Consider the following 41,400-nt stretch of genomic DNA (forward strand, 5'->3'; position numbering starts at 1 on the left):
TTCATTTAGTAGCGCAAAATTTGAGGACTCTTTATTTCCTTATTCGGTATAGCGGAGGCGGCTGTCAATTCGACATAATTTTCTTGTGATACTTTACCGTACATGAGCATTTGCGCCCGATAGCGATAGGTAATCCTTTGAAGTTATCTCCGGATTTTCCCCCGCTCCACACCGTGCATGCGACTTTCACCGCACACGGCGCTCCATCGAATTCAGCCGTCCAGGGCTTTTAAACACAACTTACACACTTCGTTACAGCATTAAATTCAAAGAATAATAGGTGGCATTTCTGCCATAGTACGGAGTTTGTTAAGCTTTTCTATTTGTTTATTGTCAAGATTTAAGGATTTCAGGTACTTCTCAATCGTAGATTCTGAAGAAGCATGGATAAGGATATGAACCGCTTTGCTGACAAGAATAAGATTTGCGTATTCATCCGAACCGCCATTGCTAACCGGCACTTTATGGTGGCAGTGAATATCGTGGGAATCCATCGGAATTCCTGTCACTGCACATTTACCATACTGTGCCGCATACAAAGAAATACGGTTATCCGCATATTCAATGGTTCTGCCCTTTACAGGATTTCTCATCAGCCATAACATTGTCGCTGTGTCGATTGCAAGATTCTTATGAATCTGTTCCCGACCTTTGACCGTATATTTATTGATGGATTTCCTTTTATGCTGGGCATTCTTTGACTGGACATATCCCAGTGGAACCACCGGACGTCCATGAAGGAACCTCATCTGTCTGCTTGCTCCATATTTTTCTTTGATGAACCCATTTCTGAGTTGTCCCTTTTTGGATAAGTCGCCTTTCAGTCTGTTTCTGAGCTGTTTGTTGATACTGAAGGCAAGTCTGCTGAAGTCATGAGATACTTCTGTAGAAATACAATAGTATTCATGAAGTCCGGCAACTACAGAGTTATATTTCTGAAGCTGCATGAACTGAGCATTATCATCTGACGAATGAGCCAGTTTCTTTACTTCTTCCGAGACTTTTTCATGAGCCTTTTTGTATGCTTTATCGCTCATATGAGACCGAACTACATATTTCTTACCCTTTTTACGGACTTTCAGTTTGAACCCGAGAAAATCAGAATACTGTCTTTTGAGATTAACTACTTTGGATTTGTCAGGGCTGATTTCCAGCCCCAGCCTGTCCTTTAGCCATAACTCTGTTGCCTTGTATGCTCTGACAGCATCCTCATGTGTTGCGCAGAAAATTTTAAAATCATCTGCGTACCGAACTGCATGCATCTCTTTTAATCTGCTCCGGCGCAGAGCCCTGTAAGCGTGGCTCTTAATCTCTGTTCCCTGCGCATTGCTCCTCGTTTTGAATTTTGTTTTTGTTGGCATCTCCTCCCATTGTGAGGCAATCCACCAATCCAGCTCATTCAATACGATGTTTGCAAGCAATGGCGACAAAATACCGCCTTGCGGGGTACCCCGTGTGGGATATGTTTTCTCCCCATCTGGCAGAACAACAGGTGCTTTCAGCATCTCTTTTATAATGCATAACAGCTTTTTGTCCCGGATTCCCAATGCCCATATCTGACGAATCAGCTTTGTATGACTGATATTGTCAAAGAAGCCTTTAATATCGAGGTCAACCACATGGTACAGATGTTGTACCTGTATCAGCCTCATGCATTGCGCAATAGCAGTCTCAGCGGAACGGTTCGGGCGGAACCCGTTGGAGTTCTCACTGAATTTTGCTTCACATATCGGCTCCATGACCTGCAAAATACATTGCTGTACGATCCGATCCACGATAGTTGGAATTCCCAGAGGTCTGGTCTTTCCATTGGGCTTCCCTCCGTCCATGACTGCAATTTCATCTTCCGTCATAAGCTGCTTTCCCAATTTCTGATAGTTCAGCCCATGCGAAAGCTCCCGCCCCCTTGTTTCGGACGTGTTAAAGCTGTCTATCGTTTCTTTTCCTAAAATTTCCGATATTTCTTTAAGGGTGGTTTTCTCCTTGCCGCCCAAGAAAAGCGTGGTGTCGCAGTTGCCGACTATGGTATCGGCGTTGTCTTTGTAAATGGCTTTTAGCTGTGACTGGCTCTGCAAGATGATTGACGCGGATATTTCCCGGCTCCGTATCGTTGCAATGAGCTTTTCAAACTTTGGTATCTGCCCGATATTCGCAAATTCATCAAGTAAGCACCTAACATGGACGGGAAGCCGCCCGCCGTATTCATCATCTGCCTTGTCGCACAAGAGGTTGAATAGCTGTGTGTAAAGGATTGAAACGACAAAGTTAAAAGTGTCGTCGGTGTCGCTGATGATGACGAAAAGGGCGGTCTTTCTGTCGCCTATGGTGTCAAGCTCCATTTCGTCGGTTTCCATAAGCTCCCGCAGCTCCTTAATGTCGAATGGGGCTAACCTCGCGCCGCATGAGATAAGTATGCTTTTTGCGGTCTTGCCCGCCGCAAGTTTGTATTTTTTGTACTGCTTGACTGCAAAATGTTCCGGGTCTTTTTCTTCCAGACGTTCAAACATGAGGTCAACCGGGTTCTGGAAATCCTCGTCGTCCTCGCGGGCTTCCGACGCATTTATCATCTCAAGCAGCGTCGTGAAGTTCTTCTCGTCCTCCGGGGCTTCATACCAGATGTAGCCGATTAGCGCGGTGTAGTAGAGCTTTTCCGCTTTCACCCAGAAATCCTCGCCGGATTTTTCCCCGTCGCCTTTGGTGTTGGCGATAATGGTATTGACTAACTTCAAAATGTCCTTTTCGCTCCGCAGATAGGCAAAGGGATTGTATTTCATGGATTTTTTGAAGTTAATCGTATTTAGCACTTTGATACGGTATTTGTACCGCTGTAACATTTTCCCGGTTTCCAAAATCAGTGTTCCTTTCGGGTCAGTGACGATATACGACGTTGGAAAATCCTTTGACGTACATTGCATGAGCGACGGTTTCACAAAGAACCGGGTCTTGCCGCTGCCGGAACCGCCGATTACAAGGATATTTTTGTTTCTTGCGTATTTCGGCTGCTTCGGGCGGCTGTTCATGGTGAGCCGTTCCGTCTGCGTTAAGGGGATATTGTTCTCAAATACCGGGTCGGTGTACGGCTTTATGTCGTCAGCCCCGCCCCAACGCGCCGAACCGTATTCTGTCCCGCGGCGGTATTTCTTCGCGTTCTTGCCTTTGGTGTAGATAATCAGCCGGACAATGACCGCCCCCGCAATGCCTAAAGCTAAGTCTGCCGGGTGGAAGCTCGGCGCGATACTGGAAAAGGCGGCGGTAAAACCGTCCCCAAGATGTAGCAGCTTTGCGCTTGCGTCCGCGCCGGGGGAGAGCCGGACAGCCGCGCCCACTTTATCAAAGAGCCAGACAAAGAGCAGATACGGGAGATTTAGGATAAGCAGCTTCTTGATTTCCGGCTTCATAGCGATACCTCCCTGTCCTTGTTCTTGACCTTTGCCCGTTCCGCGTTTCTGCCCTGTGCAGCTTCTTTGAGGGTAGAGAGCAGCTTTCGGATTGAGGGCTTTTTCTCCTGTGTCAGCTTTTTTGCGGAAAATTCCTTAAAGGCTGCGGTCAGTACGTCCGCGTCCCGCCCCTTGAAGAAAACCAGATAGCGGGGCGGGCTTTCCGTCGCGTCCTTTTTCAGCGCAAAGTCGATACCGTACTTTTTCGCCGTACTCTCAAAGGCTTTGATATTGCCCTCGGTAATCTCAATGTTGGAAACGCCCGCGTTCTGCTTCATAAGCTGCTTTAAGCTCTGCTTGCCCTGTGGCGGTTTTGCAAGCTGCTTTTTGCCCTTTGACAGTATGGCTTTCATTGCCTTTTGGAGCGTCTGCGCGGTCAGCTTCCCGGTCTTGATGTAAAGGGCTATGGTCTTTTCGTTTACTTCGTCCTGCAATTTGTCGCGTCCTCCTTTCGCGTTTCTTTATGGGGCGGCGGTCAGATACGCACCCGCAGCCCGTTCAAGTCCTCGGCTCTGATACCCACAAGATACCAGTTGTCGCCGTACTCAATCCGGGTCGGCTTCCACTTGCCCCGCACGAATACGTCAAAGCACTCGCCGCAATGCAAGCCCCCGTAGTAGCTGTTTAAGTCAAAGCGGATGTCGTAACGGTCGGTGCGCTCGTCAAATACCAATGCTCCTGTCATTTTCTGTGCCATAATAAAATCCTCCTTTTGTGGTTGTGGGTGGTTACAGGCTTTCGCCCTCATTGCATGAATAATAGTCCGGGTCGCCGTACTGCGGCTTTTTCGGTGACAGTGCGCCGCTTGCCATGTCATGGGCGACAAGGGAAGTGTAGTAGTTGCCGATTGTGGACGGGGCGTTGAAAAGGGCGGCTTTCAGATATTGCTTGATGTTGCGGATTTTGGTTGTGTTCTCCCGCATACAGTCAAGCACAAAGCGGATATGCTCGCCGTCTAGTTTCATAAACTTTGACTTCACAAGCTCTGCCGGGTAGTCGTCCCCCGCAATCCGTACCCGCTTTCTGGCGGTGCATACGGTTTCAAGCATGAGGTCTACAATCTCGTCCAGCCTGTCACTGTCAAACTTCATGTCCTGTTTGAGAATGTGGTAGTCGATATTGTCCTTGATGATTTCCCGGTATATATCAACTGCGCTCTGTGCTGCCGCTTCCGTTCCTTTCCGTTCCGGCGGCGCAGCCGCTTCTCTGCAAGGAGAGGGGTTAGGGGAAAGGATAGGAATGGAATGGGTACTTGATAAATCTGTATTTGATTTTTCTTTTTTTGGTAAGTCAGTTCTTTGTATATCTTTATTTAATTGCGTTGGATTTTCCAACGTAGGTTTTTCCAATGTTGGTTTTTCCTGCATTGGATTATCCAATGTTGGATTTTCCAATGTAGGTAAATCCGGCGTAGGCGGCTGCGGCTGCTCGAATATCACATAGTCCGCGCCCCGCAAGCGTCCTTTCTCGTCGCGCTCCCTTGAACGGACGATATACCCGGCGCGTTCAAGTTCCTTAATGGCTTCGCGGATAGCGTCTATCTTCTCCCGGTTGATAAGGGATAAGCCTTTCAAGGTGTAGTCCCAATCTTCGGGGAGTGACAGCATTTGCGACAACAGCCCCTTTGCCTTTAGGGAAAGCTCCTTGTTGCGTAGGTGGTGGTTGCTCATTACGGTATAGCCCTTGTTTCGTTCCACTCTGAAAACTGCCATAGTTCATAGCTCCTTTGCTTTGGATTTGTTACGCAGTAGAAGCGCGGTTTCGGGGGATAAGGTATAAATCCCTTTCCGCGCCAGATACGCGCCCGGAAAACCGCTTGTAGCAAGGCTTTTTCTGCCCCTACTGCGTAACAAAGGGCATGAAAAAAGCGGCGTTCCTGTTCTCCCATGTAGAGAGTAAGAAACGCCGCTTCTGCGTCGTATTCAGTTTTTAGTACAATACCCTGCTTGTCCGTCGCTCGAAAAACCTTGATTTTCCAGTGTTTTCAAAAGTATCGTTATCTAACGTCAGCTTTCCAAAGACCAAGTTTCCAGAATATGATAAAAGACATTGAAAGCGGTCTGATAAACTGCGTGATTACGAAAGATTTATCCCGTCTGGGGAGAAACTATCTTGATTGTGGGTTATATCTGGAAGTTTTCTTCCCAGAGCATAACGTGAGGTATATAGCGGTCAATGACGGCGTAGATACCTTGAATAAATCTGCTATGGACATCACGCCTTTCCGCAACATTTTAAACGAAATGTATGCCGCTGACATATCTGTTAAGATAAAATCGGCATATCGGGCGAGGTTTCAACAGGGGAAATTCATGGGAACTACCGCCCCTTATGGCTATATCAAAGACCCTGCCGACCACAACCATCTGCTGATAGATGATAAAGTGGCACATGTTGTAAAAGAGATATTCGACCTTGCATTAAAAGGGAATGGAGTTGCCAAAATTTGCAGACATCTTAATAAACAGCATATCCTACGCCCTGCCGCTTATGCGGCGGAGCGTGGCGAAACAGGCTTTGAACGTCATTTTGAGGGGAACGAGGACAAACGCTATATTTGGAGTGGGAACAGCGTGAGGAGCATTTTAAGAAGCCCGATATATGCGGGAAATCTTGTAGGCTACAAACGGATTGCCGCCAATATGAAAAGCAAGAAACGCCCCTCTAAGCTGCCCGAAGAATGGGAAGTGATACCCAATACCCATGAGGGAATAGTCACGCAGGAGGAATTTGATATTGTCCAACAGCTTATTACAAGTCGTAGGCTTCCACAGAACAAGGGAGGATTTGTAAATATTTTTGCAGGCGTTATCAAGTGTGTGGACTGCGGATGTGCTCTGCGGGCAATGAACGTACACAGGAGGAAACGCCCAGAGATTATCGACTGTGTACAGTATTCATGTAATAATTATGCAAGAAACGGAAGAAGCGAGTGTAGTGCCCACAATATAGAAGCAAGGGATTTATTCAATGCCGTTCTTGCCGACATCAACTGTTTTGCGGATATGGCAGTGAATGATGAAAAGGCGGTCAGGGCCATAGAAAAGCGGCTCACGGAAACAGACCAGAGCAGGGCGAAAGCATTAGAGAAAGAACGTAAGAAGCTGAACAAACGCCTTGCGGAACTGGACAGGCTGTTTTCCTCTCTCTACGAGGATAAGGTCATGGAGCGTATTACCGAGCGGAATTTTGAGATGATGTCGGGGAAATACCAGAAAGAGCAGCTTGAAATTGAAGCAAGGCTGAAAGAGGTGACGGAAACTCTTAATGAAAGCTACGAGAAATCACGGGGAATCCGTGACTTCCTCGCCCTTATCCGAAATTATCAAGGCTTGCATGATTGTGAACGTCCATGGACTATGTGGAGAAAGGTAGCAATATGGACACAGGCAATATATAATGCATTTAACGATAATATCTGTGAGTATGACGATGAAGTATTACGTTCTAAGGAAAAAGAAATCATAGACCGTATTGCAGTGGTCAATGTGAAAAAAAGCAATGGCGGAAGCGAATCTGAATATGAAGATTTGAAAAAATACGCACTTGAAGACAGGCTGGAAATAAAGCGTGAATTGGAAATTATACAACCGGATATCATTGTATGTGGGAATAATCTCAGTCTATTGAAACTTGTATTAGGGGAAGAATTACAGAATGATGATACATGGGATAATATGTTGGCGCTTTGGAAGGATACATTGGTGCTTGATTATTATCACCCTGCTGTGCATTATCCTAATCGGGTTAATTATTATGCTTTAATGGCAATTTGCGATGTGGCAAGAAAAAAATATGGTACGCCAGTATGGTCAGAACAAAATGAAAAATATTAGAGAAATTAGTGTCGGTGCAATATTGTACCGGCATTTTTATTTTCTGAAAGTGTCGCCCAAACAGCGACCATATGAAGATGCCTTTTAATTATACTCATATTGTAACAGAGAAAGAGAGGTGCCGGAGTAATCCGGGAATTGGAGGCATATATGTACGGAGCAATTTTAGGAGATATTATAGGAAGTCCGTTTGAGTTTGACAGAGGTGATAAAACAAAGAATTTTGATTTGTTTAGTGAAGGCTGTGGCTTTACAGATGATTCTGTTATGACAATAGCAGTTGGAGAAGCTCTCCTGGCAGTCGGACCGGAAGCAGCAGTAAAGAAAATTGAAGATGCGGTAGCATCCAATATGCAGGATTGGGGAAAAAGATATCCACATGCAGGCTATGGTGGAAGCTTCAGACATTGGCTTAAAGAAAATAATCCGAAGCCATACGGAAGCTATGGAAATGGTTCAGCCATGAGAGTGTCAGCAGTAGGCTGGCTTTATGATTCGATGGAAAGAACCAGAGAGGTAGCTAGAGCTACAGCGAATGTGACACATAATCATCCAGAAGGTATAAAGGGTGCAGAGTCAACTGCAAGTGCAATATATATGGCAAGGAATGGATCTTCAAAAGAAGAAATCAAAACTTATATCGAGAGGGAATTTCATTATGATCTGAGTAGAACATTGGATAATATCCGAACCTACTACCATCATGTTGAAAGCTGTCAGGAAACAGTACCAGAGGCAATCATCGCATTTCTGGAATCCAAAGATTTTGAGGATGCCATACGGAATGCAGTATCACTTGGTGGAGATACGGATACGCTTGGTGCTATTACAGGAAGTATTGCAGAAGCATTTTATGGGATCCCAGCTGTGCTGATTGCAGAGTGTAAAAGCCGGATTGATAAGGGACTGATGACGGATGTTCTTGATGAATTTGATCATGTACTTGGCAGGAGCGTGGATACTTATTCAGATGAAGTGGATGAGACACAGGCAAATCAGATGATTGAGGCAGCAATCGACCAGTATTATATTCAGCAGGATAAAAATGGAATGCTGTTATTTATGGAAGTTATGGTAACAAGAATGCAGCAGGCAGGAGAAGTTATTGTTCCATATATCACGGAAAATCCTTTTATGTCGGAAGAACAGATAAGTAAAGTAAAGGCTGGTGACACGATTTCGCTTGACCATGATGTAAGACTTAAAATAGAGACTGTAAAAGATTCTGATGAAAAAGAATGGATTGGAGTATTTACATCTTCTGAAGAGATGCATAAGGGTTCTGCTGGAAATGTGCAGATGAATCAGTCTATTGAATCAATACTTCGTCTGGCACTTAATTGGGAACAGGTGAATGGAATTGTGATTAATCCGTTTGGTAAGTATATTCAGATGACAAAGAAGATGATAGAGCTTTTAATCAATGGGTATGAATATAATGAGAATGAAAGGAAGAGCAAAGATGATGAGAACAATTAAAGTTACAGGAAAAGGGAAAATAGCAGTAAAGCCGGATAAAATCCGGTTATATGTCAACAAGGAAGAACTTTGCAAAGAATATGAAGATACTCTCCGAAGGTCAACAGAAGATACAGAGCTTCTCAAGGATTTGTTTGAGAAACTTGGTTTTCAGAGAAAAGACCTTAAAACAGTATATTTTAATGTCGATACAGAATATGAAAGCTATTAGGACAGAGATAAGAGCTGGAAGCGAAGATTTAAAGGTTATAAGTATAATCACCATATGAAAATAGAGTTTGCAGCTGATAATAAAAGATTAGGGCAAGTCCTTTACGCTTTGGCTCATAGCTCATTAAGGCCAGAGTTTTCTATTGAGTATACAGTGGCAGATGTAGAAAAATGTAAAAATGAGCTGTTACATAAAGCAATCGAGGATTCCATTCAAAAGGCACAGGTGCTTACAACAGCAGCAAATGTGAAATTGGGTGAAATACAGGCAATTGATTATTCTTGGGGAGAGATAGATTTTGTAACAAAGCCATTGAATGAAATGAGATTAATGGAGTGTACGGAATGTGAAATGAGTGCACCGGGAGCATATGATATAGATATTGAGGCAGACGATATTAATGTTATTGATACGGCAACTGTAATATGGGAAATTGCATAAAGAGGAAGATATAAATAGATTAGACGAAAAGCAAGAGGCACCGTTAAAGTAGGTACCTCCTTCTTTTTAGAGAGTTAGCTCTTTTTCTGATATGGGAATTTGCATCTCCGGAGCATTAAGTAGTGCTGTGAAATTCTGTCTAATGATATTCAGTGTCTTCTGCTTTTTCTGCAATTCTTGTTTTTCCCGGACAGTAGCAGCTTGTTCAGATTCAAGATTTTCTATCCTCTTCTGGATTTTATTAGAGCTTGGGATTTTGGTAACACCGAGATCCTGAAGCTCTTTTTTTAGTGAATCGTGCAGTTGGTATTCTGCTTGATGTTTGGTTCGGTATGCTTTTGGATTTTTAGCAGATTTGCAATCTTCAATCACTTTTCGGCAGAGACGGTAAGAATCACAGTGTTTTTGAATGATTTTCTGTGTGCTCAGCTCACTGTTGATTTGCGTTATTCTTTGATCAGCCGCTTTAACAGAAGCATCAACATCAGAAACATGCTGTTGGAAATCTTCATAATTCAGCAGGTTATTTTCGGAAAGATAGTTGAAGGTGCGTGCCGCTTCTTTCAGGTTATTTAGTTTTGCCCATCGTTCAAATCCTTCTCGATTGCCGGTCGTAACATAAGTGGAGATATTGATATACAGGCGAGCTTCTCTGGACAGATGCCTTGGAGCTTTTATTTTGTTACGGTTTTTTGCCAAACGGATGCGGACATTTTCTTCTGAATAATAGCTTCCAAGAGATTTCATATAAGTGAAGTTTTTCTGTTCCGGTGCACAGAAGGACAGGTGTTTTCCCTGTCGGACTTCATATCCGGCTAACTGCATTTTTTGTAAAAATTCCTCATAGTTGATGGAAGTCCAGATTGCTTTATCAACTGCAACACGTAGCTTGGCTTTCCAGCTGGTGCCACGATGATATTCCATGTTCTCCTTATAACTTTTGCCTTTTTCTCCGGTTGGCATACTGGTGGCAAGTCCATTTTCATGGCAGATACGATTACTGATCCGGCAGATTTTATGGTAGCTCCGCTTATTGGAAACATACTTGTGATGATCAACAAAACTTGCTGCATTAAAGATGATGTGGTTATGGATATGATTTTTATCAACATGGGTGCTTATCACATATTCATATTTTCCTTTCAGTACTTCGTTTGCAAATTGTTGCCCTAAGCGATGGGCAGTTTCGGCATCAACTTCTCCAGGTTTAAATGACTGGATCAGATGAAATGCCAGGTTATCACCTTTGTCCATTCCATTCTTTTTTGCCATTTCTCTTGTCATAGAAAATTCAAGATCTGCAGTTTCCGGGGAACAGCCAAAACTGGAAACTAACAGTTTTTCATCTGTTTTATCTGGATTCGTGATGTAGTCCAGAGCTTTCTTGTCTGTTACTTTAATTGGGAAGATCTTAAGATACGCCATAATTCTTTCACCATCTCTTTTAATTCTTGCTTTTCTTCCGGATACAGATCACCGGTGCTGTTTACTTTTTTGGCAATCTGATTAATATTCACACCGATCTTATGCATTTCCTCATACTGTTTCTTCAGTGGAGTGGTATCGGTGTTGACGATGTAACCGTCGATTGCCATTTTACGAAGATAAGCTCCCATATTTTTTGTCTTTGATTCAATCATCTTTCTACGAATAAGCTTTTTTTCTTCTGGGGAAACACAAAACAAAATCTGTATATTTCTTTTTCTCTTTGCCATAGGCAGATTCTCCTTTCTTTGGTTCTTCGAAGTAGTGACTTCTGTGTTTTTAATTTAGGGCAGGGTTCCCTAAATTGCTGGTTTTCCGGAAGTGTATATACACTTCCTGTCCTTGCTATTTACCGGTGGCACAGCCGCCGGAAGAGAGTCTTAAAAAAGAACCCTCTATAAATAAGGTACTGAGAGAAGAAAAAGAGGACATCGAAGCTCAGAAGTATGACGCAAGCATGATTCTGTGGTATAGTAAAATCTGAATGAAAAAGAAGAAAAGAGGTCAAACCGATGTCACGGAAAAACCATAAGATGATAGATGGGAGATTACTGCAAACGAATAAGAAGTATTCCCAGTTAAAAATGAAGCAGAAAGAAAAGATTGCGGAATGGATGTTTCAGGCAACCAGAGATTATTATATGAAAAAATGTACTTTTCCGAGTGACAAACATCTGGAAGAAGTGGTGGATTCTGTTTATGAAAAAATTGAAGATGCAGAAATCTGGATTCCGTATGGAGAGGTCTTCAAGCATTATAAATCCAAACGATCGGATATCAACAAACGTGTCAGAAAATCTCTGAATGAAAAAGAAGAGAGTCAGATTGAGAAGGTCTGTTTTATGAATATGTGTATGATTCAGGATCATAAAGGGAATGTACTGGCTCTGGATAAAGTAAATGATAGCTATACCGGTACAACTTTTCCAGGCGGTCACGTAGAAGCAAATGAGATTTTTCAGAAATCTATGATTCGGGAAGTCTGGGAAGAAACAGGACTTACGGTTGAAGCACCGAAGCTTGGAGGATTATATCATTGGCATAAGAGCGGAGTGCACTATGTTATTACCTTGTATAAAGCGGATAAGTTTACCGGAGAATTAAAGAGTTCTGAGGAAGGAAGAGTTTATTGGATTCCGCTGGAAGAGTTAAAAACAAAAGAACTTGCTACAGGTATGGAACACGTTTTGCGGATTCTGGAATCAGAGAAGGTGGACGAGTGCTATATGCATCTGGAAGCAGATGGATATGTGGGAGACTTGTATTAAAGAATTACATGAGAAATGGCTGCCTGCTCATTGGAGAAAAGACAGCCATTCTTTATAAGATACATCATTCATCTATTCTGTTTTTTGCGGTTCGTTTTTGGAAGTGAAATTAATATATTTGGCACGTTGTAAAATTGAAATAACTGCATCAATGCTTTCAGGATTGGAGAAGCTCATGATAAAAGGTTCTTCTTTAAATTCCATGGGTTCGAACCCAGGATTCTGATCTGGATTCTTGAGTATATGGATGGGACGTGCACTCTGATTATAAAATGCCAGTTGTGCGGAATCTGTAGTGTTACCGATGACACCAATGCCTACATCCCCTTTTCCAAAGTCTATTCTATGTTTATTTAAGTTGATCATTTTCAAAAATCTCCTTTTTCAAAAATAGCATATTTAGTAATTTTCTATTATTCCCGAAGTAGGGATATCTTTTAAAAAGTCACTGTTGGAAGTAATCGGAGAATCTACAATCTGAACACCGCTACGTTTCATCATTCGGAATTTGAAATCAAGAAGTTCCGGTGGAACTTTCAGTTCAGCTGCAGCCTGGAAAAATGACATATCAGCGTTAAGCATCTCCAGGACATCTTCATCCTCCAGAAGATAATCAGCGGCAAAGCAATTCGCTTCATATTCACATTGTGATACTCCATCGAATAATTCAAAATCATGAAAACACTTGATCTGAAGGGTTTTCTGATGAAGGAGTGCGTGCCCAATCTCGTGGATCAGGATAATCTGCTGTATGATTTCCGGCAGATCGCTGTTAATGACGATGCAGGTCTTTCGACATTCCCGCATACAGAAGCCTTTACAACAGTTTGGATCAGTTCCAAGCGGAAGCTTCTTAACAATAATATGCATAGCGGCTGCAAGGCGGTACGGATCACTTTCCTGATATTTTGTTTTTACTTTATTAACAGTGTCTCTTATACATTTTGAACTCATAAAAACACCTCGATATTTCATAAGATAGTTTGCTACAAGTATAGAGTAGCAAAAGTGCTGTACGAAAATACGGACACCTATGAATCACTTTCCGTTTCAGTGTTTTTCTTTTTCCGTCCAAATGTCTTTTTAGCTTCCATCTTACAGGAAAGATATGCTTTGGTTACAGCTTGATAGAAAGCATCTTTTGCTTCTTCGTCAAGTTCGCCACCAGCGAAAAGAGCACGGTTGGCTTCGAGAATCTCATTGATGTCCTTGGCTCCTTTTTCACCAAGCTGTCCATTGACTTCATCAATATAATCCATTTTTTCAATTCCATAAGAAGGATCTGTAATCTCGTCATGTTTTAAATAATCATAAGAGACATTTAATGCATGAGCGAGCTTTCTCATAGTAGAGATTCGTGCGATGGTGCCGGAACTTTCATAAGCTGCGATTGCACGCTGTGATACGCCGACCAGTTCTGCAAGTTCTTTCTGCGTCAGATGATTCTGTTCTCGTTGAAATTTAATCTTGTCTGAAAAATTCATAGTGGGATCCTTTCCAAGTTTTTGAAATCGTAACTTCATCAACTTTATAAAAACTATTGACAGAGTTCATTATCACGTATAAAATACAAACAAATGTTCGTGAAGTTAGTAGAAATTATAATTCAAAAACTTCACAAAGTCAATATGAAGCAAAGAAGTTTTATTACGATTTTTAGACTGGTAGGTGAATGTTATGAGCAGGACAATTCTTCATTCAGATATGAATTGCTTTTACGCAAGTGTCGAGATGTTGCATCATCCGGAACTTGCCGGAAAGCCGATGGCAGTTGGGGGCGATCCGGAAGCAAGACATGGAATTGTGCTGACTGCGAATTATATTGCAAAGCGAGCCGGAGTAAAAACAGGTATGGCATTGTGGCAGGCAAGGCAGGTTTGCCCGGAAATAATTTTTGTACCGCCTCGCATGGATCTTTATTTGAGGTTTTCCAGAATGGCACAGGAGATTTACAGTGAATACACAGATCAGAGAGAACCATTTGGGATTGATGAAAGCTGGCTGGATGTAACTGCCAGCACTTCTGTCAAGGGAGACGGAATGAAGATTGCAAAAGAGATCAGCAGTCGGATTAAATATGAACTAGGTGTTACCGTAAGTATTGGTGTTTCCTGGAATAAGATATTTGCAAAGCTCGGTTCTGATTATAAAAAGCCAGATGCCATTACAGAGTTTTCCAAAGACAATTACAAGGATATTGCATGGAAACTTCCAGTAGGAGATTTACTTATGGTCGGACGAAGTACTGAACGGACGATGAAGAAACTTGGCATTTGTACGATTGGAGATTTGGCAGGAGCAGAATCTTCTATATTAGAAACATATCTTGGAAAGATGGGATTGGTACTTCATACCTTTGCAAATGGATGGGATGAAACTCCAGTTTCGGTAGAAGGATATAAAGCACCAATCAAGTCTATCGGGAACAGCACAACAACGCCAAGAGATCTTGTTAGTGAATTGGATGTCAAGATTATTTTGATGGCTCTTTCAGAGAGTGTAGGAGCCAGGCTGCGTGAAAATGGTTTTCAATGCAGGACAGTAGAAATCTCGATTCGGGATAATGGTCTGTATCATTTCACGAGACAGTGCAAGCTGGACAGGGCAAGTAATCTTACAGAAGAAATTGCCAGAACTGCATTTGAGTTATTTCAGAAAAATTATAACTGGGAACATCCGATTCGTAGTCTTGGTGTTCGAGGATGTGATCTGGTATCAGAAGAGATGCCTTATCAGCTTGATTTATTTATGGATGAAACAAAAAGAGAAAAAATCAAAAAGATGGACCAGGTGGTAGATGAGATCCGTGGAAGGTTTGGCTATCAGAGTATTCAGAGAGCATTTATGTATCAGGATAAGATACTGGCACAGCTGAATGCTAAGGAACATACGGTTCATCCACAAGCATATTTTCATGGATAGGAGAGAGCAGGTGTTTTGTAATGACAGCTAAAGTGTATGTAGATGTCCTGGCAGTATTCAGCCGGGAAGGAGAATTGATCCCTACAGCGTTTGTCTGGGAAGATGGACGTAAGTATGCGATTGATAAGGTTTCAAAACCGGAGCGTTGTGCCAGCCGAAAAGCTGGCGGAACCGGATATCGTTATACCTGTCAGGTGGGTGGAAAAATCTGTCATCTGACTTATGAAGAAAATTATAAATGGTTTATGGAACGTAAATAACGGCGTCCTAAAAGGGAGCCCTGAATCAGGGCCCCCTTTGGAGAGATAGATATTCGATGAGAACATCAGCAGTCGGGGATACATCCTTTCCCGTGAGAACCGATTGCTTTCAATAGATCATACAGTTGCCGGTCAGCCAGAAATAGAAGCTATCCCACAGCGGATATTTCTGCGGAATCTGCATGAAGAGATGTTAGGACAGTGACAGACTGTGAATGGAACAAACAATACAATGATTGGTCTGGCTGCGGAAGCGGTCGGGAAGGAGGACAATTATGCAGAGAATACAGGATATGTTTATCAATATGGAAGAAGTGGCAGAGGATGCTTATAAGAATACGGAATTATTGCTGAGTCAGTATACCAAGGTAATGTTCCGTATTGAGAAGAATCTTGTGGATATAGATTATGAAATGTATGCAGAAGAAGGGAAGCATCTGAAGGAAATGTTATATGATCTGGTAGATTTCGATGCGACTGCAGAGAAACGCAGAATTCAGGAAAAGCTTCTGAATAATGATATGAATCTCTGTTTGCTGGAAATAATGAGAGATTCCCTGATAGCTTTGAGGGATTATCCAAAGAATGGACAGCTGTATTATCGGCTTTTGAAATATAGATATTTTGAAGCAGGAAATACCAATGAAGATGTGATGCTGATGCTGGATGATATGCCAAGCACCACTTACTATCGAAACCGTAAGAAAGCAATCCGGTTGTATGCAACAATGCTCTGGGCATTTACACGACCGGAAAAGATACAGAATAAGATGGAGGAAATAAACTGGAAGAAAAGTGGAAGTAAAGTGGCAGTGAACTGACAGTAAACTGGCATGTGAATGGTATTACAATGAAAATACGTGCATGTTAGAATTGATATGCTGAGAGAAATAGACCTTCGCAGACGTAATGTTTGCGGAGGTTTTTCTTTTCTCAAATTATAAGGCGTCAGGCTGTGCCCGGAAGGGCATGGCCTTTTTTTATACCCAAAAACAGGTTGCAGATTTGAAAAAGCTTCCTTTTTAACAGGTAGATGCCGGAAAGGAAGAGCATATCAAGATGCAGGGAAGAGGCAGGCATTATGCCAGATATCCATGATTTTCGATTTGTCACAAATCAACAAAAACGACAAATCGGAGGAACAATCATGGAAAAAAGAAAATACACATTTTACGACAGATACCAGAAGGTGAAATACGCTAATATTACTGCAGAGGAGCTGGAAGTTCTTAATATTTTTTATAATAAGGAACATTATATGTTTGATCAGCAGCATCAGAGAAATAATACAGTATTATTTTGTGGTTTAGAGTCAGAAAACGGTTGTGCGACAGACTTTATCGCAGATAGCGGACGTGACATTGCATCGGATATCACAACCGAGATCTTCTTCAAAGAACTCTTCAGTGATCTGACAGAGAAAGAAAAGAAAATCGTGAGCGATTATTTTATTATGGGAAAACAGGTTAAGGAAACAGCAGAGGAACTGGGCATCAGCACACGTCAGGTGAGTAGAGACAAAAACAGTGCTTTGGCAAAAATGTTAAAGAGAATGAAAGCAGCTGGATATGAATCATATGCTGAGGCGGCAGGTGTATTTCTGCAGGAAAGTGATTATATTCCAACACAGATGGAGACGCAGAATTCTATTATGAAGAAAAGGACCGGAGAAGTGAGACTGCCATCGGATCATAAGATGAAAAAATAAATTAGTTAAAAATTAATCATGATAATAATGTGATGATATCACAGAAAACAAATGAATTTCAGATTATAATAAAGCCACAAAAGAAAAAACAAGGAGGACTGTAAAATGTCTGCTATTAATATCAATAAAAATAATTTTCAGAATGAAATAATGGATTCCGAGAAAACCGTTCTTTTAGACTTTTGGGCTCCTTGGTGTGCTCCTTGTCGTATGGTGGCTCCTATCATAGAGGAGATAGCAAGTGAACGCCCTGATATCAAAGTTGGAAAGATCAATGTGGATGAGCAGCCAGAACTGGCAAGTAAATTTGGTATTATGAGTATTCCAACTTTGGTGGTTATGAAGAATGGGAAGATTGTAACAAAAGTTTCAGGGGCAAGACCTAAGAAGGCAATCTTAGAGATGCTTTAAGGAGGTGCGTTAATGGGATTTTTTGATTTTTTAAAACAGGCGAATATTAATCAAGGGATAGAGGAATATAAAAAGACTGCTGGTGCAGTTCTGCTGGATGTTCGTACGCCGCAGGAATATCAGGAAGGGCATATACCAGAAAGTAAAAATGTGCCATTGCAACAACTTAACAATGTTGTTTCGGTAGTGAAGAATACAGAAATACCGCTGTTTGTATACTGTTATTCCGGAGCCCGAAGTCGTCAAGCAACTGGGATGTTGCAACGAATGGGATATTCTAAAGTAAATAATATTGGTGGCATTGCTGCTTATTCAGGAAAGGTGGAAAAATAAGATGAAGGTAATAATCGTAGGCGGTGTAGCCGGAGGAGCTACAGCTGCAGCAAGAATACGAAGATTGGATGAACATGCAGAAATTACTGTGTTTGAAAGATCCGGATACATATCCTATGCGAATTGTGGGCTTCCATATTATATCGGAGACGTGATCACAGACCCAGAAGAACTTACACTACAGACACCAGAGAGTTTTTTTAAACGATTCCGTATTAACATGAAAATTCATCATGAAGTTATCTCCATACATCCGGAACGAAAAACGGTTTCAGTGAAAAATTTAGAGAATGGTGAGATATTTGAAGAAAACTATAATAAGCTGATCCTCTCTCCAGGTGCAAAGCCAACACAGCCGAGACTTCCCGGAGTAGGTATGGATAAACTTTTTACACTTCGTACTGTAGAAGACACTTTTCGGATAAAGGAATATATAAATAAGAATCATCCAAAATCGGCTGTATTGGCAGGTGGCGGTTTTATTGGTCTGGAACTGGCAGAAAATTTGAGGGAGCTTGGCATGGATGTTACAATTGTCCAGCGGCCTAAGCAGCTGATGAACCCATTTGACCCGGATATGGCATCCATGATCCATAATGAAATGAGAAAGCATGGGATAAAACTGGTACTGGGCTATACAGTAGAAGGATTTAAAGAAAAGGACAATGGAGTAGAGGTTCTATTAAAAGATAATCCATCCCTTCAGGCTGATATGGTGGTGCTGGCAATCGGAGTTACACCAGACACAGCATTAGCAAAAGAAGCTGGTCTGGAACTTGGCATCAAGGGAAGTATCGTAGTGAATGACAGAATGGAAACTTCTGTACCGGATATTTATGCAGCAGGTGATGCAGTTCAGGTAAAACATTATGTTACGGGTGATGATGCGCTGATCTCTTTGGCCGGACCAGCCAACAAGCAGGGCAGGATCATCGCTGATAATATTTGTGGTGGTGACAGCCGTTACCTGGGCAGTCAGGGAAGCTCCGTTATCAAAGTATTTGATATGACAGCAGCCACTACAGGTATCAATGAAACCAATGCCAAAAAGTCAGGATTAGATGTAGATACAGTAATTCTTTCTCCTATGAGTCATGCCGGTTACTATCCTGGTGGAAAAGTGATGACCATGAAGGTGGTTTTTGAAAAAGAGACTTATCGTTTGCTTGGTGCTCAGATTATTGGATATGAAGGAGTTGATAAACGTATTGATGTGCTGGCAACAGCAATTCATGCAGGGCTGAAGGCAACCCAGCTGAAAGATCTGGATCTTGCATATGCACCGCTGTATTCCTCTGCCAAGGATCCTGTAAATATGGCAGGATTCATGATAGACAATATAGCAAAAGGTACCTTAAAACAATGGCATCTGGAAGATATGGATAAGATTTCTAAAGATAAAAGTGTTGTATTGCTGGATGTGAGAACTGTAGGTGAGTTTAATAGGGGGCATATGGATGGATTCAGAAATATTCCTGTAGATGAACTAAGGGAACGTATCAATGAAATTGAGAAGGGAAAGCCTGTTTACTTGATATGCCAAAGTGGTCTGCGCAGCTACATTGCCAGCCGTATTTTGGAAGGAAACGGTTATGAAACATACAACTTCTCCGGTGGATTCCGCTTCTATGATGCAGTGGTTAATGACCGTGCGCTGATTGAAAGGGCATATGCATGTGGTATGGATTATTAAAAAATAATCACAATAATTTTATAATTTACTTGTAGCGTAAAAAGATCCCCCATTTATTAGAATGACTTTCACAATTCTGATAAATGGAGGATTCTTTAGATGTCATAGAAAAACAGTTTTATGATCTTTGTAGTGTTTCCAGTCTTTTCGAATCAAGGATGGTGATTTTGCCGCGTGAGAGTTTGACGAGACCATCGCCCTGAAAGTATCGAAGCATTCGAGTGATCACTTCCCTGTGGGAACCAAGATGGTTTGCGATAGTTTCGTGAGTGATTTTCAGTTCATTTGTTCCTTCGATAGAGGTCTCTTCTAAAAGAAATGAAGCAACACGCTTATCCAAACTCTTCCACATGATCTGTTCAATCAGCCACATGACATCAGAAAAACGGCTAGCCATTAATTCATTGGTATAGTTTGCGACGGGAGCCGATTCCTTCATGATGTCCTTATAGATTTCAGCAGGGATGATCCAAAGATCAGTATCTTTTTCTGCTTCAATGGTTACTTCAAATTGAATGGACTGCATGATACATGAGGCGGATAAAAGACACATATCCATATCGAACAGGCGGTAAAGTGTAATTTCTCGTCCTTCATCTGAAAGTATGTAAGTTCGAAGCTGCCCGGATTTAACCAGTAATAATCCAGTACAATCCAGGTTTCCGTTGTGAATGATCGTTCCTTTTTTTACATCCCGTGTAATCAAATTGTCTGAAATTACTTTTTTCTGTGCTGTATTTAAGTCATTCCATAGTGGAAAATAATTTTCGAAGCTCATAACAGTTATCTCCTTTACGAACATAGTATACTTACTTTTTTTAGATGCGTCAATTATATAATTGACATATGACATAAATAAAAATATACTGACTATAGTACATGACTGTTGTGAATATGAGGGAGGGATAAATAATGCAGGGAGATGTCAGTTTTACATTTTTGGACCGAATTGAAGAAGTAGAACTGAATATTGTAGATAGACGATGGCAGTCTGCACTGGCATTGGCATTGACTTTGCCAGATATTTGCGGAGGTATTGCTTTCCCGGAAATTGTTAAACATTATCGAGATGGCCGGGTTATGCTGGATCGGCAAAAGAATCCGACCCGTGATGTGGGAACCCAGTATATTCGCTGGTTTGATGAATATGCAGGGGACTACTTTAAACTATCTCAATCCGATGAAAAGCCATATATTTGCGGAGAACGCTGTTGGCAGCTTCGATGTGAATATCTTCATCAAAATAAAGGATTTTTGAATGATGAAAATAATATACGCTTTCATCTTGGACTAAACTGTGGAATGTCAGTTTGTCAGTTGGAAAGTATGAACATACAGGAGAACGGAAACGATATTCGTATAGACATAGAACAGTTTTGTCTGAGGATGTGCAAGGCAGCAAAGAGTTATTATGATAAAGTTCATTTGGAAAAAGACTTTAGTCTCTATAATACACCAGTTTTGGATTTTATTCAGGTAACACAAAAAAAGAAAGCTGCTTCTATTATTGCACTGGTCTGTGGCAGTGAACGTTATGCAAAAGGATTAAAAGAAACATTGCAATTTATTTCAGATCAGATCATGCTGTTTTACACACCGGAAAGTGCTAAAACAAGATTAGGCAGACATAAGCCGGATCTTTGGATTGTTACCGAAGATATGACGAGCCAACCGAATCAGCCATGGCGTGCGGACAGGACAACACCTGTAATTTTAATCACAGGCAATCCTGATGCTGTTGAAATTAAAAAGAATTCAGGAAAACTAACTGTTCTTTCTATGCCATTATCAATAGTTGATTTGCGGAAAACCGTCGAAATATATGTGTCGTGAGGATAAGTTTATGCTGTACATAATACTATTATTTGTAGTTGTAGTTGTATATTTGATGATGCTTATGCGGAGACAGAAAGAAAAGATGAGCGAAATTAAAATACAAATAGATCAACTGCAAGCACAACATGATCGATTGCAGAAAGAAAGGGATCAGTTACTAGAACAGATGAATCATCTGGAAGAGCAACGAGAACACTTGCAAATGCAAACAGACCAGGCATTTCGGAGTGCTGATGAAATTGAGAAAATTTGCGATGAGATATGGCATCATGCTAATACCATCCACCTTTATTCTTCGTTATCTGAAGAAGAAAGCAAATCTATAACAACGAAAGAAAAACAAAAAGTAATTATTAGAACAACTGAGGAGATTCTAAACATTATATATAAATATAAAGGTGATGTATAATAAAAATATGTCATTCTAGTTATTAGCGTTCAAGGTAAATTCTTATGTAATAATATCACAGAAGGATTTACCTTTTTCAGGTACAATAGAGATACAAAATTTGAAAGGGGAACAAAGCATTGGCAAAAAGAATGGCAAGTGTCGATAAAAAAAGATGTGTTGCCTGCGGAGTATGTGAAAATACTTGTCCGCTGGCAGCTGTCAAAGTTTACCATGGATGTTATGCTGTGGTAGAAGAAACAGTGTGTGTAGGATGTGGAAAATGTGCAAAGTCCTGTCCGGCAGGTTGTATTGAAATGAAAGAGAGGACAGCGATGTGAAGAAAAAGAAACATTGGTATGATTATTTATGGATATGGGCGATCCTTTATTTTGCTCTCGGTTTTTTTAATATTTTGTTTGCTTGGTTTGGGATGATTGATTTCCTGTTGCCGTTAGGAATAGCGATATTCGGTGAAAATAAATTTTTCTGTAATCATTTGTGTGGACGTGGCCAGCTTTTTAGTAAGCTCGGTGGGGATTTAAAATGCTCAAGAAATAAACCAACCCCGCGATGGATGAGTTCAAAATGGTTCCGATACGGCTTTTTGATATTTTTCCTTACAATGTTTGGGAATATGGTATTTCAGACATATTTAGTTGGTGCCGGATCATCATCCTTGCGTGAAGCCATCAAATTATTCTGGACCTTCCGTGTTCCGTGGGGATGGACATACACTGCCGGAACAGTAGCTGATTGGGTGGCACAGTTTAGTTTTGGATTTTATAGTTTGATGCTTACATCTTTGTTGTTAGGGTTGATCGTAATGGTGTTATATAAGCCACGAACCTGGTGTACATTTTGTCCAATGGGAACAATGACGCAGGGTATCTGTAAATTAAAAAATAATGAAAAGAAGTAATACTATAAGGTGATTCATAAAAGGCATATGTCAAAAACATTATTGACATATGCCTTTTATAGGGCTATTATATAAGAAAAGCGAGAAAGGAGCAGTTTATGCCGAGACCAGTAAAATGCAGAAAAGTCTGTCATTTCCCCAATGTTTTAGAATTTCTTCCGGCAGATGATACTGAGAAAAAAACACCCATTGTTCTAACGGTAGATGAGTACGAGACAATCCGTCTTTTGGACAAGAAAGGTTACAGTCAGGAGCAGTGTGCAGCATCTATGCAAGTCGCAAGAACAACGGTCCAGCGAATTTACGAGATCGCCAGGAAAAAGATCGCAGATGCACTTATCGACGGGCATCCACTCAAAATTGAGGGCGGAGATTTCAGAATCTGTGACGGTCAGAGCGGCAACTGCAGCTTTGGAGGATGTTACAAACAGGAAATTTACAAAAAATATGCAGCAGAAAAAGGAGAAGGTATCATGAGAATAGCAGTAACATATGAAAATGGACAGATTTTCCAGCACTTTGGACACACAGAGACATTTAAGATTTACGATGTAGAGGAAGGAAAAGTAGTACATTCAGAAGTAGTAGATACGAATGGAAGTGGACATGGCGCATTGGCAGGAGTTCTTAATGCATTGAATGCAGACGTTTTGATTTGTGGCGGAATTGGAGGCGGCGCACAGACAGCGTTAGCGGCAGCAGGCATCAAGCTTTTCGGAGGAGTTTCCGGAGATGCGGATGAAGCAGTAGAAGCTTTTATCAATGAAACACTTGAGTATAATCCGGATGTGAAATGTTCTCATCACGAGCACAACAACGGGGAAGGACATACATGTGGCGAGCATGGATGTGGAAGCCACAGTTGTCATTAAGAAGTGAGATTGCCATCGGATCATAAGATGAAAAAATAAAAGGTATTGATCTATAAAGAGGGAAGGGAACCCGCATCATCAAATTTGCTTGTGATGTCGGGTTCTCTTTTTATTTGCATAATGATATACTTTTATTGTGGTTAGAAAAATAAAGCATGTACAAAACTCATAGGAGAAAGATGTATACTTATGACAACATTTGGTGATAAAATTAGGAAGTTGCGAAAAGAGAAAAAAATGACTCAACAAAAGCTGGGTGATATGGTGGGCGTTTCTCATAGAACAATTCGATCTTGGGAAGTTGAAGGACGATATCCGAAGCAGAGTAGTTTATATCAAAAACTGGCAGATGCATTTCAGTGTCAGGTTTCTTATCTTATGAATGATAATGAAACCGTGTGCTTGGGTAATGATGAGCCAAGTGAATATGCTGGTGCTAAACAGGCAAGGCAGATTCTTGAACAGGTAGCTGCTTTATTTGCCAGTGGAACTATGACCAATGAGGACAAAACTATTTTCATGGATGAGATGACGAGACTTTATCTGGCATCAAAAAAGAACAGAAGAAAATGGTAAGAAGAAATGAACTGTTTTGTTTTCTTGCTTGATAGAAAAGAAGAATAGAACGTATAATAGTGTTAATGATCCAGAGAAGATTGCTCTGGAAATAGAATTATTCGTACCAGTGGTGCGAGTATAGAGTAGGAGTGAAAGAATGGTAGAAGATACTATGTTTTCCGGGGAATCGAAAAATATTGAGTACAAGGTATCCTTACCTGATAAAAGTGAAAAGTACATGAAGACAATCGTAGCTTTTGCCAATACACAAGGTGGCAAGCTGATTGTTGGAGTAGATGATAAAACACACCAGATTGTTGGTGTGGAAAATGATGTGTTGTTTCAGCTGATGGATGGAATTGCCAATGCAGTTTCTGATTCCTGTGTGCCACAGATCATTCCTGATATTGAGCCACAGACAGTAGACGGGAAAACGGTCATTGTTGTATCAGTAGAAGCTGGAAAGAACAGACCGTATTATCTAAAATCAAAGGGAAAAGATAATGGCACTTATATCCGTGTAGAAGGTACATCAAGACAGGCATTTCCGGAGAAGATAAAAGAACTGGAAATGGAAGGGGCCAGAATCTCATGGGATGAGCTTACTTGTGTGGGTTATCCTGTTTCAGAGGAAGCAACAGAGAAACTTTGTCAGGATATTGAAAAGTTCTGGAAGAAAGCAGGAATGTCAGAACATTCTGTAAAGAAAGAGCAGCTGATAAACTGGAAAATTTTGAAGCAGAGCGAGGGACAGCTTCTGGCAACGAATGCCTATGCGTTGCTGACATCGGATTATTTTTCATTCTCCAAAACACAATGTGCGGTATTCAAGGGAACAGATCGTGCAATGTTTCTGGATAAGAGAGAATTTACAGGACCAATCTATACACAAATCGAAGAAGCAGTAGATTTTGTATTGAGAAATATTCGGCTTGGAGCAACAATTGACGGATTGGTGCGAAAAGAGAAATATGAGTTACCACCGGAAGCAATCAGGGAAATGATTATTAATGCCCATTGTCACCGTAACCTATTAGATGAATCCTGTATTCAGGTCGCAGTTTATGATGACAGATTGGAGGTGACATCTCCGGGTGGATTATATAACGGATTAACTTATGAGGAAGTCATGAATGGTCATTCGAAGATCAGGAATAAAGGCATTGCCAATATATTCAGTCAGATGGGACTTGTAGAGGCATGGGGAAGCGGAATAAAAAGAATCCTTAATGCTGCAGAAGAGTATGGACTTCCAAAGCCGAGATTTCAGGAATTTGATAATATGTTTCGGGTAGAGTTGTTCCGAGTCAATCCAATAACTGACCAAGCTAACCAAGCTACTAACCAAGCTAACCAAGATTTAGAGAGATTAGACCAAGTGGAAGATGAAAATGTACTGAGTGAGAAAGAAATAGAAATTCTGAATCTTGTACGTATGCAACCTTCAATCACGCAGAAAGAAATGGCTAATGCGTTAGATTGGAATCTTGCTAGTGTGAAGTATTATATAACCAAATTGAAGGAAAAGAATTATCTGAAGAGGCAGGGAAGTAGCCAAAAAGGGAAATGGGTGATATTAACAAAACGAGATTGACACTTGTATCAATTCGTGTTAAACTATGAAATGTAAGGAGGAGAGAAAGATGCCTAGAAAACCATCATTAGACGGCAAAGATTCTAGTCTGAGAATTAGGATGTCACCAGAGCAAAAAGAAAAGCTAGTATCTTATGCAGAGAGACATTATCAGACTATGAGTAATGTAATATTCCAGGCGTTGGACATTCTTTACGCAAGAGAAGAACAACAAAATAATAAAGAGTAAAATGGAGTTATTTTGGAGTTTATTTCTTCATAAGCGGTGCGAAAAACACAAAAACAGAACGCACGTTCGAAATATAAACCTCTAATAACAGCCTTTGCGTGTCATGAAACGCAGTCCGCAAAGGAGTTTGAATAGGATTTTGCAAAATTAGACCCAGTATTTATGCGGGTTCCAAGCAGATTCCGTTATTTTTTGGCAACGAAATGGCAACGTTCTTGCAATATCCGTTGAATAAAATTATATTTCTATAACATAAAAACCTTACTGATGAACTGTTTCCATAATTGGAAAGAGTAGTCAGTAAGGTTTTTTCTTTTTACATTTCTTTATTGATTCTCTTTTTTCAGAGCCTTTATGAGTTCGTCAGAGAGTTCCAGAGACGGAACCTTTGCCCGAATCTCAGAGGTGTCCAATTCCGGATAGTTATATCGCCAGTTATCGTATTCTTCCTGGCTGATCTCTCCGGCTTCCAGTTTTGCAGCCATTTGCTGCCATGCATGAAAAGGTTCAAACAGATGCTGATATTCTTTGTGCTCCCGGTCAAGGCGAAGACAGAGCTCTCCGTCAATCTCACCGATCTTGATTCCATACATATCTTCTACTGCAAAAAGGGTGTGTATGAGACCAAGATAAGAGTCAATATTCGGAACATTGATGGCTCTGGAACTGACACCGAAGATCTGTGCCATTTCTTTGACCAGATCAGCCTTGGGGGTTCTGGCTTCTGTCTCGTACTGCGCCACACGAACATCCGAAGTCTTTCCAAGGAATCCAAGAAGTTCGCCAAGCTCCTTCTGTTTCATACCTTTTCTGTTTCTGAAAAATTTAATACGTTTTCCAAATGCCATAGGGATCTCTCCTTTTTCTGAAATCTTTTATTCGTTTTTGAATATAAGTTCCTACTGTGGTGCAATGAATAGGAACTGGTGGTTAACGATATTTGTTTAAATCAGTATAGCATATGGAAAAATAAGACGCAAGAAAAACTTAAACAAAAAAATTTAATTACCGATGTTCAAACCACTTGACTTAACGGATAATAGTTAATATAATACAATCGAACTTAACTATATAGCGTTAAGTTAAAGAAAATTTGAAAATGAGGTTGTATAAGGTGCCTTGAAACTTTGGATAAGTAGAGGGGTTTTTCCTTGAAGATGATGTGGAAGGAGGTGAATGGAATGTCTGAATTAAAGAATGGATTTCTGACTGCAGAAGAAGTAATGGATATTTTACAGGTCAAGCAGTCAAAGGCATACCAGATTATTCGCCAGCTGAATAAAGAGCTCAGCGGAATGGGGCTGATTACAGTGCCGGGGCGTGTGGATGCCAATTATTTCAAGAAAAAGTTGTTTTACGAAGAAAAATAGGAGGTACTTAAGATGGCTGTATATCAGGAAAAAGACAAAGGTACATGGAGAGTGGTGTTCCGGTACACCGATTTTACCGGGGAAAGAAAGCAGACGCAGAAACGTGGCTTCAAGACCAAACGGGAAGCGACTGCATGGGAACATGAGATGATGCTCCGAAAAGGAAATAAGCTGGATATGACGTTTGAGAGCTTTTATGAGATTTATTCCGAGTATAAACGTCAGAGGGTAAAGGAAAGTACATTTGAGACGAAAAGCCACATTGTGCGGACAAAAATCCTTCCTTACTTTGGAAAACGGAAGATCAATGAGATCACAGTGGCGGATGTGATTGCCTGGCAGAATGAGATGATGGCATATCGGGATGAAAAGGGTAAACCTTATTCTGTGGATTATCTGAAAACGATTCAGGCACAGCTTACAGCAATTTTCAATCATGCAGTCAATTATTATAATCTGCCCTGCAATCCGGCAAGACAGGCAGGAAGTATGGGAAAAGAGGTTCCAAAGGAAATGAAATTCTGGACAAAGGAACAGTATCTGATATTTGCTGAGGCAATGATGGACAAGCCCAGATCCTATTATGCCTTTGAGATGCTGTACTGGACCGGAATCCGGGAAGGGGAGCTGCTTGCCCTCACACCGGCAGATTTTGATTTTGAAAAACAGACGGTGCGGATCAATAAAACGTACCACCGGATGAAAAAGCAGGACATTATTACTTCGCCTAAAACAGCGAAAAGCAACCGCATCGTTGTGATGCCAGAATTTCTCTGTGAAGAAATGCAGGATTATTTTCAGATGTATTATTCGTTAGCACAGGATCAGCGGATCTTCCCATTTTCCAAATCCTATTTGAAACATGAAATGGAACGGGGATGCAAAGCAACAGGAGTTCCGGTTATTCGAATCCACGATCTTCGCCACAGCCATGTTTCCCTGCTGATCCATATGGGATTTACAGCACTTGCCATTGGAAACCGTGTGGGACATGAGGCAGAGAAGATCACCTACCGGTATGCACATTTATTTCCGACAGTGCAGACGGAGATGGCAAATAAGCTGGATGTGGAGCGGATGGAAAAGGAGGATAAGATCTGATGGAGAGAACGTTGGATGCAAAAGGACGATGGAGAAACCGGACAGTGGGATTCAGAGTATCCGAGGAAGAAGAAAAAATGATTGACTGTATGGTGGCACTGTCCGGGCTTACCAAACAGGAGTATATCGTGAGCAAGCTGATGGAATGGGAAGTGACCGTACAGGGAAATCCAAGAGTATATAAGGCTCTGAAAAATCAGATGCAGCAGATTTACGGGGAACTGAAACGGTTGGAAGCATGCAGTGAAGAAAATGAAGAACTTCTTCAGACTATCCAGATGGTTGCTGTGACGCTAAATGGGATGAAGGAGGAACCGCAGCATGTGGAATCCCCGGAACATCCCTAAAAAAGGAAAATGCCCCTGCTGGTAACAAGGACATTTCTCACACGCTTAAAAACTTATGCAGGCTCTGGTAAAGCCTCATAGACAAAACTCAATCCTTACGGGAGAAGTCTGCCTATACGCATATAGCTTTATGTGTAGTATAGCAAAGTTCTCCTGTAACGGAAAGAGGGAAAATTACGGAATTTGATTACAAAGGATACAGGAGGACGTACATGAACATTTTTCAGGAAATGAAAGAACGTGTCGCCGCAAGGCAGGTGGCAGAAAGATATGGATTAAAAGTGAGCCGGAACGGGATGGCGCGCTGTCCGTTCCATAATGACAAGCACCCCAGTATGAAGATTGACAGGAATTATTATTGCTTCGCCTGTGGAGCAAAAGGCGATGCAGTCAATTATGTGGCTATACTGTTTGGCTTATCCCAGTTCGAAGCAGCGAAGAAGATCAATGAAGATTTTTCTCTGGAAATTCCAATTGGGCAGCCAGAGGAAAAAAGAAAACAAATTTCAGGATTTAAGAAAAAAGAAAAGGTTCAAACAAAAGAGGAACGGATTCGATTTGTTCGAAAGAAAATTGACGGATGGGCAAGGGATGCTGCCAATGTATTACTGCGTTATCTGCGGTGGATGGAATTCTGGAAGGAATTTTACAAGCCGGAATTTGCGGAAGAGGAATGGCATCCATTATTTGCAGAAGCCTTACAGAATGAAAGCAAGGTCAGTTATCTGGCGGACATTCTAATGTTTGGAACTGACGAAGAGGTTCTGGATTTTTCCGGAACGGAAGGGAGGAGGTGAAGAGGTATGAACAGAGAATTGCAGAATATGAGCGAGGAGTCCTTGCAGAACTTAGAGGAGATTGTGGAGATGGAGCTTCTGACAGTGGAGGATATCAGGGAACAACTGGATACCACGGAAAAGGGGAAAATCCGTCAATCCATCCAGAACTGCAAATATGCGTTGGAGCATGATCCCTGTCTGAAAGGCGCCATCTGCAGAAATGAAATGACGTGTCAGATTGACATCATGAAGAAAATGCCCTGGAAAAGGCGTGGTGTCCATATGACGGACACCGATATGAACAATCTGGCTTTATATCTGGAGAAGAATTATGGACTGACCAGTGATCGGGTCATTACAAAGGCAATCGATATCGTGGCAAATGAAAACAGTTTTCACCCGATTCTTGAATATCTGGAGAGTCTAAAATGGGATGGTATTCCGAGGATTCAGCATATGCTGACACATTTCTTTGGAGCAGAGGCTATTGACTATACCGGAGAAGTGATGAAGATGCATATGATGGGAGCCATTCGAAGGCTGTATGAGCCGGGAGCCAAATATGACATCATGTTCTGTCTGGTCGGAGGGCAGGGAACTGGAAAATCCACGTTCTTTCGCTATCTGGCAATCAAAGATGAGTGGTTTACCGACGATATGAAACGGATCGATGATAAGAAGGTTTATGAATATCTGCAGGGACACTGGATTGTGGAAATGTCAGAAATGAATGCAGTGGCAAATGCAAAGAGTATTGAAGAGACAAAATCGTTCCTGAGCCGGCAGAAGGATATTTATCGTATCCCATATGAAAGGCGGGCAGAGGACAGATACCGTCAGTGTGTATTTTGCGGTACTTCCAATGATCTGAATTTTCTCCCGTTTGACCGTACCGGGAACCGGAGATTTGCCCCTGTCAGGGTATTTCCCGAAAAAGCGGAAACCACCATTTATGAAAATGAAGCGGAATCCAGATTATACATTATCCAGGCATGGGCAGAGGCAATGGAAATCTATCGAAGCGGAAATTATCCGTTGACTTTTTCACCGGAGATGGAGGATCACGTTAAGCTGCTTCAGAGAGAATTCATGCCGGAAGATACCCAGACAGGCATGATTCAGGCGTTCCTTGATGCATACGAAGAAGATTATGTGTGTTCGACCATTATCTATCAGCAGGTATTTCATCAGGAAGGAATCGTACCCAAATGGCAATCCAAGGAAATCGGCGATTTGATGGATAATGAAATCGTTGGCTGGACGAAACATGGCAATCACAGATTTGGTGGAGCAATCGGAACTCAGAGGTCGTGGAAACGGATTCAGCCGAAAAAAGATGAGGAAGGATTCATGAAAGTGGATGAAAACATGGAACTTCCCTTTGATTAAGTATTACTTTTAAAATGTTTTGAGCTCTGTTCACAGGTTTCTGTTCACAAATATCCGGGTGGAATGTGAACAGGAAAGTGTGAACAGGAGCGAAAAAACTTTGAAAATAAAGCAGAAACGAGAAACAGCCCGGAAACGGGCATAAATGAAAATGGCGGATACGCCAATTAGAAATAACCTGTCATCAGAAGAGATAGAATAATCCGGGTATGACAAAAAGAGCCCTCGGCGATTGAGAGCGAAATACACCCATCGCACAAGCTAAAGCTTATACTCTGTGTCTTTCGTCCTCCCGGAGGGCCTCGCAGGGGCGTTTTTTGCCTTGCTAAAGTATTTTGTAAAAACGAATAGCGGTGGTGATTTCTGATGGCAGCGCATCCGGCGGAAAGGAGGGAAGTGTGAACAGGCGAAATCATAGTTTTGTGATGGAAAGCAAGCTGCATGATGTAAAAGGCAGAGTGGATTATATCAGCAGCCCCAAGCGTCAGGAAAATCTATATGCGGTCTTTTCCAATGTGGAGGACAGTTACTGGGAGCTTCTTGCTGAACAGAATCAGCGGGATTTTGCAAAAAGCGGAACAGAAGGAACTTGTATTGAAGCTAGGGAACTGATTATCATGTTACCGCCGAGCCTGATTGAGTATGACCATGAACTGTTGCTGAAGTACATAACTTCGGTTTTCCTGGAGAAATATGATGTGGGATGCTGTGCGGCATTGCATCACAATAAGAGCAAAACCAATCTGCATATTCATTTGATCTTCTCCGAGCGGGAGATCCGGCAGGAAGTGGAACGGAAAGTTGCAAGCAGAAATATGTTTTATAATGAATCCGGAAAGCATGTGCGGACGAAAAAGGAAATCCTCGATGAGGACGGAAATCTCCGACCCGGATGTAAGATTATCAAAAAAGGGGAAGTGTATGAGACAAATTTCTTTCAGCCAAAGAAAGAGAAATTTAAGTCCAATGCATTTCTTGAAAATGTGAAGCAGGTCATGACGGATGCCATCAATGAGATTGTGAAGGATGAAAATGAAAAGCTGAAGGTATTTCATAAAGGCGGTCCTTATCTTGCTACCAAAAAGATAGGGAAGAACAATCCGAAAGAAGCAGAAATCAAAGCGGATAATTATCTCCGGCAGGAATGGAACCGGAATGTAGATCGGGCATTACTTACAGGTGCATCAGAAGTAGAAGTGATGCTGGCAAAGCAATCACAGATTGATGAACCGGTGGCGGAGTCGCTCCGAGAACATGGATCGGATCCCAAATTATTTACCGGGATTCTTCAGAAAGCAATCGGATATTTAAGAGGATTTGTAGAATTTCTGAGGGAAACAAAATATTGCGACAGAGATTCGGAAGGGAATCCTTTGATTGATCATGATGTTCGGGTTGACATTACACCAGAACCACTGCCAGCTAGACCGAGAGGAGAACGACCTTCCTCGGAAAAACAGGAAGCAGAGGTTATGAGATTACAGCAGATCCTGAACAAGATGAAAAAGCAGGAACAGAAGATCTATGCCATTGAGAAAGCGGTTGTGAAGTTGGAAAAGGATCTGAAGGAAGTTAAAAAGAAATGGTTTCACCGAAAAGAGCAGAAGGAACTGGAAGAGAAGATTGATGCGAAAAAAGTCCAATTGGAAAATGCAAAGGCTACACTGGATTTGATTCCGGCACAGCATGGATATCAGAATGCACTGGAAGTTACAAATGCAAGGAAGACTGCAAGAGCGGAATTGAAGGAAGTTCAGATGGCTCAAAAAGCATGGGATGCACCGGAACCGAAACAGGAAAAAATGTATCTGAGGATTCCGGCGAATGTTCCGAATGTGGGAAAACAGGAAATGCAGAAAAGCACCGGGCAGAAAAGGAGTATTCATGAACGGTTGGAGGAGAAGAAGCAGATTGCGGAGCAGAGACCGAAGAAGAGAAGTTCAAGAGATGTGGGCATGGATCGATAAGGGTACTTAAAAAATATAACCTTGGATGTCAGGATAAAACTGTAAGTCCAAGGTTATTTTTGAGGGGGTAGCCTACAACTAATAATGAAGGAAATATTATTCGTATTCTTTTAAAATTTCGGGATCATTTGAAAATGTATTGTCCCAGATAGATTCTTCAATAGCTTGAAGGCATTCATCTGTATGTTTCTTGATATCTTGTCCCCAGAAATGAATAACGGTGTAGCCGAGGAAAAGAAGTTTTTTATCATTTTCACAGTCCCGGGAACGGTTTCGTTCTATTTTCTTAATCCAATAGTCGGGATTTTTCCCTTTTTCAAGGCGGAGTTTTAATAATTCCCAGTCTTTACCATGGAAAAATTCGCTGTCGCAAAAAATAGCAATTTTGTATTTGGTAAGAACGATATCAGGAGAGCCGGGAAGCTCCTTATAATTTTTACGATAACGGTATCCTTTGTGCCAGAGAGCTTTTCGGAGTTGTATTTCTATTGAAGTATCTTTGTTATGGATTTTACTCATGTTTTTTGATACTGTTTTGGGATCACGAGTCATATATGTATTCACCGCCTTTTCTGATATAAGTTATTTTATCAAGGTGAATAAAAAGTTACAAGTACCCGTGACCATCATAATAATGATCGTAAAACGAAAAAATAAACTCCACATCACTCCAAATCGAGCTGGGAGCTCCCTAATTAATGAAAAAAAATACAGGGAGAAAATCTAACGATATAGTGAGGAAAAGAATTGCGAATAAGAAAAATACATGATAAAATGTAGACAAATAATTTTTAGGAGGAATATACGTGGCGATTTGTTACGACAGACTGTGGAAACTGCTGATTGATAAAAAAATGAACCGTACAGAACTGAAAGAAGCGTCAGGAATTAGTTTTAATGTGCTGGCAAGATTGGGAAAAAATGAGCCGGTTTCGTTTGAGTCTATTGAGAAAATCTGTTTTACTTTAAATTGTAATATAGAAGATGTTTTAGAAATACGAAGGGATAGTAGTGCAAAGAATACTCCTAAGCAATATTCTACAATTGAGCTATTTGCTGGTGCTGGTGGGCTTGCGTTAGGGATTGAAAAAGCTGGATTTGATACATTAGGGTTAATTGAATTTGATAAGGATGCTGCGGATAGCTTGAAAACAAATCGTCCGAATTGGCGGGTGATCAACGACGATATTGCTAATATTTCTTGTTTGGACTTGGAAGGTTATTTTAAAATAAAAAAAGGAGAATTGGATTTATTATCAGGAGGTGCGCCTTGTCAGGCGTTTTCATATGCTGGAAAGCGGCTAGGGCTTGAGGATGCAAGAGGAACATTATTTTATCATTATGCAATTTTTTTGAAAAAATTGCAGCCGAAAATGTTTTTATTTGAGAATGTTCGGGGATTATTGACGCATGATAAGGGAAGGACTTATGCCACGATAACTAATATTTTTGAACAAGCAGGATATACCATACAGAAAAAAGTGTTAAATGCGTGGGATTATGGTGTTCCGCAAAAACGAGAGCGTTTGATTACAATTGGAATTAGGAATGATTTGGTTAATAAAATCAAATATGAATTTCCAAAAGCACATGATTATAAGCCGGTTTTGAGAGATGTGCTCTTAGATTGTCCAGAGGGTCCAGGTGTCCCCTACGGAGAAAATAAACGAAAAATATTTGAACTTGTACCGCCGGGAGGTTATTGGAGAGACATTGATCCTGATATAGCAAAAGAGTATATGAAAAGTTGTTGGGATATGGAAGGAGGACGGACGGGTATTTTAAGGAGAATGAGTTTGGATGAGCCATCATTAACAGTGCTTACATCGCCTTCTCAAAAACAAACAGAGAGATGTCATCCTTTAGAAGCCAGACCATTTACTGTCCGTGAAAATGCAAGGTGTCAGACATTCCCTGATGAGTGGCAATTTTGTGGGAATATACAATCCCAGTATAAACAAGTAGGAAATGCAGTTCCTGTAAATTTAGCATATGATATTGCTTGCGAAATACATAAGTCGTTGGAGGTATTAAAGTAATGGCATGGAATTTAAACTTTATTTCTGAAGAAGATTTTAAAAATCATGTACGGGCAACTATTATGAAATATGGTGAAAAACTGGAATCATATGATCTGAAACGGTTTAATAGTAATCTGATTGACCCAATAAAACTGATATTTGATAAATCGGTGTACCGTACAAGTTGGGAAGAAATTGTAAATAATGAAATTTTCCGGCAGAGAGATAAGTCCAATAATAATGATATTGGATACTTTCATCAGAATATTTTTTCGTATTTTATAGGTTGTGAAGTTCCGCAAGCAGGATGGGATGTAATATATAGAAATCCAGATGGAATACAAATGCCGGATGGGGATATTGTACATACGTTATATGTGGAAATGAAGAATAAGCATAATACTATGAATTCGGCTTCTTCGGCAAAGACATATATAAAAATGCAAGGGCAGATACTTGAAGATGATGATTGCGCGTGCCTTTTAGTAGAAGCAATTGCTAAAAAGTCACAGAACATTAAATGGACAACAAAAGTAGATGGTAAAAACGTGCAACATAGGCTAATACGGCGTGTTAGTATGGATCAGTTCTATGCAATTCTTACTGGTGAAGAAGATTCATTTTATAAGATGTGTATGGCGCTTCCGGGTGTAATTAATGCTGTTGTGAATGAAGAAGAAAGCGTTTCTGTTCCGCATGATACAGTAATCGATGAATTACGAAATGTGGCAAGCGTGTATGCAGAGCAGCCGGAAGACTTAGCAATGGCGATGGCTGTATATATGCTCGGATTTAATACATACATAGGGTTTGGAAACAGAATGGAACGGCAGTTGGGGATCGAAAAGGGAAATGATGGGATGCTTAAGCGGATTTATGAGTATGCAAAACGATTAGAGTAAAGCGCGAGCTTGATATATGGGGGGAGAATAACTATGGAGAAAATTATAAACAAAGGTATAAAAATAGATTTGCATATTCATTCTGTCTATTCAAAAAATAAAGACAAAGATAAAGTTTCTAATAATACAATAGACAATTTGCCGATGTTGGTTAAAGGATTAACAGAAAATGATGTGGAATTATGTGCAATTACTGATCATGATGAGTTTAATTACGAAATATATCGGAAACTAAAAGAGGAAGAAGAAAAAGATAATTGTATAAAGAAAGTACTTCCGGGTATTGAGTTTTCTGTAGAATTTGTTGAGGGAAAAGTTATTCATATAGTTACCATTTTTGATGACAAAGATGATGAGAAAGTAAAACACATTGAACAGATAATGTCAACGGGAAAAGGTAAAACAGCCTATAAAAAAGGCGCATATTCAAAGGCAAATTACTTTGAAATTTTAAATGAAATAAATACTGATTTTATAATGATTGCCCATCAAAAAAAGACTGTTTCATCACAGCATAAAGCACATGCTAACGATGTGATGTCATTGGGAAAAGAAACATTTAATGAGTTAGTATTTATGGATTATTTTGATGCTTATGAATTTAGAAATAAGAAGAATGAAATATATAATAAAGCATTTTTGGTAGATAATGATTTAGAAGAAAATTTAAGGTTTGTTACAGGTTCGGATTGCCATAATTGGTCATATTATCCCAATACTGAAAAGGACGATAAAACTTTTTTTTCATTTACTTATATTAAATCGCTGCCCACGTTTAAAGGAGTGGCGATGGCAGTTACAGATCATCACAGAATTAGTTTGACAGACAAATTTTTTAATCCGGTAGAAAAATATATTCCGAAAATCACTCTGAATATTTCTGGAGAGAAAGTTTATATTCCTATGTCAAAGGGGATAAATGTAATTATAGGGGATAATTCAATAGGAAAATCCTTATTTCTTCATGCACTTACAAATAATGTTAAGATTACAGATAGAAAACTGAAAAGGGGCTATGAAAAGTATCTAGAAAAAAATAATATGTCAATAGAAACGAGTATTTCTGAAGAAAATTTATTCATGTATAATCAACAGGGGGAAATAAGGGAAATATTTGATACAGAAGGAATGAAACCAAATGAGTATTTGAAACGGTTTTACCCTAATCAGATAAATGCGGACAAGTATCGGAATATTGTTGAGAGAGATTTACAGAGATTATACGAGTATATAGGAGAAAAGTTTTCATATGATGCTAATATAAAGGGATTACCCAGTTTTAGCATTATTACGAGCGATGTCTTGGATAAGAGCCTTACATTTGTAGGTAAAGTGAAGAAAGCTAGTGTAACTGAAATACAAAAATTAATTGAACATTTTGAAAATGTAATTAGTGAATTACAAGAAATTTTGAAAAATAAAGCATTGCGTGATAAAGACAAACAACATATTGATAATTCAGTAGAGATGTTTGAGGTTATGTTAGATGGCTATAATCAAAAATTGGAAAACTATAAGAAAGAAAATGAGAAAATAAATGTGTATAATACATTTATGAATCATTATAAGCAAAATTATAGTAAAAAAGTAACGGATGAGCAGGCTGTGTATTCAGATTTCATTGAGTCAAAAAGTGAAACTATACAAAATATCTGTAAGTTGCTGACACAAAAAGAAAAAGTTAGGAAGTATGAACCTAATATTGAAGAATTGGTTATAAAGCCGGAATGCAATCCAGTTGATAAGTATCGATTTATCTCAAAAGTTCAAATTGAGCGGATTGATAATGCATATATTAGAGAAGTTTTAAGGTCTGTTCTTAAGAAAGGAAAGGAAATTGATACGCAGGCTATTACGGAAAAAGAATTAAAGGAATATATTAAAAACTATCCGTCTGAAGATGAGGGACTTTCTCCTCTAGAGGCGCTTAAAATGAAAATACACACAAAACTAGAGAAAGATTTTAAAATAGGGAATACAATTGTAGATGAGACGATGGATGTCTTTGAAGAAGTATCTTCTGGATTTGATGCACAAATGTACTTTACTCTTATTAGCGGGGAAGCTCGAAATAAAGGAATTTATCTAATAGATCAACCCGAAGATCATATTTCCCAAAAGGCTATTAAAGAAAAGGTATTGGATCAATTTAGAAGAATGGGGCAAATTAGGCAAGTGATTATGGTTACACATAATCCGCAATTTATTGTAAATCTAGATGTTGACAATGTTATTTTTCTGTCTAAAGAGAAAGGAAAATTAGTTGTAAAATCAGGAGCCTTGGAATATGAAAATGAGGAATATAGTATCTTGCAAATAGTAGCGGATAATATTGACGGCGGATTACAAACTATTTTAGGAAGGATGAAGAGATATGAAAAAGACATTGAACTTTAAAAGTGATGAAACAAAGTACATTCTGGAAAATACAAATCCCAATGAAAAGAGAGAGCCATTTACAATAGAGAAAGATACGATGGAATTTGACACCGTTAAATTTTATGAATATGTATTTTCAGATATAGATAAAGGATTAGATATTATGGTGGATAATTTAGTTCCTGAATCCGATAAAGTGGGGAAAAGAACATACGCAACGATAGTTGAGATATGTGACGGAGTGATTGATAAAATGAAAGAAAAATGTTTTGCTTAAAAAATGTGATAACAATTTTCTGATAACAGTAATTCGGATAGACCATAGAGTTATACGATTATATTGTGTGGAAACATTTTTGTGGACGAAAAGAATGATTATAGTGTATCCGATATTCCAGCAAAAATATGCAAGGATGGATTGAGTGGGCATTTTCTGTTTTCTATTATTTTTCTAAAAATGGTAAAAGTGTTGATGCCATAGAAGCCATAGAAGCGGAGCTTGTTAATTTGATTATTCCAGAAGATGATTATGCTATGACTAGATTGGAGTGAGAGAAAACTTGAATTTGTTTCATTAAATGGAGCTGTTTTGGTTATTTTGAGAATTTGTATAAAGGACAAAGATTTTATGAAGAACATATTTTTTTCTTGGCAGTCAGATTTGAATTCAAGAACGCATAGAAATTATATTGAGAAGTGTATAAAAAAATCTATTAAGTCAATAAACAAAAATGAGGATTTACATATATATGTGGAATATGATAGAGATACATTAGGGCTATTAGGTACACCAGATATTTCATCCTCAATTTTTGAAAAAATAAGTAAATGTGCACTATTTGTTGCGGATATAAGTAATATTACCTCAAATTTACAGCGTTCTATTCCAAACCCCAATGTGCTTATAGAACTCGGCTTTGCAATTAATATATTAGGATGGGATAAGATAATTTGCTTCTTTGATGTAAATACAGGAAAAATAGAAAATCTTCCATTTGATATTAGGCAAAAACGTGTACTAGCATATAATCCGTTTGTAGAAAGTGAAGAAAAGAAAATAGTTTCTATTCTTAACGAAAATATATTGGCTTTGTATAGTCAAGGCAAATTAGCTAATCCACTAAATGACTACATGAAAGGCAAAATAGATAAATGTATATTAGATATAAATATAAAATTGAGTAATTTGCTTTTTCAAACAGTTTCTTTGTCAGAAGGATTAGCTGATATAAATAAACTATTTGATTTGTCTATAGATGATATCAGACAGAAGTTAGATAATCATTCCTTTCCGGCATTTGTATTTTTAGATGAACATGATGATACAGATGGACTTTTAAGAGAAATATTAAAGGATTTATTTGCGTCAAATTACTTTAGTAAAGAATGGACCATAACAGTCTTAAATATTATTGATTGGTTAAGAGTATATAGAAATATTGTATCTCCAAGAGAGTATATGCAATTTGTTGTAGATACCGGAAGTAAGACTTCCGATACTTATGCGGTAGTTTCTGCATATGCAATGAATCCATCAAATCCTCCGAATGCAAAAATAGTTTTAGAGGTTTTTTATAAAGATGGGGACACGAAAAAATATGTAGATACTAATAGAGGAAAAGTTATTAATACGTTAGAGTATCCGGATAAGTCGAAAATACTTGAGAAAATTTTTGAATTTAATAAGGAGAAGACAGAGTATCTTGCTAATCATATTTTCAAATTTATTGATATATGTAAAAAGTGGTTAGATACAACCGATAGTGAATTTATATTAGATCCAGATATTTATAAAGTTGGAACATTTTCGTAATATTGAAAAATAGCTGTAATTAGAGAAACATATGATTTATAAGGCAATGAGATAATGTTGTTTGTCGTAAAATATGAAGGAATGATAGACAATCATAATATTGCAAAGATATATGAATACATTATGCAATATAGTGAATTTAAAGTGGGAATGGCATAGCAAGTTATATTGGATTGTGTAGTTCAAGGACAAGAGTGATTCTCTCTAACCGTTATTGAAAAATATGTTGGGGTGTGTATTATTAAATAAAGCTTTGCGTTCTTTCTTGTATATGCTATACTAATTCCATGGCAACATTCTGGCAACAGTTCATCAGAAAGCCAGTGTAAATTATGTAGTAGAAATAAAAACTTATCTTATTGTTGGCAAAACATTAATTAATTCCGTTAAGTTTTGCCACGACGGAGCCGAGTTTGAATAATGTACATGAGCCAAGAAATGCCGAATTTACGGCGTTCCTTGGCTCGTTTTTAGTTGAGTGACAATCAAATGACAATAATATTTGAAATTACTATATAGATAAATATCATATGAATTTATCTGATAAAGCAGTTATCGATTTGTTAATATTTTTTAATGCATGAATAATCCGGGGGCCGTGTCCCTGCTGTCCGGACTTAGGAAACCGCAAATCCGTTTTTAAGGGAACCACCATTCCGTTGGTGGAAACCTTTATCATAAATTCTTAAAATGTAACTATGCACCCTGTGGTGTAAATACATTTTAAGGAGGTCATGACTATGACCAAATATCGAGAGATTCTCAGGCTCAAAAGCTTGAATCTCAGTCAACAAAACATTGCCGACAGTTGCAATGTTTCAAAAAAGACAGTCAATCGTGTGTTAAAGCGTGCCGCGGAATTAGATATTTCCTGGCCGCTCGATGAAAATGACACCGATGCTGTCCTTGCAGAAAAGTTCTTCCCTTCTGCAAAACAAGTCACATCCCACAAGCGTATGCCTGACTACGACTACATCCGCAAGGAGCTACTTCGTAACGGAGTAAGTAAAAAGCTCCTGTGGACTGAATACATGGAGGATTGCCGTGCCAATGGCGAAGAACCACTCATGTATTCACAGTTCTGCTACCACATCCAACAGGATGAGCAAAAACATCGTGCTACCATGCATATCAACCGGAAACCTGGTGAACAGGTTGAAGTTGATTGGGCAGGTGATCCTGCAACAATCATTGATCCTGATACCGGAGAAATCATCAAAGCCTACATATTTGTTGGCGTAATGACTTACAGCCAGTATACATATGTGGAAGCATTTCTGGATATGAAGCAGAAATCATGGATTAATGCTCATGTCCATATGTACGAGTACTTTGGCGGTGTTGCTAAGATTCTCGTACCGGATAACTGCAAGACTGCAGTTGTTCACAATGGTGGATGGAGAGACCAGCAGATTAATGAAACTTATCAGGAACTGGCTGAACATTATG

General features: G+C 39.9%; 40 protein-coding genes and 4 pseudogenes. 31 read left to right on the top strand and 13 right to left on the bottom strand.

Features of this window, described 5'->3' with window-relative positions; all coding sequences use genetic code 11:
• Positions 1–266: 266 nt before the first annotated feature.
• From ltrA to ACTNA4_RS11740, 5 genes and pseudogenes are all read right to left on the bottom strand, one after another.
• Positions 267–1,829 (bottom strand): group II intron reverse transcriptase/maturase, encoded by a 1,563-nt coding sequence (ltrA, locus tag ACTNA4_RS11720; RefSeq protein WP_441030246.1) that lies wholly within the window; start codon positions 1,827–1,829, stop codon positions 267–269.
• A pseudogene (locus ACTNA4_RS11725) lies at positions 1,815–3,398 on the bottom strand (VirD4-like conjugal transfer protein, CD1115 family); the annotation flags it as partial. The gene ltrA and the pseudogene ACTNA4_RS11725, both read right to left, overlap by 15 nt.
• Complete coding sequence (locus ACTNA4_RS11730) at positions 3,395–3,871, bottom strand: PcfB family protein (RefSeq protein WP_007037035.1); 477 nt, start codon at positions 3,869–3,871, stop codon at positions 3,395–3,397. The pseudogene ACTNA4_RS11725 and the gene ACTNA4_RS11730, both read right to left, overlap by 4 nt.
• 41 nt (positions 3,872–3,912) lie before the next feature.
• Positions 3,913–4,134 carry a DUF5348 domain-containing protein gene (locus ACTNA4_RS11735; protein ID WP_002569164.1) on the bottom strand — a complete coding sequence of 74 codons (222 nt, stop codon included), beginning with the start codon at positions 4,132–4,134 and terminating at the stop codon, positions 3,913–3,915.
• Between the two features lie 31 nt (positions 4,135–4,165).
• Positions 4,166–5,149: a DUF6017 domain-containing protein gene (locus tag ACTNA4_RS11740; RefSeq protein ID WP_007037034.1), complete on the bottom strand. Its 984-nt coding sequence runs from the start codon at positions 5,147–5,149 to the stop codon at positions 4,166–4,168.
• A gap of 285 nt (positions 5,150–5,434) precedes the next feature.
• Between ACTNA4_RS11740 and ACTNA4_RS11745 the strand changes: the two are divergent.
• The 3 genes and pseudogenes from ACTNA4_RS11745 to ACTNA4_RS11755 all read left to right on the top strand — a co-directional run.
• Positions 5,435–6,784 (top strand): annotated as a pseudogene (locus ACTNA4_RS11745) (recombinase family protein); the annotation flags it as partial.
• Positions 6,785–7,423: 639 nt separating this feature from the next.
• Positions 7,424–8,752: an ADP-ribosylglycohydrolase family protein gene (locus ACTNA4_RS11750; protein WP_114001571.1), complete on the top strand. Its 1,329-nt coding sequence runs from the start codon at positions 7,424–7,426 to the stop codon at positions 8,750–8,752.
• Positions 8,739–9,404, top strand: a pseudogene (locus tag ACTNA4_RS11755) (SIMPL domain-containing protein). The gene ACTNA4_RS11750 and the pseudogene ACTNA4_RS11755 overlap by 14 nt, the downstream one beginning before the upstream one ends.
• A gap of 66 nt (positions 9,405–9,470) precedes the next feature.
• On the opposite strand, the gene ACTNA4_RS11760 reads toward ACTNA4_RS11755, so the two are convergent.
• Both ACTNA4_RS11760 and ACTNA4_RS11765 read right to left on the bottom strand, forming a co-directional pair.
• Complete coding sequence (locus tag ACTNA4_RS11760; RefSeq protein ID WP_114001569.1) at positions 9,471–10,829, bottom strand: relaxase/mobilization nuclease domain-containing protein; 1,359 nt, start codon at positions 10,827–10,829, stop codon at positions 9,471–9,473.
• A complete protein-coding gene (locus ACTNA4_RS11765; protein WP_026650133.1) occupies positions 10,796–11,119 on the bottom strand; it encodes a MobC family plasmid mobilization relaxosome protein in 324 nt (107 codons plus the stop codon). Before ACTNA4_RS11765 ends, ACTNA4_RS11760 begins: the two co-directional genes overlap by 34 nt.
• A gap of 282 nt (positions 11,120–11,401) precedes the next feature.
• On the opposite strand from ACTNA4_RS11765, the gene ACTNA4_RS11770 reads away from it, so the two are divergent.
• On the top strand, positions 11,402–12,157 hold the full coding sequence (locus ACTNA4_RS11770; protein ID WP_049946956.1) for an 8-oxo-dGTP diphosphatase: 756 nt from the start codon (positions 11,402–11,404) through the stop codon (positions 12,155–12,157).
• A 72-nt stretch (positions 12,158–12,229) separates the two neighbouring features.
• Here the strand turns inward: ACTNA4_RS11770 and ACTNA4_RS11775 are convergent, their stop codons facing one another.
• The 3 genes from ACTNA4_RS11775 to ACTNA4_RS11785 all read right to left on the bottom strand — a co-directional run bounded on the left by ACTNA4_RS11775 (position 12,230) and on the right by ACTNA4_RS11785 (position 13,641).
• Positions 12,230–12,523, bottom strand: a complete 294-nt coding sequence (locus tag ACTNA4_RS11775; RefSeq protein ID WP_026650130.1) for a hypothetical protein — start codon at positions 12,521–12,523, stop codon at positions 12,230–12,232.
• Between the two features lie 33 nt (positions 12,524–12,556).
• Complete coding sequence (locus ACTNA4_RS11780; RefSeq protein WP_055182584.1) at positions 12,557–13,111, bottom strand: ImmA/IrrE family metallo-endopeptidase; 555 nt, start codon at positions 13,109–13,111, stop codon at positions 12,557–12,559.
• A 77-nt stretch (positions 13,112–13,188) separates the two neighbouring features.
• Positions 13,189–13,641, bottom strand: coding sequence for a helix-turn-helix domain-containing protein (locus ACTNA4_RS11785; RefSeq protein ID WP_095906919.1), 453 nt, complete (start codon positions 13,639–13,641; stop codon positions 13,189–13,191).
• A 193-nt stretch (positions 13,642–13,834) separates the two neighbouring features.
• Here ACTNA4_RS11785 and dinB point away from each other — a divergent pair, with 193 nt between their 5' ends.
• The 7 genes from dinB (at position 13,835) to ACTNA4_RS11820 (ending at position 19,484) form a co-directional block, all read left to right on the top strand.
• Positions 13,835–15,079, top strand: coding sequence for a DNA polymerase IV (dinB, locus tag ACTNA4_RS11790; RefSeq protein ID WP_095906918.1), 1,245 nt, complete (start codon positions 13,835–13,837; stop codon positions 15,077–15,079).
• A gap of 20 nt (positions 15,080–15,099) precedes the next feature.
• Complete coding sequence (locus tag ACTNA4_RS11795) at positions 15,100–15,339, top strand: hypothetical protein (RefSeq protein WP_026650126.1); 240 nt, start codon at positions 15,100–15,102, stop codon at positions 15,337–15,339.
• A 275-nt stretch (positions 15,340–15,614) separates the two neighbouring features.
• Complete coding sequence (locus ACTNA4_RS11800; protein WP_026650125.1) at positions 15,615–16,160, top strand: hypothetical protein; 546 nt, start codon at positions 15,615–15,617, stop codon at positions 16,158–16,160.
• Between the two features lie 326 nt (positions 16,161–16,486).
• On the top strand, positions 16,487–17,047 hold the full coding sequence (locus tag ACTNA4_RS11805) for a sigma factor-like helix-turn-helix DNA-binding protein (RefSeq protein WP_441030221.1): 561 nt from the start codon (positions 16,487–16,489) through the stop codon (positions 17,045–17,047).
• A 105-nt stretch (positions 17,048–17,152) separates the two neighbouring features.
• The gene (trxA, locus tag ACTNA4_RS11810; protein ID WP_028086464.1) at positions 17,153–17,458 is read left to right on the top strand and encodes a thioredoxin; all 306 of its coding nucleotides are present in this window, start codon (positions 17,153–17,155) and stop codon (positions 17,456–17,458) included.
• A 12-nt stretch (positions 17,459–17,470) separates the two neighbouring features.
• Entirely contained in the window at positions 17,471–17,791 is a 321-nt protein-coding gene (locus ACTNA4_RS11815; protein ID WP_028086465.1) for a rhodanese-like domain-containing protein, read from the top strand.
• Between the two features lies 1 nt (position 17,792).
• The gene (locus ACTNA4_RS11820) at positions 17,793–19,484 is read left to right on the top strand and encodes an FAD-dependent oxidoreductase (RefSeq protein WP_441030223.1); all 1,692 of its coding nucleotides are present in this window, start codon (positions 17,793–17,795) and stop codon (positions 19,482–19,484) included.
• A gap of 118 nt (positions 19,485–19,602) precedes the next feature.
• Here the strand turns inward: ACTNA4_RS11820 and ACTNA4_RS11825 are convergent, their stop codons facing one another.
• Positions 19,603–20,286, bottom strand: a complete 684-nt coding sequence (locus ACTNA4_RS11825; RefSeq protein ID WP_044924472.1) for a Crp/Fnr family transcriptional regulator — start codon at positions 20,284–20,286, stop codon at positions 19,603–19,605.
• A gap of 137 nt (positions 20,287–20,423) precedes the next feature.
• Between ACTNA4_RS11825 and ACTNA4_RS11830 the strand changes: the two genes are divergently transcribed.
• The 8 genes from ACTNA4_RS11830 (at position 20,424) to ACTNA4_RS11865 (ending at position 25,883) form a co-directional block, all read left to right on the top strand.
• Positions 20,424–21,317 carry a hypothetical protein gene (locus tag ACTNA4_RS11830; RefSeq protein ID WP_441026693.1) on the top strand — a complete coding sequence of 298 codons (894 nt, stop codon included), beginning with the start codon at positions 20,424–20,426 and terminating at the stop codon, positions 21,315–21,317.
• Between the two features lie 85 nt (positions 21,318–21,402).
• Positions 21,403–21,729 carry a hypothetical protein gene (locus ACTNA4_RS11835; RefSeq protein WP_235904592.1) on the top strand — a complete coding sequence of 109 codons (327 nt, stop codon included), beginning with the start codon at positions 21,403–21,405 and terminating at the stop codon, positions 21,727–21,729.
• 119 nt (positions 21,730–21,848) lie between these two features.
• The gene (locus tag ACTNA4_RS11840) at positions 21,849–22,049 is read left to right on the top strand and encodes a 4Fe-4S binding protein (protein WP_222891075.1); all 201 of its coding nucleotides are present in this window, start codon (positions 21,849–21,851) and stop codon (positions 22,047–22,049) included.
• Complete coding sequence (locus ACTNA4_RS11845) at positions 22,046–22,630, top strand: 4Fe-4S binding protein (protein ID WP_055195153.1); 585 nt, start codon at positions 22,046–22,048, stop codon at positions 22,628–22,630. The genes ACTNA4_RS11840 and ACTNA4_RS11845 overlap by 4 nt, the downstream gene beginning before the upstream one ends.
• A 98-nt stretch (positions 22,631–22,728) precedes the next feature.
• Positions 22,729–23,502 (top strand): NifB/NifX family molybdenum-iron cluster-binding protein, encoded by a 774-nt coding sequence (locus ACTNA4_RS11850; protein WP_055195155.1) that lies wholly within the window; start codon positions 22,729–22,731, stop codon positions 23,500–23,502.
• A gap of 189 nt (positions 23,503–23,691) precedes the next feature.
• Entirely contained in the window at positions 23,692–24,078 is a 387-nt protein-coding gene (locus ACTNA4_RS11855; protein WP_044924454.1) for a helix-turn-helix domain-containing protein, read from the top strand.
• Between the two features lie 139 nt (positions 24,079–24,217).
• On the top strand, positions 24,218–25,654 hold the full coding sequence (locus ACTNA4_RS11860) for an AlbA family DNA-binding domain-containing protein (protein ID WP_147608769.1): 1,437 nt from the start codon (positions 24,218–24,220) through the stop codon (positions 25,652–25,654).
• Between the two features lie 49 nt (positions 25,655–25,703).
• Positions 25,704–25,883: a hypothetical protein gene (locus ACTNA4_RS11865; RefSeq protein WP_008705291.1), complete on the top strand. Its 180-nt coding sequence runs from the start codon at positions 25,704–25,706 to the stop codon at positions 25,881–25,883.
• A gap of 326 nt (positions 25,884–26,209) precedes the next feature.
• Here the strand turns inward: ACTNA4_RS11865 and ACTNA4_RS11870 are convergent, their stop codons facing one another.
• Entirely contained in the window at positions 26,210–26,731 is a 522-nt protein-coding gene (locus ACTNA4_RS11870) for a helix-turn-helix domain-containing protein (protein ID WP_441030226.1), read from the bottom strand.
• A 333-nt stretch (positions 26,732–27,064) separates the two neighbouring features.
• Here ACTNA4_RS11870 and ACTNA4_RS11875 point away from each other — a divergent pair, with 333 nt between their 5' ends.
• The 6 genes from ACTNA4_RS11875 (at position 27,065) to ACTNA4_RS11900 (ending at position 32,836) form a co-directional block, all read left to right on the top strand.
• Positions 27,065–27,253: a hypothetical protein gene (locus ACTNA4_RS11875; RefSeq protein WP_087175032.1), complete on the top strand. Its 189-nt coding sequence runs from the start codon at positions 27,065–27,067 to the stop codon at positions 27,251–27,253.
• Positions 27,254–27,265: 12 nt separating this feature from the next.
• Positions 27,266–28,354 (top strand): tyrosine-type recombinase/integrase, encoded by a 1,089-nt coding sequence (locus ACTNA4_RS11880; protein ID WP_441030228.1) that lies wholly within the window; start codon positions 27,266–27,268, stop codon positions 28,352–28,354.
• The gene (locus ACTNA4_RS11885; RefSeq protein WP_441030230.1) at positions 28,354–28,701 is read left to right on the top strand and encodes a plasmid mobilization protein; all 348 of its coding nucleotides are present in this window, start codon (positions 28,354–28,356) and stop codon (positions 28,699–28,701) included. The genes ACTNA4_RS11880 and ACTNA4_RS11885 overlap by 1 nt, the downstream gene beginning before the upstream one ends.
• Positions 28,702–28,913: 212 nt before the next feature.
• Entirely contained in the window at positions 28,914–29,498 is a 585-nt protein-coding gene (locus ACTNA4_RS11890) for a CHC2 zinc finger domain-containing protein (protein WP_441030232.1), read from the top strand.
• Between the two features lie 27 nt (positions 29,499–29,525).
• The gene (locus ACTNA4_RS11895; protein WP_441030248.1) at positions 29,526–30,869 is read left to right on the top strand and encodes a VapE domain-containing protein; all 1,344 of its coding nucleotides are present in this window, start codon (positions 29,526–29,528) and stop codon (positions 30,867–30,869) included.
• Between the two features lie 398 nt (positions 30,870–31,267).
• Positions 31,268–32,836 carry a MobA/MobL family protein gene (locus ACTNA4_RS11900; protein ID WP_441030234.1) on the top strand — a complete coding sequence of 523 codons (1,569 nt, stop codon included), beginning with the start codon at positions 31,268–31,270 and terminating at the stop codon, positions 32,834–32,836.
• Positions 32,837–32,932: 96 nt separating this feature from the next.
• Here the strand turns inward: ACTNA4_RS11900 and ACTNA4_RS11905 are convergent, their stop codons facing one another.
• A complete protein-coding gene (locus ACTNA4_RS11905; protein WP_441030250.1) occupies positions 32,933–33,388 on the bottom strand; it encodes a very short patch repair endonuclease in 456 nt (151 codons plus the stop codon).
• A gap of 254 nt (positions 33,389–33,642) precedes the next feature.
• Between ACTNA4_RS11905 and dcm the strand changes: the two genes are divergently transcribed.
• From dcm to ACTNA4_RS11935, 6 genes and pseudogenes are all read left to right on the top strand, one after another.
• Positions 33,643–34,875 (top strand): DNA (cytosine-5-)-methyltransferase, encoded by a 1,233-nt coding sequence (gene dcm, locus ACTNA4_RS11910; protein WP_441030236.1) that lies wholly within the window; start codon positions 33,643–33,645, stop codon positions 34,873–34,875.
• Complete coding sequence (locus ACTNA4_RS11915) at positions 34,875–35,759, top strand: Eco47II family restriction endonuclease (RefSeq protein WP_441030238.1); 885 nt, start codon at positions 34,875–34,877, stop codon at positions 35,757–35,759. The genes dcm and ACTNA4_RS11915 overlap by 1 nt, the downstream gene beginning before the upstream one ends.
• A gap of 33 nt (positions 35,760–35,792) precedes the next feature.
• Positions 35,793–38,156: a hypothetical protein gene (locus tag ACTNA4_RS11920; protein ID WP_441030240.1), complete on the top strand. Its 2,364-nt coding sequence runs from the start codon at positions 35,793–35,795 to the stop codon at positions 38,154–38,156.
• Entirely contained in the window at positions 38,134–38,415 is a 282-nt protein-coding gene (locus tag ACTNA4_RS11925; protein ID WP_441030242.1) for a hypothetical protein, read from the top strand. The genes ACTNA4_RS11920 and ACTNA4_RS11925 overlap by 23 nt, the downstream gene beginning before the upstream one ends.
• A gap of 351 nt (positions 38,416–38,766) precedes the next feature.
• A complete protein-coding gene (locus ACTNA4_RS11930; protein ID WP_441030244.1) occupies positions 38,767–39,951 on the top strand; it encodes a hypothetical protein in 1,185 nt (394 codons plus the stop codon).
• Positions 39,952–40,691: 740 nt separating this feature from the next.
• A pseudogene (locus tag ACTNA4_RS11935) lies at positions 40,692–41,400 on the top strand (IS21 family transposase); the annotation flags it as partial.

This window comes from Bariatricus sp. HCP28S3_A7 (assembly GCF_052066375.1).
Lineage (GTDB): Bacteria > Bacillota > Clostridia > Lachnospirales > Lachnospiraceae > Allocoprococcus.

Coding starts and splice junctions, on each gene's coding strand:
- ltrA (WP_441030246.1), bottom strand. CDS start 1,829: ATGGACGGAGGGAAGCCCAATGGAAAGACCAGACCTCTGGGAATTCCA.
- ACTNA4_RS11735 (WP_002569164.1), bottom strand. CDS start 4,134: ATGGCACAGAAAATGACAGGAGCATTGGTATTTGACGAGCGCACCGAC.
- ACTNA4_RS11740 (WP_007037034.1), bottom strand. CDS start 5,149: ATGGCAGTTTTCAGAGTGGAACGAAACAAGGGCTATACCGTAATGAGC.
- ACTNA4_RS11750 (WP_114001571.1), top strand. CDS start 7,424: ATGTACGGAGCAATTTTAGGAGATATTATAGGAAGTCCGTTTGAGTTT.
- ACTNA4_RS11760 (WP_114001569.1), bottom strand. CDS start 10,829: ATGGCGTATCTTAAGATCTTCCCAATTAAAGTAACAGACAAGAAAGCT.
- ACTNA4_RS11765 (WP_026650133.1), bottom strand. CDS start 11,119: ATGGCAAAGAGAAAAAGAAATATACAGATTTTGTTTTGTGTTTCCCCA.
- ACTNA4_RS11770 (WP_049946956.1), top strand. CDS start 11,402: ATGTCACGGAAAAACCATAAGATGATAGATGGGAGATTACTGCAAACG.
- ACTNA4_RS11775 (WP_026650130.1), bottom strand. CDS start 12,523: ATGATCAACTTAAATAAACATAGAATAGACTTTGGAAAAGGGGATGTA.
- ACTNA4_RS11780 (WP_055182584.1), bottom strand. CDS start 13,111: ATGAGTTCAAAATGTATAAGAGACACTGTTAATAAAGTAAAAACAAAA.
- ACTNA4_RS11785 (WP_095906919.1), bottom strand. CDS start 13,641: ATGAATTTTTCAGACAAGATTAAATTTCAACGAGAACAGAATCATCTG.
- dinB (WP_095906918.1), top strand. CDS start 13,835: ATGAGCAGGACAATTCTTCATTCAGATATGAATTGCTTTTACGCAAGT.
- ACTNA4_RS11795 (WP_026650126.1), top strand. CDS start 15,100: ATGACAGCTAAAGTGTATGTAGATGTCCTGGCAGTATTCAGCCGGGAA.
- ACTNA4_RS11800 (WP_026650125.1), top strand. CDS start 15,615: ATGCAGAGAATACAGGATATGTTTATCAATATGGAAGAAGTGGCAGAG.
- ACTNA4_RS11805 (WP_441030221.1), top strand. CDS start 16,487: ATGGAAAAAAGAAAATACACATTTTACGACAGATACCAGAAGGTGAAA.
- trxA (WP_028086464.1), top strand. CDS start 17,153: ATGTCTGCTATTAATATCAATAAAAATAATTTTCAGAATGAAATAATG.
- ACTNA4_RS11815 (WP_028086465.1), top strand. CDS start 17,471: ATGGGATTTTTTGATTTTTTAAAACAGGCGAATATTAATCAAGGGATA.
- ACTNA4_RS11820 (WP_441030223.1), top strand. CDS start 17,793: ATGAAGGTAATAATCGTAGGCGGTGTAGCCGGAGGAGCTACAGCTGCA.
- ACTNA4_RS11825 (WP_044924472.1), bottom strand. CDS start 20,286: ATGTTCGTAAAGGAGATAACTGTTATGAGCTTCGAAAATTATTTTCCA.
- ACTNA4_RS11835 (WP_235904592.1), top strand. CDS start 21,403: ATGAGCGAAATTAAAATACAAATAGATCAACTGCAAGCACAACATGAT.
- ACTNA4_RS11850 (WP_055195155.1), top strand. CDS start 22,729: ATGCCGAGACCAGTAAAATGCAGAAAAGTCTGTCATTTCCCCAATGTT.
- ACTNA4_RS11855 (WP_044924454.1), top strand. CDS start 23,692: ATGACAACATTTGGTGATAAAATTAGGAAGTTGCGAAAAGAGAAAAAA.
- ACTNA4_RS11860 (WP_147608769.1), top strand. CDS start 24,218: ATGGTAGAAGATACTATGTTTTCCGGGGAATCGAAAAATATTGAGTAC.
- ACTNA4_RS11865 (WP_008705291.1), top strand. CDS start 25,704: ATGCCTAGAAAACCATCATTAGACGGCAAAGATTCTAGTCTGAGAATT.
- ACTNA4_RS11870 (WP_441030226.1), bottom strand. CDS start 26,731: ATGGCATTTGGAAAACGTATTAAATTTTTCAGAAACAGAAAAGGTATG.
- ACTNA4_RS11875 (WP_087175032.1), top strand. CDS start 27,065: ATGTCTGAATTAAAGAATGGATTTCTGACTGCAGAAGAAGTAATGGAT.
- ACTNA4_RS11880 (WP_441030228.1), top strand. CDS start 27,266: ATGGCTGTATATCAGGAAAAAGACAAAGGTACATGGAGAGTGGTGTTC.
- ACTNA4_RS11885 (WP_441030230.1), top strand. CDS start 28,354: ATGGAGAGAACGTTGGATGCAAAAGGACGATGGAGAAACCGGACAGTG.
- ACTNA4_RS11890 (WP_441030232.1), top strand. CDS start 28,914: ATGAACATTTTTCAGGAAATGAAAGAACGTGTCGCCGCAAGGCAGGTG.
- ACTNA4_RS11895 (WP_441030248.1), top strand. CDS start 29,526: ATGAGCGAGGAGTCCTTGCAGAACTTAGAGGAGATTGTGGAGATGGAG.
- ACTNA4_RS11905 (WP_441030250.1), bottom strand. CDS start 33,388: ATGACTCGTGATCCCAAAACAGTATCAAAAAACATGAGTAAAATCCAT.
- ACTNA4_RS11915 (WP_441030238.1), top strand. CDS start 34,875: ATGGCATGGAATTTAAACTTTATTTCTGAAGAAGATTTTAAAAATCAT.
- ACTNA4_RS11920 (WP_441030240.1), top strand. CDS start 35,793: ATGGAGAAAATTATAAACAAAGGTATAAAAATAGATTTGCATATTCAT.
- ACTNA4_RS11925 (WP_441030242.1), top strand. CDS start 38,134: ATGAAAAAGACATTGAACTTTAAAAGTGATGAAACAAAGTACATTCTG.
- ACTNA4_RS11930 (WP_441030244.1), top strand. CDS start 38,767: ATGAAGAACATATTTTTTTCTTGGCAGTCAGATTTGAATTCAAGAACG.